The 56357-nt window shown below is 64.0% G+C and carries 47 protein-coding genes (1 of these 47 running past the window's edge); 20 read left to right on the top strand and 27 right to left on the bottom strand.

What is annotated here, in order from left to right:
• A protein-coding gene (locus GTA51_RS10865) for a catalase (RefSeq protein WP_160961023.1) crosses the window boundary here: on the bottom strand, positions 1 to 1120 show its 5' portion. The gene continues 389 nt to the left of window position 1, outside the view; 1120 of the gene's 1509 nt are visible here — the first part of the coding sequence; its start codon is at positions 1118 to 1120; its stop codon lies beyond the left edge, outside the window.
• A 163-nt stretch (positions 1121 to 1283) separates the two neighbouring features.
• On the opposite strand from GTA51_RS10865, the gene GTA51_RS10860 reads away from it, so the two are divergent.
• Positions 1284 to 3419 carry a histidine kinase dimerization/phosphoacceptor domain -containing protein gene (locus GTA51_RS10860; protein WP_160961022.1) on the top strand — a complete coding sequence of 712 codons (2136 nt, stop codon included), beginning with the start codon at positions 1284 to 1286 and terminating at the stop codon, positions 3417 to 3419.
• Between the two features lie 44 nt (positions 3420 to 3463).
• Here the strand turns inward: GTA51_RS10860 and GTA51_RS10855 are convergent, their stop codons facing one another.
• The gene (locus GTA51_RS10855; protein ID WP_160961020.1) at positions 3464 to 4141 is read right to left on the bottom strand and encodes a DUF47 domain-containing protein; all 678 of its coding nucleotides are present in this window, start codon (positions 4139 to 4141) and stop codon (positions 3464 to 3466) included.
• Between the two features lie 230 nt (positions 4142 to 4371).
• Here GTA51_RS10855 and GTA51_RS10850 point away from each other — a divergent pair, with 230 nt between their 5' ends.
• Together GTA51_RS10850 and GTA51_RS10845 are read left to right on the top strand one after the other, a co-directional pair.
• The gene (locus GTA51_RS10850) at positions 4372 to 5577 is read left to right on the top strand and encodes an efflux RND transporter periplasmic adaptor subunit (protein WP_160961019.1); all 1206 of its coding nucleotides are present in this window, start codon (positions 4372 to 4374) and stop codon (positions 5575 to 5577) included.
• 9 nt (positions 5578 to 5586) lie between these two features.
• Positions 5587 to 8709 carry an efflux RND transporter permease subunit gene (locus GTA51_RS10845; protein WP_160961017.1) on the top strand — a complete coding sequence of 1041 codons (3123 nt, stop codon included), beginning with the start codon at positions 5587 to 5589 and terminating at the stop codon, positions 8707 to 8709.
• A 476-nt stretch (positions 8710 to 9185) separates the two neighbouring features.
• On the opposite strand, the gene rbr is transcribed toward GTA51_RS10845, so the two are convergent.
• The 4 genes from rbr to GTA51_RS10825 form a co-directional block, all read right to left on the bottom strand.
• Entirely contained in the window at positions 9186 to 9761 is a 576-nt protein-coding gene (gene rbr, locus GTA51_RS10840) for a rubrerythrin (protein WP_160961015.1), read from the bottom strand.
• A 179-nt stretch (positions 9762 to 9940) separates the two neighbouring features.
• Entirely contained in the window at positions 9941 to 10687 is a 747-nt protein-coding gene (locus tag GTA51_RS10835; RefSeq protein WP_343039506.1) for a redoxin domain-containing protein, read from the bottom strand.
• Positions 10688 to 10692: 5 nt separating this feature from the next.
• On the bottom strand, positions 10693 to 11280 hold the full coding sequence (locus GTA51_RS10830) for a peroxiredoxin family protein (RefSeq protein WP_160961014.1): 588 nt from the start codon (positions 11278 to 11280) through the stop codon (positions 10693 to 10695).
• 82 nt (positions 11281 to 11362) lie between these two features.
• On the bottom strand, positions 11363 to 12529 hold the full coding sequence (locus tag GTA51_RS10825) for a trans-sulfuration enzyme family protein (RefSeq protein ID WP_160961012.1): 1167 nt from the start codon (positions 12527 to 12529) through the stop codon (positions 11363 to 11365).
• Between the two features lie 239 nt (positions 12530 to 12768).
• Here GTA51_RS10825 and GTA51_RS10820 point away from each other — a divergent pair, with 239 nt between their 5' ends.
• Together GTA51_RS10820 and GTA51_RS10815 are read left to right on the top strand one after the other, a co-directional pair.
• Positions 12769 to 14325 carry an alkaline phosphatase gene (locus GTA51_RS10820; protein ID WP_160961011.1) on the top strand — a complete coding sequence of 519 codons (1557 nt, stop codon included), beginning with the start codon at positions 12769 to 12771 and terminating at the stop codon, positions 14323 to 14325.
• A gap of 177 nt (positions 14326 to 14502) precedes the next feature.
• A complete protein-coding gene (locus GTA51_RS10815) occupies positions 14503 to 15663 on the top strand; it encodes a YibE/F family protein (RefSeq protein ID WP_160961009.1) in 1161 nt (386 codons plus the stop codon).
• A gap of 48 nt (positions 15664 to 15711) precedes the next feature.
• Here the strand turns inward: GTA51_RS10815 and GTA51_RS10810 are convergent, their stop codons facing one another.
• The 4 genes from GTA51_RS10810 to GTA51_RS10795 all read right to left on the bottom strand — a co-directional run bounded on the left by GTA51_RS10810 (position 15712) and on the right by GTA51_RS10795 (position 21043).
• Positions 15712 to 16512 carry a lytic transglycosylase domain-containing protein gene (locus GTA51_RS10810; protein ID WP_160961008.1) on the bottom strand — a complete coding sequence of 267 codons (801 nt, stop codon included), beginning with the start codon at positions 16510 to 16512 and terminating at the stop codon, positions 15712 to 15714.
• 59 nt (positions 16513 to 16571) lie between these two features.
• On the bottom strand, positions 16572 to 18215 hold the full coding sequence (locus tag GTA51_RS10805; protein WP_160961006.1) for an FmdE family protein: 1644 nt from the start codon (positions 18213 to 18215) through the stop codon (positions 16572 to 16574).
• A gap of 51 nt (positions 18216 to 18266) precedes the next feature.
• On the bottom strand, positions 18267 to 18731 hold the full coding sequence (locus tag GTA51_RS10800) for a MarR family winged helix-turn-helix transcriptional regulator (RefSeq protein ID WP_160961005.1): 465 nt from the start codon (positions 18729 to 18731) through the stop codon (positions 18267 to 18269).
• 224 nt (positions 18732 to 18955) lie between these two features.
• Complete coding sequence (locus tag GTA51_RS10795) at positions 18956 to 21043, bottom strand: molybdopterin-containing oxidoreductase family protein (protein ID WP_160961003.1); 2088 nt, start codon at positions 21041 to 21043, stop codon at positions 18956 to 18958.
• A 260-nt stretch (positions 21044 to 21303) separates the two neighbouring features.
• Between GTA51_RS10795 and GTA51_RS10790 the strand changes: the two genes are divergently transcribed.
• The gene (locus tag GTA51_RS10790; protein WP_160961002.1) at positions 21304 to 21888 is read left to right on the top strand and encodes a 4Fe-4S binding protein; all 585 of its coding nucleotides are present in this window, start codon (positions 21304 to 21306) and stop codon (positions 21886 to 21888) included.
• Complete coding sequence (locus GTA51_RS10785; protein WP_160961000.1) at positions 21885 to 22391, top strand: 4Fe-4S dicluster domain-containing protein; 507 nt, start codon at positions 21885 to 21887, stop codon at positions 22389 to 22391. Before GTA51_RS10790 ends, GTA51_RS10785 begins: the two co-directional genes overlap by 4 nt.
• Positions 22392 to 22648: 257 nt before the next feature.
• On the opposite strand, the gene GTA51_RS10780 is transcribed toward GTA51_RS10785, so the two are convergent.
• Both GTA51_RS10780 and GTA51_RS10775 read right to left on the bottom strand, forming a co-directional pair.
• Positions 22649 to 22993: a DVU0772 family protein gene (locus tag GTA51_RS10780; protein WP_160960999.1), complete on the bottom strand. Its 345-nt coding sequence runs from the start codon at positions 22991 to 22993 to the stop codon at positions 22649 to 22651.
• 361 nt (positions 22994 to 23354) lie between these two features.
• Entirely contained in the window at positions 23355 to 23819 is a 465-nt protein-coding gene (locus GTA51_RS10775; protein WP_160960997.1) for a hypothetical protein, read from the bottom strand.
• Between the two features lie 306 nt (positions 23820 to 24125).
• Here GTA51_RS10775 and GTA51_RS10770 point away from each other — a divergent pair, with 306 nt between their 5' ends.
• Positions 24126 to 25835, top strand: coding sequence for a transporter substrate-binding domain-containing protein (locus GTA51_RS10770; protein WP_160960995.1), 1710 nt, complete (start codon positions 24126 to 24128; stop codon positions 25833 to 25835).
• A 62-nt stretch (positions 25836 to 25897) separates the two neighbouring features.
• On the opposite strand, the gene GTA51_RS10765 is transcribed toward GTA51_RS10770, so the two are convergent.
• From GTA51_RS10765 to GTA51_RS10745, 5 genes are all read right to left on the bottom strand, one after another.
• Positions 25898 to 26602, bottom strand: a complete 705-nt coding sequence (locus GTA51_RS10765) for a DVU0298 family protein (RefSeq protein ID WP_160960994.1) — start codon at positions 26600 to 26602, stop codon at positions 25898 to 25900.
• A gap of 66 nt (positions 26603 to 26668) precedes the next feature.
• Positions 26669 to 27301 (bottom strand): tetratricopeptide repeat protein, encoded by a 633-nt coding sequence (locus GTA51_RS10760; RefSeq protein ID WP_160960992.1) that lies wholly within the window; start codon positions 27299 to 27301, stop codon positions 26669 to 26671.
• Between the two features lie 18 nt (positions 27302 to 27319).
• Positions 27320 to 27679, bottom strand: a complete 360-nt coding sequence (locus GTA51_RS10755; protein ID WP_160960990.1) for a 30S ribosomal protein S16 — start codon at positions 27677 to 27679, stop codon at positions 27320 to 27322.
• A complete protein-coding gene (locus GTA51_RS10750; RefSeq protein ID WP_160960989.1) occupies positions 27669 to 28553 on the bottom strand; it encodes a YkgJ family cysteine cluster protein in 885 nt (294 codons plus the stop codon). Before GTA51_RS10750 ends, GTA51_RS10755 begins: the two co-directional genes overlap by 11 nt.
• A 132-nt stretch (positions 28554 to 28685) precedes the next feature.
• Positions 28686 to 28874, bottom strand: coding sequence for a ferredoxin (locus GTA51_RS10745; protein ID WP_043637204.1), 189 nt, complete (start codon positions 28872 to 28874; stop codon positions 28686 to 28688).
• A gap of 394 nt (positions 28875 to 29268) precedes the next feature.
• Between GTA51_RS10745 and GTA51_RS10740 the strand changes: the two genes are divergently transcribed.
• The 3 genes from GTA51_RS10740 (at position 29269) to GTA51_RS10730 (ending at position 32662) form a co-directional block, all read left to right on the top strand.
• The gene (locus tag GTA51_RS10740) at positions 29269 to 30213 is read left to right on the top strand and encodes a glycosyltransferase family 2 protein (protein WP_160960987.1); all 945 of its coding nucleotides are present in this window, start codon (positions 29269 to 29271) and stop codon (positions 30211 to 30213) included.
• A gap of 269 nt (positions 30214 to 30482) precedes the next feature.
• Positions 30483 to 31130: a CatB-related O-acetyltransferase gene (locus tag GTA51_RS10735; RefSeq protein WP_160960985.1), complete on the top strand. Its 648-nt coding sequence runs from the start codon at positions 30483 to 30485 to the stop codon at positions 31128 to 31130.
• A 185-nt stretch (positions 31131 to 31315) separates the two neighbouring features.
• The gene (locus tag GTA51_RS10730; protein ID WP_160960983.1) at positions 31316 to 32662 is read left to right on the top strand and encodes a protein kinase domain-containing protein; all 1347 of its coding nucleotides are present in this window, start codon (positions 31316 to 31318) and stop codon (positions 32660 to 32662) included.
• Here the strand turns inward: GTA51_RS10730 and GTA51_RS10725 are convergent.
• Genes GTA51_RS10725 through cbiR form a run of 3 tightly spaced genes read right to left on the bottom strand, consistent with a single transcriptional unit; the run spans position 32602 to position 35002 of the window.
• The gene (locus tag GTA51_RS10725; RefSeq protein ID WP_160960982.1) at positions 32602 to 33684 is read right to left on the bottom strand and encodes a DHH family phosphoesterase; all 1083 of its coding nucleotides are present in this window, start codon (positions 33682 to 33684) and stop codon (positions 32602 to 32604) included. The two genes, GTA51_RS10730 and GTA51_RS10725, sit on opposite strands and share 61 nt — an antisense overlap.
• Positions 33681 to 34199 (bottom strand): bifunctional adenosylcobinamide kinase/adenosylcobinamide-phosphate guanylyltransferase, encoded by a 519-nt coding sequence (locus GTA51_RS10720; RefSeq protein WP_160960980.1) that lies wholly within the window; start codon positions 34197 to 34199, stop codon positions 33681 to 33683. Before GTA51_RS10720 ends, GTA51_RS10725 begins: the two co-directional genes overlap by 4 nt.
• The gene (gene cbiR / locus GTA51_RS10715) at positions 34196 to 35002 is read right to left on the bottom strand and encodes a cobamide remodeling phosphodiesterase CbiR (RefSeq protein ID WP_160960978.1); all 807 of its coding nucleotides are present in this window, start codon (positions 35000 to 35002) and stop codon (positions 34196 to 34198) included. Before cbiR ends, GTA51_RS10720 begins: the two co-directional genes overlap by 4 nt.
• A 139-nt stretch (positions 35003 to 35141) precedes the next feature.
• Between cbiR and GTA51_RS20610 the strand changes: the two genes are divergently transcribed.
• Entirely contained in the window at positions 35142 to 35285 is a 144-nt protein-coding gene (locus GTA51_RS20610; protein ID WP_170300332.1) for a hypothetical protein, read from the top strand.
• A gap of 1 nt (position 35286) precedes the next feature.
• Here GTA51_RS20610 and GTA51_RS10710 read toward each other — a convergent pair whose 3' ends face one another.
• Positions 35287 to 38532: a UvrD-helicase domain-containing protein gene (locus GTA51_RS10710; RefSeq protein ID WP_160960977.1), complete on the bottom strand. Its 3246-nt coding sequence runs from the start codon at positions 38530 to 38532 to the stop codon at positions 35287 to 35289.
• Positions 38533 to 38691: 159 nt separating this feature from the next.
• Entirely contained in the window at positions 38692 to 39984 is a 1293-nt protein-coding gene (sat, locus tag GTA51_RS10705) for a sulfate adenylyltransferase (protein ID WP_160960975.1), read from the bottom strand.
• Between the two features lie 286 nt (positions 39985 to 40270).
• Between sat and lepA the strand changes: the two genes are divergently transcribed.
• From lepA to GTA51_RS10690, 3 genes are all read left to right on the top strand, one after another.
• Entirely contained in the window at positions 40271 to 42073 is a 1803-nt protein-coding gene (gene lepA / locus GTA51_RS10700; protein ID WP_160960973.1) for a translation elongation factor 4, read from the top strand.
• 79 nt (positions 42074 to 42152) lie between these two features.
• Entirely contained in the window at positions 42153 to 42752 is a 600-nt protein-coding gene (gene lepB, locus GTA51_RS10695) for a signal peptidase I (RefSeq protein WP_160960971.1), read from the top strand.
• An 11-nt stretch (positions 42753 to 42763) separates the two neighbouring features.
• Positions 42764 to 43918, top strand: a complete 1155-nt coding sequence (locus tag GTA51_RS10690) for an AbrB family transcriptional regulator (RefSeq protein ID WP_246198094.1) — start codon at positions 42764 to 42766, stop codon at positions 43916 to 43918.
• A 111-nt stretch (positions 43919 to 44029) separates the two neighbouring features.
• Here GTA51_RS10690 and GTA51_RS10685 read toward each other — a convergent pair whose 3' ends face one another.
• The gene (locus GTA51_RS10685) at positions 44030 to 46063 is read right to left on the bottom strand and encodes a methyl-accepting chemotaxis protein (RefSeq protein ID WP_500691077.1); all 2034 of its coding nucleotides are present in this window, start codon (positions 46061 to 46063) and stop codon (positions 44030 to 44032) included.
• Positions 46064 to 46517: 454 nt separating this feature from the next.
• Complete coding sequence (locus tag GTA51_RS10680; protein WP_246198092.1) at positions 46518 to 47432, bottom strand: LysR family transcriptional regulator; 915 nt, start codon at positions 47430 to 47432, stop codon at positions 46518 to 46520.
• Positions 47433 to 47559: 127 nt separating this feature from the next.
• On the opposite strand from GTA51_RS10680, the gene GTA51_RS10675 reads away from it, so the two are divergent.
• The 3 genes from GTA51_RS10675 to GTA51_RS10665 all read left to right on the top strand — a co-directional run bounded on the left by GTA51_RS10675 (position 47560) and on the right by GTA51_RS10665 (position 50140).
• Entirely contained in the window at positions 47560 to 48306 is a 747-nt protein-coding gene (locus GTA51_RS10675; RefSeq protein WP_160960967.1) for a sulfite exporter TauE/SafE family protein, read from the top strand.
• 224 nt (positions 48307 to 48530) lie between these two features.
• The gene (locus tag GTA51_RS10670) at positions 48531 to 49898 is read left to right on the top strand and encodes an aldehyde dehydrogenase family protein (protein WP_160960965.1); all 1368 of its coding nucleotides are present in this window, start codon (positions 48531 to 48533) and stop codon (positions 49896 to 49898) included.
• Positions 49895 to 50140: a hypothetical protein gene (locus GTA51_RS10665; protein WP_160960964.1), complete on the top strand. Its 246-nt coding sequence runs from the start codon at positions 49895 to 49897 to the stop codon at positions 50138 to 50140. Before GTA51_RS10670 ends, GTA51_RS10665 begins: the two co-directional genes overlap by 4 nt.
• Here the strand turns inward: GTA51_RS10665 and GTA51_RS10660 are convergent.
• Positions 50127 to 50855, bottom strand: a complete 729-nt coding sequence (locus GTA51_RS10660; RefSeq protein ID WP_160960962.1) for a hypothetical protein — start codon at positions 50853 to 50855, stop codon at positions 50127 to 50129. The genes GTA51_RS10665 and GTA51_RS10660 overlap by 14 nt on opposite strands.
• Positions 50856 to 51927: 1072 nt before the next feature.
• Here GTA51_RS10660 and GTA51_RS10655 point away from each other — a divergent pair.
• On the top strand, positions 51928 to 52290 hold the full coding sequence (locus tag GTA51_RS10655) for an STAS domain-containing protein (RefSeq protein ID WP_160960961.1): 363 nt from the start codon (positions 51928 to 51930) through the stop codon (positions 52288 to 52290).
• A 384-nt stretch (positions 52291 to 52674) separates the two neighbouring features.
• Here GTA51_RS10655 and GTA51_RS10650 read toward each other — a convergent pair whose 3' ends face one another.
• A complete protein-coding gene (locus GTA51_RS10650) occupies positions 52675 to 53793 on the bottom strand; it encodes a flagellar assembly protein A (protein WP_160960959.1) in 1119 nt (372 codons plus the stop codon).
• A gap of 341 nt (positions 53794 to 54134) precedes the next feature.
• On the opposite strand from GTA51_RS10650, the gene GTA51_RS10645 reads away from it, so the two are divergent.
• Positions 54135 to 55421, top strand: a complete 1287-nt coding sequence (locus GTA51_RS10645; RefSeq protein WP_160960958.1) for an Nramp family divalent metal transporter — start codon at positions 54135 to 54137, stop codon at positions 55419 to 55421.
• A gap of 273 nt (positions 55422 to 55694) precedes the next feature.
• Here GTA51_RS10645 and GTA51_RS10640 read toward each other — a convergent pair whose 3' ends face one another.
• A complete protein-coding gene (locus GTA51_RS10640; protein WP_160960956.1) occupies positions 55695 to 55925 on the bottom strand; it encodes a hypothetical protein in 231 nt (76 codons plus the stop codon).
• Between the last annotated feature and the right edge of the window lie 432 nt (positions 55926 to 56357).

Below are 56357 nucleotides of genomic sequence, written 5' to 3'. Positions count from 1 at the left end.
TGCGCATGGCCCCGTCGCGCTGGTAGTTGGTTGCGACAGCACAGCGGGGGGCGTTTATGGGGATGAGCTGGTAGTTGGGGCCAAGGCGGTGCAGGTGGGTGTCGTGGTAGGAGAACAGCCGGCCTTGCAGCATCTTGTCGGGCGAGGCCGCGATGCCGGGCACGAAGTTGCTGGGGTTAAAGGCGGCCTGCTCCACCTCGGTGAAGTAGTTCACCGGGTTGCGATCCAGCGTCATCTTGCCAATCACCAGGGGCGGCACGTCGCCATGGGGCCAGACCTTGGTGACGTCGAAGATATCGTAGCGGTAGTCCTTGGCCTGCTCCGGCGTCATGATCTGCATTTCCAGCGTCCAGGAGGGCGGGTTGCCCGAGGCGATGGCGTCAAACAGGTCGCGGGTGGCGTGGTCGGGATCACTGCCGGCCAGATGGTCGGACTCCTGGCGGGTGAGGTTTTTAATCTTCTGGTCGGTCTTGAAGTGGTATTTCACCCAGAAATACTCGCCGGCGGCGTTGTACCACTTGTAGGTGTGGCTGCTAAAGCCGTTCATGGTGCGGTAGCTGGCCGGGGTTCCCCGGTCGGAGAAAAGGATGAGCACCTGATGCAGGGATTCCGGCGTAAGTGACAGAAAATCCCAGAACATATTGGGGTCTTTGAGGTTGGTCTGGGGATTGCGCTTCTGGGTGTGGATGAAATCCGGGAATTTGAGCGGATCGCGGATGAAAAACACCGGGGTGTTATTGCCGACGAGGTCGTAGTTGCCTTCCTCGGTATAAAACTTGAGAGCAAAGCCCCGGGGGTCGCGGGCCGAGTCCGCTGAACCGCGTTCCCCGCCCACTGTGGAGAAACGGGCAAAAACCTCGGTGCGTTTGCCGATTTTGGAGAGAAAGGCGGCCCGGGTGTAGCGGGTCACGTCAGCCGTCACCTCAAAAACGCCGTGGGCACCGGCACCCTTGGCGTGGACCACCCGTTCAGGGATGCGCTCGCGGTCAAAGTGGGCCATTTTTTCCAGCAAATGCACATCTTGCATGAGCGCCGGGCCGCGACCGCCAGCGGTTGCGGTGTTGAGGTCGTTGCCGATGGGTGCGCCAAAGCCGGTCGTCATTGTTTTTTTGTCAGGCATGCTACAACTCCTGGCCCGGGGCGGTGGCCCTGCGGACAGCTACAGGCTGCTATGGATTCTCATGCCTGTAGAGCACTCTGACGAGTATGGCAACGGTGTTGTGCATGAAATCTGCGCCATCTGGCGTCTGGACATTTTGAGGCAAACGCGGTGTAAAGAAACAATGGGAATTCCCACGCGCTCGCTGCGCCAATGGGTTCTGGGCCGGCCCATCTCCGTTCTCCTGACCGGGATCGTCCTCTTGGCCGCTCTGCCGGCCATGGTCGTCATTGTGCTGTCGAGCCTTGCGGCCAGACAGCAGGCCGAGGCCCAGGCCTTTGAGACGTTGCGCAATCTGACCCGAAGCCTGGTTGCCATCCAGCAGGGCGTTGATAATCAGGCCCAGGCGGTCCTGGTCACTCTGTCCCACACCAAGGTGGTCCGGGAATGGGATCTGCCGGGTATCAATCAAGTGTTTACCGAACTGCTCGGTGAACGCCCAGACTTATCAGGTGTCTTTTTAACCGATGCCACCGGTCGGGTGGTTGCTTCGGGCCTGCCCGAAATGCTGGGCGTGGATATGTCGGATCGGACGTATATCCACGAGGCCATGGCCAGACACGGTTTGGGGGTGAGCGAATTCCTTTTCGGCCGGGCCACGCGCAAACCCATCCTGGCTTTCGCCCTGGCCGACAAGCAGCACGGGGCCACCTTTCCCGGTGTCATCGGCCTGACGTATTATCTGGAGGGGTATGACCGCTTCCTGGCCGGGCTCGAACTGCCGCCCCATGCCCGCGTCACCCTGTTTGATCGCGGCGGCAGGCGTTTGGTCGCCTACCCGCCGGATGCCCGCTTTCCCCTGGGCGAGTTGGCAAAGCCCCACATCTGGGCGCAATGCGCCAATGGCGCAAGCGACGAGGGCGTTTTTATCGACGCCAGACCCAGCGGCGAGGAAGGGCTGTTCAGTTACGCCCGGCTGCGCCTGGCCCCGGACCGGCCCCCCTTTATGACCATCCTCGTCGCCAGCAACCGGGCGGACGCTTTTGCGCAGGCCGATGTTCAGTTGCGCCGGGAATTGCTGACCGCCCTGGCGGCCCTGGTCCTGGCCTTGCTGATTGCCCGGTTTGCCGGCCGCGCGGCCATCGTACACGGCATCGTCACCCTGGCCGATGCCGCCGGGCGTCTGGCCGGCGGCGACCTGTCCGCCAGGGCCGAGACCAGCCAGGACAGTCTGGAAGTGCGCCGCCTGGGCCAGAGTTTCAACGCCATGGCCGAGGCGTTGGAAACCCGGCAGAAGGAATTGACCCAGGCCCTGACCGCCCTGTCCAGTATGCGCGCCATGCTGGCCAACATCCTGGAGTCCATGCCCTCGGCCATTATCGGGCTGGACGGCGCCGGGCATGTCACCCATGTCAACGGTGCCGCCGCAACCCTTTTCGGGCTGGACAAGGCTACGCTGCTGGGGCGCTCATCCACAGAATCCCTGCCGTTTCTGGCCGAGTATGCGCCAACTGCGGCTCTGGCCCAGCGCGAGCGCCGGGCCATCACCGTGGAAAAGATCGCCCTGTCCCAGGGCGGCGGCGACCATTTCATGGATCTGCTGTTTTACCCGCTGATCGCCAACGGGGCCGAGGGCGTGGTCCTGCGCTTTGACGACGTCACGGACCGCGAAAAGGCCTTGGAGGAAAAAACCACCCTGCTCAAAGAGATCCATCACCGGGTCAAAAACAATCTCCAGATCATTTTGAGCTTTATTGGGCTGCAGGCCGAGGACGCCGTAGATGCTGCCGAACGGGATCGCCTGCGCCGTCTGGATCTGCGTATCCGCTCCATGGCCATGGTCCACCAGCAACTCTACAATTCCGGCGATTTTTCCACCATTGAAATGGCCGAATACGCAAAAACCCTGGTCCGCGGCGTCCTGGCGATTTTCCCCGACGTAACGGTCCGGGTGCGGCTTGTCCTGGCCCTTGAGGCCTTTGATTTGCCGCTGGATACGGCCGTGCCCTGCGGCCTGCTGTTGGGTGAGCTGTTGACCAACGCCTGCAAACACGCCTTTCCCGGGCCGGGCTCGGGGGTGCTGCTGGTGGGGTGCCGGCGCGAAAACGGCCTGGCCCGCTTCTGGGTGGAGGATAACGGGCGGGGATTGCCGCCGCAATTTGCCTATGACGAGACGATGAGCCTGGGGTTGACCCTTGTCCGGGAACTCACCCGCCAGCTTCAGGGCGAAATGGTGCTGTCCCGGCCGCCGGGCGGCGGCCTGCGTTTTGAGGTCGCTTTTCCCGTGACATCTGACGGCGCGGCTGGTGCTCCCGCATAAGACCGCCCCACGGCGCAGGGGGCGCAACTTACGGGGAGGGCGTCTTAATCGCGGGCCAGCATGGCCCGCAGCAGATCGGCGCAGCCTTCGGCGCTGTGGCTGGCCCGGTAGACGTACTCCACGAACCGGATGATCTGGTAGACCCGGGAGAACTCCAGGCCCGAGGCGTAGGCGGCGCTGATCAGGCCGCGCTTGGCCCGCACCACCTTGAGGTGTTGCAGCCGTATTTCGTGCATGCGCGCTTTGACTTCGCCGCGCTCGGCCTTGGCGTGCAGCATGAAATCAATGGCGTCGCCAAGGGCCGGGCGCAGCATTTCCACGGTGCGTCCGGCCAGGGCCACGCTCTCGGTCATGGCTTCGCTGAGCTGCGCCGGCAGGGCAAAGCTGCCAAGCCCGAGCCAGGTCACGGCTTCCTGCACGGCGTCGAGGATATTGTCCTGGCAACTTGTGTAGTGAAGAAACAGCGTCTTATCCACCACCATGAGAAATCCCGCCGGCAGGTGGTTGCGGATGCGCCGTTTGATCTTGTCGGCTTCGGCCTCCAAAATGTCGATCTCGCCGGCCAACACCTTAAATCCCAGATCCTGGCCGTCGGCCAGACTGCGTTTGAGGGCTTCATCCAACAGGGCCATGCCCCGGGCGATGGGCTGGTAATGGTCGAGCAGCCCCGGCAGATAGTCCTGGCGGCGGGAGTCGAGAAAGCGCAGCGCGTGGCAGAGCATGGTGCGGTCTCCTTGGCGGGGATGCGGTCCGCCGGGCGGACCGAGGCCAAGGGATGCGGCAAAGGGGGCTGACCTGTCAACTGTCGGGTGGGGGCGGGCGGTTTTTCCTGCGGGATGCCCGTAGGCAAAGGAGGACAGAATGCGACAGTGGCGGCTGCGGTTGTTGTTGCGGCAGGGGCGGTTCTGTCCTATCAATGCAGACGATGCGCATTCATTTAAGGAGATCTGCCATGCGTCCAACCACGCTGCGTCCATTCCTGTTGTATACCGTTTTGGTTTTCTGCCTTGCCGCCACGGCCCTGACTGGTTGCAGCGGACAGGACGCGGAGAAGACGCAGTCGGCCAAGCCGGCCGAGCCGGTCGCCGTCATGGTGCAGGCCAAGGCTCCTGTTGTTGCCGATGTGCCGGTGTATGCCGAATACGTCGGTCGTCTGGCGGCCAAGGAAAACGTGGAGATTCGGGCGAGGCTGGAAGGCTATCTCAAGGAGCGCAACTTCACCGAGGGGTCAATCGTTAAGAAAGGCGATCTGCTCTTCGTCATTGAACCGCGCCAGTATCAGGAGAATCTGCAAAAGGCCAAGGCCGAGTTGGAACGCCAGAACGCTCTTTTCGCCAAAGCCAAAGTCGATTTGTCCCGGTTCGAGCAGCTTTACAAGCAGCAGGCCGTGAGTCGGGACGAATACGACACGCGCCTGACCAACCAGCGCGAACTCTCGGCCAACGTCGATCATGCCAAGGCAGCCGTGGACGCGGCCGAGCGCGACCTGAGCTATACCCGCATCACCGCCCCCATCACCGGGCGCATCGGCAAGACGTACGTCAACGCCGGCAATCTGGTCGGCAAGGGCGACAATACGCTCTTGGCCGAAATCTCCACCACCGACCCCATGTACGTCGATTTTTCCATCAGCGAGCGGGACTATCTGGAATTCTCCAAGGCCCGGCACGCCAATGGCGACAAAGACCGGGAATTTCCCCTGACCCTCATTTTGGCCGACGACTCCGCCTATCCGCTCCAGGGGCAGGCCGACATGGCCGACCGGGCCTTGGACGCCAAGACCGGCACCCTGGCTGTGCGCGGCGTTTTCCCCAACCCCCAAGGGCTGCTCAAACCCGGCCAGTTCGCCAAGATCCGGGCGCTGCTGGAAAACAGGCAGGGGGCCATTCTCGTGCCCCAACGGGCCATCGTGGACGTCCAGGGCAGCAAGTCGGTCTACGTGGTCGGCAAGGACAATCGCATCGAAGCCAAGGCCGTGACCATCGGCGGGTCCAAGGACGGCTCCTTTGTCATCGACGCCGGGCTGACCCCCACAGATATGGTGGTGGTGGAAGGCGTTTCCAAGGTCCGCCCCGGGGCCACGGTCAAGGTCGTCACCGCCCCGGACGCCGCCGTTCCTGCCGCCCCTGCCGCCGCTCCGGCAGCGGCCAAACAGTAGGGTCTGGCCATGGTCAATTTTTTTATCGACCGGCCGGTTTTCGCCTCGGTCCTGTCCATCATCATCACCCTGGTCGGGGCCATCTGCATCCTGACCCTGCCCATTGCCCAGTATCCGCAGATCGTGCCGCCGACGGTCCAGGTGTCGGCCACCTACGACGGCGCTTCCGCCCAGGTGGTGGAAGAGTCCGTGGCCACGCCCATCGAGCAGGAAGTCAACGGCGCCCAGGACATGCTCTACATGAATTCCGTGAGTTCCAACGACGGACGCATGGTCTTAAACGTCACCTTCGACATCTCCCGCGACCTGGATCTAGCCACCGTGGACGTGCAAAACCGGGTGGCCCTGGCCAATTCGCGGCTGCCCTCGGAAGTCGTGCGGCGCGGCATCTCGGTTAAAAAACAGTCCCCGGACATGCTGTTGGTCATTAACTTGAACTCCCCGGATGCCAGCCGGGATACGCTGTTTCTCAACAACTACGCCAAAATAAACATCACCGACGCCCTGGCCCGCGTGCCCGGGGTCGGCAATGTGGCCGTTTTCGGCGAGCGCGACTACGGCATGCGCATCTGGCTCGACCCGGACAAGCTGGCCCGGCTGGGCCTGACCTCCTCCGACGTGGCCCAGGCCATCCGCGACCAGAACGTCCAGGCCCCGGCCGGCCAGATCGGCATGCCGCCGGCTCCGCCGGGCCAGGAGTTCCAGCTCACGGTGCAGGTCAAGGGCCGGCTGGCCGATCCCGAGGAATTCGCCGACATCATCGTGCGCACCGGCAAGGCCGCCGAGATCGTGCGCATCCGCGACGTGGGCCGGGTGGAGCTGGGCAGCCAGAGCTACAACGCTTTTACGCGGCTCAATACAAGCCCCACCTGCACCATCCAGGTCTTTCAGTTGCCCGGGGCCAACGCCCTGGACGTGGTGGCCAAGATCCGGGCGATCATGGCCGAGCAGGCCGGCTATTTCCCCTCGGGCGTGGGCTATACCATTCCGTACGACACCACCAAGTTTGTCACCGCCTCCATCCACGAGGTGCTTAAGACGTTGTTTGAGGCCGTGGCCCTGGTGCTCATCGTGGTCTATATCTTTCTGCAAAACGGCCGGGCCACCCTTATTCCCATGCTCACCGTGCCCGTGTCCCTGGTCGGAGCCTTTGCCTTCATGCAGATGTTCGGCTTTTCCATCAATACCCTGACCCTGTTCGGACTGGTGCTGGCCATCGGCATCGTGGTCGATGACGCCATCGTGGTGGTCGAGGCGGTGCAACACAAAATCGACCACGAAAAAATGAATCCGCGCGACGCCACCCGGGCGGCCATGGCCGAGGTGGCCGGGCCGGTCATCGCCATCTCCCTGGTGCTCATTTCCGTTTTCGTGCCGGTCGCCTTTATGGGCGGCGTCACCGGACGGCTGTACCAGCAGTTTGCCCTGACCCTGGCCGTATCCGTGGCCCTGTCCGCCATCTGCGCGCTCACCCTTTCCCCGGCCCTGTGCGCCCTGATCCTGCGCCCGGCCTCCATGCCGCGCGGCCCGTTGGGAGCCTTTTTCCGGGGCTTTAACTGGCTCTTTGACGTCACCACCAAGGGCTATGCCGCCGGGGTGCGGGTGGCCATCAAACGCATGCTTATCACCGTCGTGTGTCTGGCGGCGGTCGGCGGCGGGGCCTGGCATCTGCTCACCACCCTGCCCACGGGCTTTGTGCCCGACGAGGACCAGGGCTATTTTATCGTCAACCTGATGCTGCCCGAGGGCGCGTCCCTGGAACGCAACGACGCCGTGGTCAAACGCATCGAAGCGCGTATGGCCGCTGATCCGGCCGTGGCCGACGTGCTGGCCCTTGGCGGCTACAATCTGCTCACCAGCGCCTACAGTTCCTACAGCAGCGCCCTGTTCGTGATTTTAAAGCCCTGGGAGGCGCGCAAATCGCCCGAATTGTCCCTGGACGCCGTCATGGGCCGGGCCAGGGCCTCGTTTGCCGATATCCAGGAAGCCGTGGTCATGGCCTTTAACCCCTCGCCCATTCCGGGGCTGGGGACCACCGGCGGCTTCCAGTTCGAGTTGCAGGACCGCACCGGCGGGCCGGTGGATGCGCTGGCCCGCACGGCCTACGATTTTATGGACGAGGCCCGGCGTGAGCCGTCCATCACCGGGCTTTTCACCGATTTCAGCGTGGACGTGCCCCAGCTCTTTTACAACCTCGACCGCGACAAGGTGCAGACCATGGCCATCCCGCCAAGCACCGTGTTCGAGGCCTTGCAGACCTATCTTGGGGGGCTTTACGTCAACGATTTCAACAAATTCGGGCGCACCTACCGGGTCATGCTCCAGGCCGAGCCGCGTTTTCGCGGCAGCCCGGCCGATATCGAGCGTTTCTACGTGCGTTCCGGCACGGGCCAAATGGTTCCCTTAAGCACCTTGGGCCAGACCAGGGATATCCGGGGGCCGGAATACATCCGGCGCTTTAACCTGTTTAGGACCGTGGAGATCAGCGGCGGCACGCCCCCGGGCTTCTCCTCGGGCCAGTCCCTTGCCACCATGGCCCATCTGGCCAACACCAAACTGCCCCAAGGCTACGGCTACGCCTGGACCGGCATCGCCTTCCAGGAAGCCAGCTCCGGGGGCCAGTCGGTCTTTATCTTCGGGCTGGCCCTGCTCATGGTCTTTTTGGTGCTGGCCGCCCAGTACGAGTCCTGGGCCGTGCCCTTTGCCGTCATCCTGGCCGTGCCCCTGGCCGTTTTCGGGGCCATGGCCGGGCAGATGCTGCGCGGGCTGGAAAATAACGTCTACGCCCAGATCGGTCTGGTCATGCTCATCGGGCTGGCCGCCAAAAACGCCATCCTGATTGTGGAATTCGCCAAGGCCCGGCGCGAGGCCGGGGACAGTCCGGCCGAAGCAGCCGTGACCGCCTCGATCCTGCGGTTCCGCCCGATCCTTATGACTTCGTTCGCCTTTATCCTGGGCGTCGTGCCCATGCTGACCGCCACCGGAGCCGGCGCAGCCAGCCGCCATGCCCTGGGCACCGCCGTTTTTGGCGGCATGATCGCGGCCACGGTGCTCGGCGTCTACTTCGTGCCGGCCCTCTACTGCGGCATCCAACGCCTGATCGAACGCGGCGGTAAAAAAGACGCTGAGTAGAAGAGGTAAAAGAGGCAGAGGAGGCAGAGGAGGCAGAAGAGTGCCTCCGGCGGCCGGGGGGGATAATCCCCCCCGGACCCCCTTGATAGGAGAAGTTTTTTAAGGGGGCTGGGGCGTTGGTCGGCTATCGGCCCTTGTGCCATGCGGCCAGTCTTGTCCCCAAGGGCTCCTGTCGCTCTTGCTCCAAACTGATGGGCCCGGCTGTTTTGCGCAAGGCTTTGATTGCGCAAAACAGCCGGGCCGCTGGCGACTTGGCGGTGGGGATTTGGGCTGCGGGCAGCCGGGCTTTGGCGGCTGCCCGCAGCCCAAATCCCCACCGCCATTTCACGCACGCACGTACGCACGTACAACACCCATCCAACCCGCCTCCCCCCACCAAGCGAGGGGTCCGGGGGGATCATCCCCCCGGTGGGGTTCGGGGCAAAGCCCCGATTTGCCTTTCGTCTTCTCTCGTCTTCTCTCGTCTTCTCTCGTCTCTACCAATTCTCAGGCGCGATTTCGAAATAGGCCTGCGGGTGTTCGCAAGCCGGGCATTTGTCCGGGGCGTGGTCGCTGTCCATGGGGTAGCCGCAGTTGCGGCAGCGCCAGGTCACTTTGCCTTCGCGTTTAAAGACTTTGCCGGCTTCGATATTGTCGGCCAGGGTGGTGTAGCGGCGTTTGTGGAAGCCCTCGGCCTTGGCGATGTGCAGGAAGGTGGCGGCCACTTCGGGGTAGCCTTCTTCGCGGGCGACGGCAGCAAACGAGGGGTACATGTCGCCTTCTTCATAAGCTTCGCCGCCGGCCGCTTCGCGCAGATTGGCCACGGTATTGCCGATGACCCCGGCCGGGAAAGCGGCGGTGATTTCCACTTCGCCGCCTTCGAGGTATTTAAACAGCCGTTTGGCGTGTTCTTTTTCCTGGTCGGAGGTTTCGGTGAAGATGGCGGAAATCTGCTCGAAGCCTTCTTTTTTGGCCACCGAGGCAAAGTAGGTGTAGCGGTTTCTGGCCTGGGATTCGCCGGAAAAGGCGATCAGGATGTTTTTTTCGGTCTTGGAGCCTTTCAGTGATTTCATACGTTCTCCGTTTGTTTTTTACGATGGTGCGGATTGTCCCAGGAGGGGTCCACAAATGTTTCAGGCAACTTCGTATGCCATAATCGTTGTTGCGCGCAAGCCGTATCTGTCTATCTGGTCTTAAAACTGCAATACGTGGTGCGCTATGCTGCAGCTCTTGTGATGGGAGCGCGCCGATATTACTGGTCCTTATGCACATTTTTCATGGCTTCAATCAGTGGTCCGAGGTCTGGTCTGACGTTTATGTCATGGACGTCGATGAACCGGATGATGCCATGCTTGTCGACCAGGAGCAGCGCGCGTTCGGCGGTTCCGTCGCTGCGCAAAATGCCGAGCTTTTGGGCCAGCCCGCCGTGGGGCCAGAAATCCGAGGCTACGGGGAACCACAGGCCGCCCATTTCCCGGGTCCAGGCGTGCAGAGTGGGGATGTTGTCCACGGTAACGCCGAGCAGGGCGGTGTTGTAGCCCTCGAAGATGTCCTGGGCGATGTTGTAGCCCGGCCATTGCCCGGAACACACCGGGGTCCAGGCGGCGGGCACGAAGGAGATGACCAGATTTTTCTGGCCGATGAAATCGGCCAGCCGCACCCGGGAGCCGTCAATGGTCGGCAGATCGAAGTCGGGCATGGGGCTGCCGACGGCCACGGCCAGCACGCTGTCGTTGGGCGGCAGATGGGGCACGGGATAGATGTTGCCGGCCAGGGATGGCGCGGCGGCATGTGCGGCCGGGGATTGCTTGGCAGCTTCTGCGCCCGGAGTTGGAGTGCCGGCCGGAGCCGGGGCCGGGGCAGCGGTCGGGGATGGCGCGGCGTTATCTGCGCCCTGTGTTGGAGCGGCGGCCGGGGTCGCAACCGGGGCGGCCAGCAGCAGCGCCGCCAGCAACAGAGCCGTGCCGCATCGGCGCAGGGGCGTATCATGGTTTGGCATAGCGGTTACAACCCGGCCTTGGCGGTTATGGTGGCGAGAAATTCCGTTGGGGAGTGGATGACGCCAAGGTGGGTCAGGACAATTTCATAACCAGCGGGCTTTTTGCGCAGCACGTAGAAAAAGGGCGTTCCCACCTGCCCCACGCGCTGGTGCACGGCAAAGGCGGAATCCGAAAACAGGGCAAAGGGGACGTTGAATTTTTTGCGAAAGATGTCCACTTCCGTATCGGAATTGCCGGCCCCGATGCCGATCAGTTTGATGCGCCCGGACAGGCCCTGTTTTTCGATCAGGCTGTGCAGCGCATTGATATTGGGCGCTTCGCGCTGGCAAAACGGGCAGTACATGCTGAAAATTTCGACCACGAGCACGTCGGCCGCAACGGAGTTGATGGGCGTTGGGCCGGTCTGGGAGGTAATCCCCAGGGACGCGGCCAGTTGCGGGGAGACCGGCCCGAGCAGCGGCACGGCAGGAAAGACCGTTCCCACGGCCAGGGGTTTGGCCCCGGGGGCTTCGGAGGCTTCCACGGCCAGGGCCTGGGTGCTGGCGGCCAAGGCGAGGGTCAGGGCGGCAACGAAGGCGAAAAGTGTTTTCATGGCGTCTCCCGGGCGGCAGTTTGGGCGGCTGCGGGCCGCCATCTGCTTTTATAAGCATTGCGCGGCCCGGGGCAAAGGGTTGTTAAGCGATGTGGGCCGCGTCCATGGCCTGGCCCAGATCGGCGATGATGTCGTCGGCGTCTTCACAGCCAACCGACAGGCGCACCAGGGTGTCGGTGACGCCGATGGCCAAGCGGTCCTCCCGCGGCATTTTGGCGTGGGAGGTGACGGCCGGAAAACAGGCCAGCGATTCGATGCCGCCCAGGCTCACGGCTTCGAGCACCAGCCCAAGGCGGTCCATGAAGGTCCGGGCGGCTGCGGGCGGGCAGTCGAGTGCAAAGGACAGCATGCCGCCAAAGCCGTGCATCTGGCTTTTGGCCAGGGCATGGCCGGGGTGGTCGGGCAGGCCCGGGTAGTGGACGGCGGCAATGCCTTTGCGCGCGGCCAGGAACCCGGCCACGGCCATGGCGTTTTCGTTGTGGCGGGCCATGCGCAGGGCCAGGGTCTTCATGCCGCGCTCAAGGAGATAGCAGTCATAGGTATTTAGCGTCTGGCCGAAGTTGATGGCCCGTTCCCGCACGGCGGCAACAAGTGTCTTGGAGCCGGCCACGGCCCCGCAATTGAGATCGCTGTGGCCGTTTAGGTACTTGGTGCCGCTGTGGATGGACAGGTCAAAGCCAAGTTCCAGCGGGCGCTGGTTTATGGGCGAGGCAAAGGTGTTGTCCACCATGGAGACCAGTCCGCGCTTTTTGGCCAGGGCGGCGACACCGGCAAGGTCGATGATGCGCAGCAGCGGATTGCTCGGCGTCTCCACGAAGACCGCCCGGGTGTGCGCGGTCACGGCCGCTTCCAGCCGGGCCGGATCGGCCTCGGAAACCAACGTGAAGCCGATGCCCAGGCGGGCCAGTTCGGCCATGAGGAAGCGGTGGGTGCCGCCGTAGAGATCGGCCTGGAGGACGACGTGGTCGCCGCTGCCCAGGACCGAGAGGAGGCTTGAAGAAATGGCCGCCATGCCCGAAGCCAGCACCAGCCCGGCTTCGGCCCCTTCCAGGGCGGCCAGCTTTTCGGCCGGCGCGGCCTGGGTGGGAATGTTGCAATAGCGTGGATAGCGGTAGGCGCCTTCCACATCGTCGGCGGCCATGTAGGCGGCGGCGGTGTGGATGGGCGTGGTGACGCCGCCGACGGCGCGGTCAAGACGTTCTCCGGCGCGAATGCTGCGGGTGTTTTCTCCCAGGCGCGACGTATCCATCCCTATCCCCCTTGGCGATCAGTTTCCCGGATATGTACCCGGGACGCCGACGGTTGCCAAGGCAATCACTGCTGTTCGATTTCCACCGGAAAGGGTATGGCCGCAGCAGCGCGCCTGCAGTGCCCGGGGCCGGCGCGGCCAGTGGTGGGGATTACGGCAATCGAAACACTGCTGCAATCTGTCTGTCACGGACGACGGACTATCAGAGCGCCGACACCCCACAACACAGGAGTATACCCATGCGCCGACACGCTTTGCCGCCCTTTTGCGCGGCCGCCATCAATCGCGTGGCCTGGATCGTTCTGGCCATCCTCATTCTGGCCGCGTCCCAGGTCCATGCCGACGCCGGCAAAAGCCCCAAGTACGTGTTTCTGTTCATCGGCGACGGTTTGGCCATGGCCCAGCGCAGCGCCGCTGAATACTATCTGGCCGCCAAAGACGGCAAACCCGAGCCGGGCATTGTCAAATTGACCATGAACCAGATGCCGGTCCAGGGCATGACCACCACCTATTCGCTCAATTCCATCATCACCGACTCCGGCGCGGCCGGCACCGCCCTGGCCAGCGGGGTCAAGTCCTACAACGGAGCTATTGGCGTTGACGGGGCCAAACAGCCCGTGCCCACCATGGCCGAAAAGGCCCGGGACAAAGGCATGAAAGTCGGCGTCGTCTCCAGCGTCTCGCTGGATCATGCCACGCCGGCCTGCTTTTATGCCCACCAGGCCAGCCGCAACAACTACTACGAGATCGCCCTGGATGCGGCCAAGAGCGGCTTTGACTACTTCGGCGGCGGCGGCTTCAAAGACCCGGCCGGCAAGAAATCCAAAGCCGAGGGCGAAAAGCAGAACGCCATGGATGTGCTCAAAACCGCCGGCTACACGGTGGCTGACACCCGCGAAGCCATCCTGGCCGCCAAGCCCGGGGCCAAACTCGTGGCCCTGAATCCCGAACTCGACGCCGACAAGGCCCTGCCCTATGCCCTGGACGGCGACACCAAAGGCCTGACCCTGGCCGAATACACGACCAAGGGTATCGAGTTGCTGGACAATCCCAAAGGCTTCTTCTTTATGGTCGAAGGCGGCAAGATCGACTGGGCCTGCCACGCCAACGATGCCGGCGCGGCCATCAGCGACACCCTGGCCTTTGACGCCGCCGTGGCCGAGGCGGTCGCTTTTGCCCAGAAGCATCCCAAGGAAACGCTGATCGTCGTCACCGGCGACCACGAGTGCGGCGGCATGACCCTGGGCTTTGCCGGCACCCGCTACGGCAACTACTACGACTACCTCAAGGGCCAGAAAGCCTCCTTCGAGGGTTTCACCGCGGCGCTTAAGGAATACAAAAAGACCCACGACGCCGCCTCGGCCAAGTTTGAAGACGTGATCCCCATGATCAAGGAGACCTTTGGCCTCGTCGTTCCGGTCGAAGGCGATCTGGAAGCCATGAAGGCCGCGCCCAAGCCCGACGAGAACGTCACCTCCCCGGCCAACCCCTACGGCATGTATCTGCGCGATTTCGAGCTGACCGCCGTCAAGGACGCCTTTGCCCGCTCCATGCAGGGCGACACGGAAAAATCCGGCAACGAAATGGATTACCGGGCTTACGGCGGCTACGAGCCCCTGGCCGTGACGCTGACCCATATCCTGGATAACAAGGCCGGCATCGCCTGGACGAGCTACTCCCATACCGGCGTGCCTGTCGTGACCTCGGCCGTTGGCCCGGGTTCGGACGTGTTCGCCGGCTACTACGACAACACCGATCTGTCGAAAAAGCTCATGACCGCCCTGGCTGGGAAGTAGGCGGGAGAAGAGAAAAAGATAGAAGAGCCTCCGGCGGCCGGGGGGGATGATCCCCCCGGACCCCCCGACGGGAGAAGTTGTTTAGTGGGGCCGCAGTCGGCCGGAGTGCACCTCCGGCCGGCTGCGGCCCCAAATCTGTCACGGGGCGGCGGCGCTGCCGGAAGGCATAAGGATCGTATGACACGTTCGCTCTTTGGAACACGCAAGGATTTTGTCTTGCTGGCGGTGGTTGGGGCGCTGACTATCGGGCTGTGGTATTGGCCCACGGGTTTTGAGAACCGGCTGCCGGTCGATGCGGTGCAGGTCAAGGCCCGGGTGGTGGCTGTGGATAACGGCCATGTGCGCCAGTACGGTCTGGTGCGTGAGGGCGAACAGCGCGTCACGGCCCAGCCGGTGTCCGGTCCTTTTGCCGGCCAGACCATCGTTGCCGACAATCTCCTGCTCGGCAAGCTGGAGATGGACAAGGTCTTTGCCCCGGGCGACGCGGCGCTTCTCGTGTTGTCGCTGCGCGAGGGGAAGATTGTTTCGGCTGTGGCCCAGGACCATTGGCGCCTGGGGCTGCAAGGGTTGCTCCTGGGGCTTTTTGCCCTGGCTCTGGTGGCCTATGCCGGCGTCACCGGGGTCAAGGCCTTGCTGTCGTTTGTCTTTACGGCCCTGCTGCTGTGGAAAGTGCTGGTCCCGCTGACACTAAACGGCGTCGATCCCCTGCTGACGGTGCTTGGCATCACGGCGGCGCTTATGGCCTGCGTGGTTTTTCTGGTCGGCGGGGTCAACCGCCGGGCCGTGGCCGCCTATCTGGGGTCGCTTGGCGGCGTGGGCGTCACCTGTCTGCTGGCGTTGGCCACGGCTCCGGGCTTTGCTTTGCCCGGCGCGGTCAAGCCCTTTGCCGAGACGCTTCTCTATACCGGTTTTGCCCATCTTGATCTGGGGCGCATGTTTCTGGCCACCATCTGTCTGGGGGCCAGCGGGGCCATCATGGACGTGGCCATGGATGTTGCGGCCAGCCAGGCCGAGGTGGCGACGCATCACCCGGAAATCGGCCGCCTGGGGCTGTGCCTGTCGGGGTTGCGCGTGGGGCGGGTGGTGGTGGGCACCATGGCCACCACGCTGCTTTTGGCCTATTGCGGCGGCTTTCTGGCGCTGCTTATGGTGGTGATGGCCCAAGGCGTGCCGCTTATAAACGTGGCCACCATGCCGCATGTGGCGGCGGAGATCGCCAACACGCTGGTGGGCAGTTTCGGGCTGGTCACCGCCGCGCCGCTGACCGCCGTGGCCGGGGCGCTGCTCTTGGCGCGGCGGCCGGGGGAAGGCGAAGGCAAGACCACGGCGCGCGCCTGATTCCGGTCCGGCCGGGAGGACGCCCCCGGGCACGCCGCGCGTGTGGCGTCAGTTTCCTGGACGGGGTGCGGCGGCCTTGGACGTGGGCGTGTTCTTGGGAGCGGCGGGCGGCCCCAATTTTTTCGGGCTCAGCCCTGGGTGGCTGTCTTTGAGCATGGCGTAGCGGGCCATGATACGATCCACGTAATTGAGCGTTTCCGGGATGTTGGGGACGCCGCCGCAGCGGGCGACGGTCTCGGGTCCGGCGTTGTAGGCGGCCAGGGCCAAACGCACATCGCCGAAACGCACGATAAGCTGCTGGAGAAATTTCGCCCCGGTGGCCACGTTGCGCTCGGGATCAAACGGATCGGCCACGCCGAAATGGGCCTGGGTGTCGGGCATAAGCTGCATGAGCCCGGCCGCGCCCTGGGGCGAGACGGCGCAGGACGAAAAACGCGATTCCTGTTCGATAACGGCATAGAGCAGCTCCGGGGCCAGCCCCGAGGCCGCGCTCTTGGTGCGCACAAGGTCCAGCAGCGGCCCGGAAACGATGACCGCCGGATAGCCCGACCGGCCAAGGGGAGCCGTGCCCATGCGGTGATAGGCCCGGATGGCCTCGGTAATCCAGCCGTCCTTGCGGTCCTTGGAGACAGCGCCCTTGTCGTGGATGATTTTTTTGATGGCCTCAAAACCGAGCTTGGGATCAGCCGGGCCTTCGTAGAGCAGGACGTACTGCTCGGTGCGGGGTTCTTCGCTTAAGTGCAGGAGGCCGTAATCATCCTCGTAGCCGTAGAGGGTGAAGGCGTTGGCCGCGAGGGGGGCAAAGAACAGAAAAATTCCCAGCGCAAGCGGGATACGGGCATAGGGCATGGATTCTCCGGGTTCGCCAGTATTCCATAGGACGGCGAACCCGGTCGGTCAAGGGGCGGTTATTTGCCAAACGGGCATTTGGGATAGGTGCACGAGCGGCACGACAGGCACATGGCACCTTCGGCCAGCTCGGCCAGATCGCGCCGGGTCGGGGTCAGGCCGGCCAGCACCCGGGGCAGCAGCAGATCAAAGCTGGTGGTGCGGTGAAAAAGGGCACAGGCCGGCACGCCGATGACGTCGGCTCCGCCAATGTGCCCGATGATGGCCATGGCCCCGGGCAGCACCGGGATGCCGTGGACGGCGTCGGTCAACCCGGCGTCGTCAAGGCCCAGGCGGGTGACGTCGTCGGGATCAACCGACAGCCCGGCCGTGGTGACGATCAGATCGGCTCCGGCGGCCAAGAGTTCGGCCACGGCCGCAGCCACGGCGGCCCGGTCGTCGGGCACCTTGCGCACGGCCACGACTTCGCCGCCCAGCGCCTCGACCTTGGAGCGTACCACCGGCTCGAACTTGTCCTCGATGATGCCGGAATAGATTTCCGTGCCCGTCACCAGCACCCCGGCCTTGGCCTTGCGGATGGGCAGGATGTTGAAAAGCGGCCCGTCGGCCAGGACATGCTTGGCAACGTCAAAGACGCGGCGCGGCAGATAGAGCGGAATGGCCCGGCAGCCAGCCACAGCCTTGCCCGCCTCCACCACCAGATGGGACTGGCGCGAGGCGCACATGACCCCTTCGATGCAGTTAAAGGCAATCAAGCGGTCCCGGGCCACGGTGAGCAGGCCGCCGACCTCGGCGATCAGTTCGATCTTGCCTTCGCGCGGCGGCCCGGACAGGACAAGCCCCACCCCGGCCATGGCCGTGGCAAAGGCCAGGGCGGCCTCGTTTTCGTGGACGAAATCCCCCAGCGGCTCGGATACGTCTTCCACATAGAGGCTGTTTTTGCCCATGGTCTGGAGCCGGCAGACGTCGCCGGCGTGGATGTCGGCTCCGGCGGCGAATTCCACGCCCTTGGACTGGCCCGGCACGATGCGGGTCATGTCGTGGAGCACCCGACGCCCGGCCGCCTCGCCTACCGGCACGGCCCGCAGGCGCGGGGCGTCGGAGGGGATGACGTAGGGCGCTTCCCCGGCGCAGCCCCGGCAGATGGCCCCGTCGGCCTTGGGATAGCCTTCGCCGCAGGCCGGGCACACGGCAATGGCCCCCATATTGGGCTTGATCAGAAACGAGGGGCGGATCGTGACCGGCGCGACCAGACAGATGTCCCGGGCGGCGGCCTTTATTTCGGCGAATAACAGCGCGCGATCCTGCTCTTTTTTCGGCTTGGTCTTTAAAAACCAGGCCTGGATTTCCGGCCAGTTCCCCAGATGTTTGGGATCAAGCCAGGCCCGGTAGCCCTGGCCGGTAAATTTGTCGTACAGGCTTAGGGCATAGCGGCCGAGGTTTAAAACCCGCATCCAGCCGTTGCCGTAGCTTGGGGGCGTCAGTATCTGCACGGCGTCGGGCAGGCATTTTTTCGTTTCAACGACAGCGTCAAAGAGCGTGTCCTGGGGCAGCAGCGCCCGGGCCGCGTCCACCATGAAACCGCCGATGATAAGCCCCGGGGCCGGGTTGCCGTGGAAGGCGGCGGCCACGTTTAAAAACTCTTCAAAGGTATGGGGGCCAATGGAACTGTCCTGGGCCTTAAGCTCGGTCATATTTGACATAATCAATCTCGCACCGGCACGCCCGGGAAACCAGGGCGGCAGCGGGCAGGGTTAGGATACGTTGGCGTAGACGCGGTTGAGCAGGGACTTAAGCGTGGCCACTTCCTGGCTGGAAAGGCCGAGGCAGGCCTGTTCCAGGCACAGGATGCCAAGGTCAAGGAGCTTGTCCTTGAGGGCGTTGCCGGCCTCGGTCAGGTGAATGCGATGGCTGCGCCGGTCCTTGGGATCAGGCTTTCGCACCACAAGCGCTTTGTCTTCAAGAATTTTGAGCAGGCGGGTGACGTTGGGCTTGTCCTTGTCGGCGCGCCGGGCCAGTTCCACCGGGGTCTGGCCGTCGGCTTCCCACAGCAGATTGAGGATGCCCCATTGGTCCACGGTGATGTCTTCACCGGCTTCCTGGAGAATGGTGTTGCCGAGCAGACGCAGCTTGAGCGCCGTGCGCACCAGCAGAAAACCCAGGGATTGGCGCAAGGGAAAGGGACGGACGTCCTCAGGAGTCAGCAGTGATCCTTCCATAGTAGTTCCTAGCATAACGGTCGGTTGCAACCCAGTCAACGGCTTTTTAAAAAATTCGTGACGCTGCCGGGGGCCACGCGGTGGGTCAAAAAATAGCGAAGCGGCTCTGTGCCAGAGCAGTCCTGACACAGTGCGACAGCCCCGGCGGTGATGCTTTTGGGGTGCAGGAAACGGCTCTGTGCCAGTATCGGACCTGACACAGAGCCACCGTTTGCAGCGAAGGCTCAGGCCGGGGCTACTGTGACAAAGTGCTCCTGCATGCACACGCCGCCGCCGCCCTTGTCCCAGTTGTCGATGCCCTGGGGCATCAGTTCGTTGTCGGCCACGCCGCGGCCCCTGGCCCGGCTCTCGACCGGCAGGGTGTGGCCGAAGCCGTGCACCATAAAGACCGTTTCGGGGTGGATGCCTTCGGTGACCTTGGCCCGCAGCTTGCCGGCGTGGGAACCGTTGCGCACTTCCACCATGGCCCCGTCGGCGATGCCGAGCTTGGCTGCTTCCCCGGCGTTGAGCCACAGTTCGTTTTCCGGCATCTGGGCAAAAAGCAGGGGATTATTCACGGTGTGCCCCTGGGTGTGCGTCCCGACGCGGCCAAAGCTCACGCGGTAGCGTCCCGGCGGCGGCGAGGCCGGCGAGACATAGGGGGCCAGCGAGGACAGGCCGTCAGCTTCCAGTTTGGCCGAGACGATCTCGATCTTGCCCGAGGGGGTTTTAAAGGTCTTGTCGTCCACCGGGCGGTTGAGAGGTCCGCCGAGTTTGACCATGCCGGTGGCCTCGAAATCGGGAATGGTCACGCCGGTGCCTTCCAACTGGAAGTCCCACAGGGCCTCGATGGAGTCGAAATCAAGCTCTTTGACACCCATGTGCCGGGCCAGATCGCGGTAGATCTCCCAGTCGGCCCGGGTGTCGAAGCGAGGGGCAAGGGCGCGTTTTCGCACGAAAAACTGCGGCGCGGCCCCGGCCTTGGAGGCGATCATGGATTCGCGCTCCAGATACGGCGACATGGGCAGCACCACGTCGGCGTACCAAGCCGTATCGGACCAGGAAAAGGTCACGGCCACCAGCAGATCGAGGTTATCCAGCTTCTTTTTAACATCAGCCGTGTCCGGAAACGACATCAGTGGATCGTGGCGGTGGGCGATATAGGCTTTGATCGGATACGGCTCGCCCGTGACCATGGCCTCAAAGGCCAGATTGACCAGACCCGGACCGGCTTCAAAGTGGCTGCGTCCTTCCATCCAGCCGACCCCGTCCACGCGCTTGTCGGCGGGCTTGGGGAACAGGTCCACGAGCTGTTTGAGGCCCTTTTTCCCGACATGGGCCGGCTTGTTGACCAGGGGCAGGCCGCCCTTGGCTCCGATGGAGCCGAGCAGGGCGTTTATGATATAGGCGCTGCGGCAGACCTGGAAGGAATCGCCGTAGCGGGCGGTCATCCAGCCGGGATGCCAGATAACGGCCGGGGCGGCGGCGGCGAGCTGGGTGGCCAGATCGCGGATGCGCCGGGCCGGCACGCCGGTTTCGGCTGCGGCAAACTCCGGATCATAGGGCGCGACAAAGGCCCGCAAGGCATCGAGGTCATTGATCCAGGCCGCAGCGAAATCCTTGTCGTAGAGGTCACGGGTGAGCAGTTCGTGGATCACGGACAGGTTGAAGGCATAGTCCGTGCCCGGGCGCACCATGAGAAATGTGTCGGCCTTGGCGGCGGTGACCGTGGAGCGCACGTCGATGCAGGTGATTTTGCAGCCGGCATCCTTGGCGTCGAGGAGATCGTTGACCTCTTTGACGTTTATGGCCTCAAAGATGTTGCGGGTCTGGAGCACCACATGCTTGCTGTTTTTATAGTCGTAGGCCACATCCTTGCGGCCAAAGCCGAACAGCGACAGGGCGGCATGCTGGACGTTTCGGGCGCAGGCCGAGTCGTGGTTGCAGTAGTTGGGGCTGCCCAGTGCTTTTAAAAAGGCCCGGTGCATGTCACGAAACGGGCCGCCCCGGTCGGAGAGCAGGATGGAGCGCGCGCCGTGGGTCTCGCGGATGCGGGACAGCTCGCCGGCCACATAGTCCAGGGCCTCTTTCCAGGAGACCTTGCGCCATTTGCCTTCACCCCGGGCCCCGGCCCGGATCATGGGGAACTGGGGCCGTTCGTCGTCGGCGATGAGTGCTCCGCCAGCGGCACCCCGGGCGCACAGCGCCCCCTTGATGCCGGCGGCATGGGGGTTGCCTTGCAGATACACAACCTTGTTACCCTCGACAGTGGCCATCATAGGACAGCGTACCGTGCACATGCCGCAGACGCTGTAGACGTTTTCTCGTTTCATGACGTGCTCCGATTGAGACGGCGTTGCGTTTGCAGGAGAGGTTTAATTCTCTCACGCACTAGCAGGCATTCGTGATCCGTGGCAAGGGAAAAGTGTTGTGAAATGAGGAACGTGCATTATAGAGAATCACGGGTTGAAACCAAGACGCTTGTGAAGCCGGGAACTTGTGCCCCACGCGTTGACAAGGCCGGGAAAAACCCGTTTAGACTGATGGAAACCATGGTTCGGGCGCAGGGATTCACCGCCCGGGGAGGTCTGGCGTGTCTGTATCCGATCTGTTTCGCGAAGCGGCGACCGGGCTAAAAAGCCTGTTCGTCGGGCTTGGCATCACGGGCAAGGCCTTTACCCGGCCGGCCGTGACGGTGATCTATCCCCGCCAGGAGGTGGGCAACCTCGACACCTACCGGGGGCATGTGGAACTGATCGGCCGCGAGGACAAGCCGGGCGTGCCGCGCTGCATCGCCTGCGGGGCCTGCACCCGGGCCTGTCCGTCCCAATGCCTGTCCGTGGCCTGTCCCATTGGCGGCGGCAGCGGCAGCGGCCATGAAAACATGGAAGGCGTGGAGATGGCCGGGGAGCTTATCGCCCGGGCTGCCACCATGGCCCCGGCCCCGCAAAAGGGCTGCAAGCTGCCCGGGGCCTTTATCTACGACTATTCCCTGTGCAGTCTGTGCGGCCAGTGTGTGCGGGCCTGTCCTGTGGACTCCCTGCGCTTTTCCCAGCATGTCTATTTCGTCGGTGCCTCGCGCGCCGATTTCCGTCTTGATCTGCTCGCCCGCCTGACCCGGCAGGCGGTCAACGCCCCGGCCCCGACGCCGGCTGTCCCCTTGGAGGAACACGCATGAGCAAGTACATGATCCAACTGGATAAGAAGCGCTGTATCAGCTGCCACGCCTGCGAGGTGCATTGCCAGGTGAAAAATGCCGTGCCTCCCTCGGCCAAGCCCGGCAAGCTGGTCACCATCGGCCCGGACATGGTCAAGGGCAAGCCGCGCCTTTTAAACCTCTATATGTCCTGCTTTCATTGTGAGCGGCCCTGGTGCGTGCCGGCCTGCCCCACGGGTGCCATGACCCGGCGCGAGGAAGACGGCATTGTCTATGTCAAGGAAGAGCTGTGCGTGGGCTGCAAGGCCTGCATCCAGGCCTGCCCCTGGCGTATTCCCCAGTGGAACGAAGTCACGGGCAAGGTGGTCAAGTGCGACTATTGCCGCGAGCGCCTCGACGAGGGGCTTGATCCGTCCTGCGTCACCGGCTGCACGGCCCATGCCCTGCGCTTTGTGCGGCCTGGAAAAAAAAACGAGGATGAGCGCGACGTCTACGGCAAGCGGCTGCTTTTAAGACAGATGTAAGGCGGGCGTCGGCTTGCGTATGGTTCGGGCCGGTGTCCGGGAGCGTCTCCCGGGCACCGGCCCTGTGCGTTGTGCGCAGCGAGCATGCGGGCACACTGGGCTCTCTCCTGACTGTTCTTGCCGCACCCCCGCGCCGGGCCTGCCCCGGCCAGCCAAAAGACAGACGCGTCCCCAGGGCCTATCCGCCCGGGGACGCGTCATGAGGTGGAGGGATGCGCGGGGGTTATGAGGAAGAAGCGTTTATGGCCTGATGGTCCCTAGTTGAAATACTTGTTTTGCAGCCACTGCTTGATGGCACCGCTGGGGGCGTACACACCCTTGTTGAAACCTTGGTCCTCCATGAACTCCCGGGCCAGATCCTCGGGGATTTCAAAAGAGGCCAGTTCCACGCAGTCCTCGGAGTTGCGGCGCACCAGCGACATCTGCGGCGTGCCGGTCCAGGTGTTGATTACGAAATACGTGGAAAAATCGTTCTTCGAGGTCACCGGCTTATGCTGGGCATGCCAGGAATTATTGCCCCATTCGAGGTACAGCGTCACGGCGTCTTCAGGGGTCATGTCCCAGTCGATGACGAGTCCGGACAGATCGGTTTGGGTCTGCATGGGTATCCTCCGTGCGGTTGTGTGCACCCGAAAATTGCTGCAAGTGATATGAGACAAATCTAATCCCTTTTATCTTCTGGTCAAGCACAATTTGCACGAAAGTCGGAAAGTATTTTTTGTCGGCAGCGATCCCATTGCGCCGGGCCGCCCAAACAATCCGGCCCCGGCCCAGGTAGCCATGCCTGGACCGGGGCCGGACCTCGGGAGGGATTGTCCGATTTTGGGGAAGGGAACCGCTTGTCCACGTATTGCCAGGGTGCTCTGCCGCGCCGCCGACCTCGCCCATCGAGGGGCCGGGGGAGCCTCCCCCGGCCGGGCGCAGGGCACAGCTCCGAATTGTTCGCAGTCGCTTGTCCGGGCCTCAGCCGCCGGCGAAGCGACGGGCTTTGGCATTGGCTTTGGCCTCGGCGCGGCGCTCGGTGCGAAAGGCTTCGATGGCGGCCAGTTTGTCCGGGGGCAGCACGGCCGCCAGTCGTTGGTCGGTTTCCCGGGCGATGTGGCGCATGTCGTCGCGAAGGGCCATCATGCCGGCTAGACCGGGGGTGACGGCCAGCCGGGCGCGGGCCGTTTCCTGGCGCTTGCGCGTCTGCTCGATGAGAATGGGGCGCACGGCGGTCAGTTCCTGGGGTGTGAGAGACACCCGGGCGGTGAGGCCTTTGAGAAAGCCGTCCACCAGGGTTTCCGGCGCAATATCCAGGGCGGCCGGTATATCGGCGGCCCGGGCGGGCAGGGCGGTTAAAAGTACAAAGGCGGAGAGGACCCAGGCAGCGGCCAGAGCCAGGGCGGCAGCCACATGCAGGGGCGATGTGCGGTATTGGCGTATCAATGGAAACCTCCTCGCAAAAGACGTGGGCGTCTTATTTGCCGGGGAGGTCGGGCGGCGGCGGCTCGCGGTTACAGGCCGCATCGAAATGGCGTCTGGCTCAATTCCTGCTACCAATTCCCACTTGATTTGTGAACCAATGTCATCAATTATAAAAATAGCTTGCTATCACTGCCTCCGATTGGACAGGGCTGGTACCCGTTTCGCGCTTCCGTGCCCGCCGCCATCAGGTGAGGCAGCGCTTCCCTGCGGCGTACCGCTGGCGGTTTGATTCTGGAGACTGTTCACAACATTTCGGGGGAGTCTGTCGTGGTGCGTTTTCACCTTGGGAGATTGGCCGCAAGCCCATCTCGCCCCTGTCTGGAGGCGGCGCGGCCGCAGCAGCGCGGGGCCTGCGCCAGCCGGCTGTTTGGCCTTGTCTGGCTCGTTGTCGTGGCGCTGGTCCCGACAGCGGGCTTGGCCGTGGACTTATCCCCCCCGGAAGCGCGCTACGTCGCGCAGCACGGCGAGGTCAGCCTGTGCGTGGACCCGAATTGGGCACCCTTTGAAACGATCAACGCCCAGGGCGAGCACGAGGGCATCGCCGCCGATCTGCTGCGGCTGGTGGCCGAGCGGACCGGGCTGCGTTTTAAACTGACGCCCACCGCCACCTGGGACGAGAGTCTGGCCGCCTCCCGGGACGGGCGATGCAAGGTGTTAAGCTTTCTCAATAAAACGCCACAGCGCGAGAAATGGCTTCTTTTCTCGCGGCCGCTTTTCAGCGACGTCAACGTCTTTATCACCCGCGAGGAACACCCCTTTATCTCCGATCCGGCCAAACTGACGGGCGAAAGCATTGCCTTTCCTTCCGGCACCGCCATGGAAGAACTGATCCGGCGCGACTATCCCAACCTGACGGTGCATACCACGGCCACCGAAGACGAGGCCATCAGCATGGTTTCGGCCAAAAAAGCGGACATGACCATGCGTTCGCTTATTGTCGCCGCCTACACCATCAAAAAACAGGGCCTTTTCAATGTAAAGATCGCCGGACAACTGCCCTATTATTCAAACAACCTGTGCATCGGCATCGCGCAGGGCGACGAGACGCTGCAAGGCATTCTCAACAAGGGCATCGCCGCCATCACCACGGCTGAGCGGGCTGCCATCGAGAACCGGCACGTGTCCATCAATGTCCAGACGGTTACGGACTACGGCCAACTGGCCAAGGTGCTGGGCGTGGTTTGTGTTTTGGCTGGGCTGGGCGGGCTGTGGGCCGTAAAGGTCAAGCGGCTCAATGCGGCCCTGCGCAAAGAGATCGAACACCGGGAGGAACTGGAGCGGATGCGCGACGATGTGGAGCAGATCATCCGCCACGACCTGGTTTCGCCGCTGTCCGGCATCATCAGTATCCCGGAATTGCTGGAAGGGCAGGGGAACCTGACCTCGTACCAGCAGGAGTTGTTGCAGCACGTGGCCGCCTCGGGCCGGCGCATGCTGGCCACCATTCGCTTAAGCGGCGATCTGACCCGGATGGAGAAGGGCACGTACAGGCCCGCCGCGACCGAATGCGATGTCCTGGGGCTTTTCCGGGGCATCCGGGCCAATCTGGCGGATCTTTTCGAGCCTAAGGAGCTTGGCTTTACGGTGTGCGTGGATGGGCGCGCGGTTGTCCCCGGGGAGTGGCTGACGGTGCGCGGCGACGCCAATTTGCTGGGCAACCTGTTCGAGAATCTGATCAAAAACGCCGCCGAAGCCTCGCCCCCGGGCGGCGAGGTGCGTCTTGCCATCGACACCGCCGCCGGGACGTTTTCCCTGTGGAACCCGGGCGAAGTGCCGGCAGCCATTGCGGCGACGGTTTTCGAGAAATACGTCACCAGCGGCAAGACCTTCGGCACCGGGCTTGGTGCCTATTCGGCCCGGCTCATTGCCCGGGCCCACGGCGGCGACGTGACCCTTGACACCTCGGAGCCGGGCGCGACCACGGTGCGGGTGCATCTGCCCATAAGCGGGGCCGCCCCTGGAAAAGCAGGATCGTGAATAGAATACTAAATGCGGCGCGGTAATGCTGGACGCCAGAGCGTCAAGAGCCGAACGCGACGTCAGCCGCAGCGGCGGCAGGCGGTCAGGGCGGCCGTGGCGGCCTGGCCGACGGTTGTGGGGACAAGCTGCCAGCCGTCGTAGAAAGCAAAAGGGTAGGGGTCGGTGGCGGCAGCAGCCAGGGCGGCGAGCAGGCTGCGCGAGGGATCGGGCTTGATCCGGGCCAGGGCCAGACAGGCCAGTCCCCGGGCTTCGCCGTCGCAGTCGGCCACCGCAGCGCTCAGTTCGGCCAAGGCGTGGGCGGCCAGCAGCGGTGCTGCCTGGGCCAGCCGGCAGATGGCCCACCAGGAACCCCGGCGCAGGGGCGCGTGGTCGATGTAGGTGCAGTCGCCATCCATATCCTGGACATAGGAAATGAGGATGCGGTGGTAGTCGCTGGCCAGGGCAGGAACCCGGGCGAGTGTTTCGCCCATGCACTGGGGGATGCCCCAGGCGATGTTGCCGGACTCCTCATTGACCCGCCACATGAGGTTGCGCCAGACTTCCCGGGTGTCTTCCAGGCGCGCGGCGGCCAGTTCGGCCATGGCCGCACCAAAGGCGGTGACGGCGCGCCAGCCGGTCAACGGATCGCGGTCAAGGAGCAGGGAAAAAAGCGGCCCCAGGCGTACGGCCGGGGCGATAGCGGCCAGGGCGGCCAGGGCCGGGTCGGCCTCGGGACCGGCCAGGGCTTGGCGGATGACGGGGAGCAGTTGTCGCCGTGACGGCATGGGGTGGTCCTTGGGGAGCGTCCCGGCCGGGACGAAGCGGCCGGCCGGGACGCTGGCAGGTCGGTGCTAGGCCTTGGCCAGGCCGTCCTCGATTTCGCGCACCATGCCCGGATGGGGCTCGAAGCCGGTCTCCCGGGCGCGGTCCATGAATTCCTTGGCCTTGACGAAATCATTTTGTTCCATGGCCACCAGGGCCAGGTTGTTCAGTGCCGGGCCGAACATGGGTTCGATCTCCAGGGCCTTGACGCTGAAGTGCTCGGCGGCAGCGACATCGCCCTTCATGAACATGGCGCTGGCCAGGGTGCCCAGGGCCTGCACGTATTTGGGGTCGATCTTGACGGCCCGGCGCAGGGATTTTTCCGCCTTGGCCACATCGCCGCGCTGGAGATGGACAAAGCCGATGTTGCCAAACGGCACGGCAAAAAGGGGCCGCGCCCGGCAGGCCTTTTCGTTCCATTCCAGGCAGCCGTCGAGATCGCCCTTGTTCAGAGCCAGACCGCCGAGTTGGACATAGCCTTCGGCCAGATTCGGCGAGCATTCGACGGCCTGGAGAAATTCCGCCTCGGCTTCAATCAGCCGGCCCTTGGCCACGTAGGCGGAGCCCAGGTTGTAATGGGACACGCCGCAACCGGGGTTGGCGGACAGGCGCTTTTTCAGCTCGTCGATAAATTCGTCAGGGGTGTTGGCGGTATAATCCATGGAATATCCTTCTCGAAGTTATTTCACCGGCCCCAGGTCGGCTTCGATGCCTTCCCGAGCCAGCAGTTCCTTGTGCCATTTGCTAAACGCGTACATGCCCCGGTGGCGTTCCGAACCGGTCATGACGCCCAGGCACAGTTCCCAGGCTCCCTTGGCGAACTCGTCGGAAGCGCCGGGCGTGGCAGCCAGAAATTCGGCGATGAGCTGCTGGCTGGTGCGCCGGGAGGCGTCCTCGCGCAGATCCAGCGGGTCCATGGGCTCCTGGAAGGGGTCCCAGGTATCGTAGCCCACCTTGTCAATAAACTTGCGCCGCCGGGGCTTGACCTTGTCGTAGATGGCGCGCTTGAGCGCGGCCAGTTCTTCGGGGCTATGCGCCATGCCCGTCATCCTTGTCCGTGGGCGCGCCGTCCGGGCCGGGAAGCACCCAGGACGTGGAGCCGCCGCAGGAGGAGCAGGCCGACGAGCCGGCCGTTTCCCCGCAGGAGCCGCAGTTTGCGGCCGGCGCGGCTGCGCCAAGGGTTGCCTGCAGGGGCTGCATTTGCGGGGTTGGGGCCGCCGGGGCCGGGGCTGCCGCTTCGGGCGACTTGACCAGATCGTCCTCGGTCAGGATGCCGAGGTAGTCGTCGTCGAATTCGGTCACCAGGGCAAAGGACACGGGCACGAGCATTTCGCCCAAAAGCGGCAGCCGGGTGGGCAGGGCGGCCACGACTTCCTGCGACAGGGCCACCAGCTTGTCTTGGAGCTTCTCGATTTTCACCGTGGGATAGCGTCCGCCCGGGGTGAACCCGGTATTGCCGCAGGTGCGCGCCTCGCCGGAAATTTCCAGGGGCACGCCGTAGAGCCGGCAGGTGATGGGGCGGAAGGGATAGAGCACGCAGTGGTCGTCGTCGCCCAAAAGCGGGCAGCGGATGCGCTCGCGGGACATGCTTTCCAGGATGTCCCGGGTGGACACGCCCTGTTCGCCGGCCCGAAAGGCCTTGCGTTTGAGCTTGGCGGCGTCGCGGTCGGCGCTGTTGGCCCGCTCCAGCACGGCGTCGCGGGCCGGACCGGAGGGGAAGGCGGCCTGGAATTTGTGATTGAGGTACAGGGCCTCGATAAAGGTCAGGTCGAACAGGGCATGGCAGCAGTCGCTGCAACCCGCGCCGCAACTGACAAAATCCGGGCACATTTCCGACACCTTGGCAAAGGCGGCGTCGGCCTCGGCGGCAAGTGCTTCGTAACGGGCAAAGGCGGGAGAAAAATCCAACTGCATCGGTGGACTCCGGCGGCCCGGGACCGGTCCCCGCCGAAAGCCCGGCAAAGGGTCAGGCGGCCCGGGCCGGAGACGGCAACGGGAGCGGACGAAAACCGCCCACTCCCATTTGCCGGTTAACTATTTAAAGGGCTATTCTTCTTCGACAATAAGGGCATTCTGGTCGCAGACCTCGACGCAGGATTCGCAGCCCAGGCATTCTTCCATGTTAACGGCCACGGCCTTGCCGTCCTGCATCTCATAGACTTCCACCGGGCACACGTCCACGCATTCGCCGTCGCCAATGCACTTTTGGGTGTCGACAATGACGCGATATCCCATGACAAACCTCCGAAACCTTGGCCACTTTGCATAATTATGGTTTTATACCGAGGAGTTAGCGGGGCTGTCCACGCACGAGCCATAAAGATCAGGCAGGCTTAGCGCCGGGTCGGTTTCGTGTCAAGGGAATGGGTGGCGCCAGGGTGACGTCTCTGGCCGCTGCTGGCGGATGGGGCGGGTGTTTTGGGGCTGGCGACGATTTTTTTTTCAAAGATCGCGTGTTTCGCTTGGGCCGTGTAACCGGGGCTATGGCTGGGTCGTCTTCCTATGTTTATGAAAATGAAAGACTTTTTTTTCTGAAAAGAGGCTAAAGTTCCTGATGCATACTGCCGAAAAGCGAGATGTAGGAGCATTTTAACCTTTACGCAGGGACGCCTGAAAGCCAAGGACGGCCATGGGCAAGCTTACCTATTTACACCCGCGACGCGGCGACGTTCAACCAGTTCTTGTGCTGCTCACTTCGCACCGGCTGGATTGCTTTCTCGTTTGCATCCGATGCCTGGAGCGCTACACCACCCTGGAGCGTTTTAAGCACATTTACGTGGTGGCCAACGCCCTGGCCCCGGACCATCTGGCTATGGCCCGGGGTTTTGTAGGGAGGCACAGCAACGCCACCCTGGTCGAACGCGGGCCGCGCGGCCTGGTTCCGGCCGTGCTGGCTGCCCAAAACGAGATACTCGCCGCCCACTATGACGACGTGATCATCAAGATCGACGAAGACCTCTTCGTAACCCCGCACTGGTTGGAACACCTCGTGGACGGGTATCTCGACCATGCCGAACGGCCCGATGTGCCGCTGGTCATGCCGTTGGTGCCGGTCAGCCCGAGCGGCCGCCATGTCTTGAACCGCTTTTTGCGCCTGTCCTATCCCTCCGAGCGCTCCATGTTCACCGGCCCGCCCATTGAGGAAAACTGGGTCTACCATCGTTGGATGTGGGAAAAGCTCATCCACGAGAACTTGGCCGACGTCTATTTGCACGACGCGCCGCCCAAGTATTCCTACGTCGGCTACCTGACGATCAATTGCGTGATTTTCGATCACCGCATGATGCAGCTTGTGTTGCCCTTCCCGACCCACCGCGTCGCTGGTCAGGCCACCTCTGACGAGAAGGTGATCAATCTGGCCTTGCACGCCGGCAAGATGAAGGTGGCGGTGCTGGGCCGCAGTCTGGCCCACCACTACAGTTTCTCCAAGTGTGAGGACTATCTGCGCTCCCACATGCCTCTGGAGCGGGTCTGGCGTTTCATGCAGGGCCTGCCCGACGCCCTGCCCCTGGTCAGCCGTCGTCGCAGCGCGGCCATCCCCGGCGATCTGCGCCTGCTGCGGGTTGGCAGTTGATCGTTTCCCCTTTCCGTCCGTAGCCTCCCCTTTGCAACTCCCTCTGGCCGGCCCGGCCTGCCGACTCCTCCCCAGATAGTCGGCAGGCCGGGCGACGGGGCAGCAGAAGCCTGGCTGCCGGCTCTGGTCTGTTCCGGTCGGTTGCCGGCACGGGGCAGGCAGCGTACAGCAAATCCTCGCGAGGCGGCCTGGACGGTGCCCGCCTCGACTTTCGTCCCCGCGCGCCGCCGCAGCATGTGCAAGGCGGCGCGACGACCCAGGAGGCGCGTATGGCCCCACCCAACGCCCCGGATCAGACCTGCCGGTATCCGCTGGCCGGCTATGACAAGCTGGTCTTTCTGGAAAACGTGGTCACCAACCCCAATATCCGCGTCGGGCGCTATACCTATTTCGACGCCAGTGGCACACCAGGGGAGCGGGCTGCGGATTTTGAGCGCCAAAACGTTCTGTATCATTTTGATTTTATTGGCGACAAACTCATCATCGGCGCGTTTTGCGCCCTTGGCAGCGGCGTGCGTTTTATGATGCACGGGGCCAACCATTCCCTGGGCGGCGTTTCGACCTATCCGTTCGCCATTTTTGGGCATGGCTGGGAAAAGGCCGGTCTGCCGTCCGGCCCGTACAGCGATACCGTGGTCGGCAGCGACGTCTGGATCGGCTACGGGGCACTCATTTTGCCCGGGCGGCGCATCGGCCACGGGGCCGTGGTCGGGGCCGGGAGCGTGGTGACCGGGGACGTGCCGCCTTACGCCGTGGTGGGCGGCAATCCGGCCCGCGTCATCCGGGAGCGCTATTCTGCGACGGACGTGGCGCGGTTGCTGGCCCTGTCCTGGTGGGACTGGCCCATCGAAAAGATCAGCCGCAACGTGGCCGGGCTCGCAGCCGGGGATATCGACGCCCTGGAACGGGCCGAATAGCCAACGAGCCAGTGCGGCCCGGCAGCCAGCGCCCGAGGGGCAATCGACGCTCTGGAGTAGGCCGCAAAGCCAATTGTCCAGTGTGGCCCGACGGCCAGCGGCCGGGAGGCTATGAACGCCCTGGAGCGGGCCGAAGATCCAGCGACCAGCAAGCCGGGGAGCACCCGGAAACAGACGGAGGACGGATGCGGGCTATTGGCAGATACGAAATTCACGGGGTGCTTGGTCGCGGCGGCATGGGGGCGGTGTTTAAGGCCCGCTCGCCGGTTCTCGGCCGGGTGGTGGCCTTAAAACTGCTGCGCCCCAACGAACTGACCCTGGCCATGTGGGGCCGGGAGCGGGTTGCCCGGCTGTTTCGCGACGAGGCGGCGCTCCTTGGGTCGCTGCGCCACCCCAATCTCGTCGATGTCTTTGACTACGACGACACCGGGCCATGGCCGTATTTCGTCATGGAATTGTACGGCGAATCCCTGGGGTCGGTCATCGGCGAGACCTATCGGGTGGAAGCGGAGAGCCGCCGGCTGCCCGTGCCCCGGGCCGCCGGGTACGCCGCCCAGCTCCTGGCCGGTCTGGCCCGGCTCCACTACGCCGGCATCATCCACCGCGACGTCAAGCCCTTTAATCTGCTCGTCTCGGACGACGATGTCATTAAAATCACCGATCTGGGCCTGTCCAAGGTGCGTGGTGAGTCCTTTGGCGGCCCGTCCAACGTCAAGGTCGGTTCGCCCTATTACGCCGCCCCCGAGCAGGAGGACGACCCGGACAGCGCCGATGCCCGGTCTGATCTGTATGCGGTGGGGGTGACACTCTTTCGGATGCTGACCGGGCGGCTCCCGGAGTGGGGCGAGTGGTCGGTTGCGGCCCGCGCGCCGGAGCTGGGTGACGAATTTGATCCGGTGCTGGAGCGCTCGCTGTGCGTGACGCCTGGCGGCCGCTATGCCGACGCCCGGATGATGGCCGAGGCCCTGGACGGGGCCTTGGCGGCCTGGCGGCGGCGCATGGACGGGGTGTGCGCCACCTCGCCGGCCTTGCTGTGCCCCCGGTGCGTGCCCGAGGGAGCCGAGCTGCCGCGTCGCCGGCCGGCCATGGTGGGCGTCCATCAGGCCCGGGAGGCGTTTGGCCTGGATGCACTGTGGCGGCCCACGGCCTACTGGCCGGGCAGGCTGACCGAGGTCGATGCCGATCTGGTCCGGGACAAGGCGGCCGGCCTGACCTGGGTGCGCCGGGCCGCGCCCTATGCGGCCACCTGGGAGGAGGCTGGTGCCTATGTGGCGGCGCTCAATGCCGGGCGGCTTGGCGGCCACGACGACTGGCGGCTGCCGACCGTGCCGGAACTCGTAACACTTTTAACCCCCGAACCCGTGGGCGAGGGCTATTGCCAGCCGGCCACGCTGACCCAGCCCGTGCGCCGGGTCTGGAGCGCGGATCGGGCCAACTACGCTTCGGCCTATGCCGCCGATGTGGAACTGGGCTATGTGACCAGGGCGGATTTTTCCTGCCCGGCAGCGGCCCGGGCCGTGCGTTCGCTCTGAGGCGCGGCCGGAAATTCCACCGGGCACTGTTCCTTGCTCGGCAGCTTATGGCCGGTGAGGCGCTTGTAGAGCCACTCCTCCACCGGCTTGCCGCCGAGTTTGGCCAGCTCGATCTCGGCCCGGGCCGCGCCCCGATGGCCGCCGGCCGAGCCGATGTCGCCAAAGAGTTTGGCCGCCATGTGCCCCATGTTGCGCCCGATGCCGTCGCCGCGAAAAACCACCACCACCGTGCCCTTGACCACCGCCGCCAGCATGTTCCAGGACAGGCCGTGGACCCGGGTGAAAAAATCCGCCAGCATGACCAAAAGGTCCGGGCTTTCCAGGGTGTCCATATACACGAACAGCCCGCGCGCGCCAACGAAGCGCATCTTGCGAAACGCCTTGGAGAAAAATTTGAGCCAGCGGCGGTGGTACTCGCTGGAGATGATTTTGCGCACCAGCGTCATATCGGCGTGCTTGGTCAGGGCGCTAAAGGCCCGCACGTCGGCTTCCAGGAAATGGCGCTCGAAGCTCTGGGTATCGGCCTTGATGCCGTAGACCAGGGCGGTGGCCAGCAGCTTGCCCGGCCGGATATGCAGGCCGCGCAGATATTCGGCCATCATCGTGCTCGTCGCGCCGTAGTCCGGGCGGATGTCGGCGTATTCGGCCTGACAGGGGTGGGCGGGCAGGACAGGGTGATGGTCGATGACAATGGAATAATGCCGCCCGGTAAAGTCCGGGTGGTGGTGGGGCTGGGAGTCCACCATGGCGAAATGGTCGTAGGCCTCGCACAGTTTGGGGCTAAACGGCACGGCCGGGATACGCAGAAAACGCATCATGGCCAGATTGTCCGGCCGTTTGACCTCGTTGACGTGGGCAATGCCCACTTCGGCCGCCCGGTGGGCCATGATGCGGCGCAGGGCCATGGCCGCAGCCAAGGCGTCGGGATCGGCGTTGATGACGATGAGCCAGCGGCCGCCGCGCCCGATGACCTGGGTCAGGCCGGCCGCGATTTGGGACATTTTGCGAAAAACGGGGCTCATGGGGCGTTTCCCTTCAGTTGCACACAGAGTCCGGCGACAACCAGCCGCACATCGTCGGCCAGGGCGGCGGCCGCCTGGTTGAGCCCGCCCAGGGCGTCGATAAAGTGCCGTGTGGCCGCATCGGCTGCAACCGGCCCCAGGCCGGTTTCGGCGCTAACCACAATCAGTTCCGGCCCATCCGGCCCGGCATAGGGCGAAAGCCCCCGGGCCAGGGCGGCAGAATGCTCCACCCCTTGGTGGTGACAGGCAAAAAGCCAAAAGTCCAGGCTGTCCAGCAGCACTGTGCCACCGTTCCCCGCTTCCCGGGCCAGCACGTCCATAGCCTGGGCCCCCACCTCAATAACGGCCACCCCGGGACGGCGGGCGCGCTTGTGGGCGCTAATGCGCTCGCGCATGGCGAAATCAAGCCCCTGGCCCGTGGCCACCACCCGGTGGGGCACCGGCCCGGCAGCCAGCAGCGTTTCGCCCAGGGCCGATTTGCCCGAGCGCGTGCCGCCAAGGAGCAGCCGGATCACGCCGCGTCCCCTGGCGCAACCGGGGTCGGGGCCAGGGCTGGCGGCGGGACCACGCCGTCGGCAATGGCCTCGATGCAGGCCAGGCTTTCCACCAGATGGATGGGGGCAAAGATTTCCAGCACCAGGGTCTTGGGCCGCAAATGCCCCAGCATCCAGGTCAGCGTGTCGCCACCTTCGGGGGAGAGGCAGGTGAGCGTGCGGTGCAGATGGCTGCGGCCCTGTGGCGGGCCTTCACAGCCAAAGGGCGAATAGACGTGGAGCATGGCTGTACGCGCCACCAGTTCCGGGTCATCGGTTGGCAGGGCGTGGTTCATGGCCAAGAGGTGCCCCAGGTCCAGGCACAGCCCGCAGCCCAACTCCCGGGCCAGGGCCAGGGTGTCGGCCGGGGAGGCTGTGTCGGTATTTTCCAGCAGCAAGGTGGCCGGATCGCGCCCGGAGGCCGCAAAGGCCCGGACGAAATCGGCCAGGGCACCGGCGTCGGCGGGCGGATGGAGCACGAAAGCCCAGGGGGAGAGATGGGCGGTCATTTCCAAGAGCCGCTCCATCACGGCGAAAGCCGTCGCGCCACCAAGCATCCAGGGAAGATCCAGGGGCAGATGGAGGTGGTAGGCCAGGCCGTAGGTCTTTTGGGGCAGATCCTCGGGCCCGTAGGCCAGGCAGGCATGCAGCTCCAGCAGGTAGAGGCCGACTTCGGGCACGTTGCGGGCCAGACGACGGCAATTAATGAGAGCGGTTTCCGGCCACACGCAGCTCGGCGCGGCCAGACGCCAGGAAAAATTGGGGTTGCAAAATTGTAACTGCATGGAATCCGGGGAAATGAAAGTTGCAGGTTAGGGCTTGAGGGTTTCCTGGCCCGGGAGTATGGATATCCGGTCGCCGGGGGTTCCCGGCGGCCAGTGGCGGTTTTCTTGTTTGCCGTCCGGTTTTCGGAGTAGTACCGCTATGCGACAAATTCGTGATTTCATGCAGCATCTTTTTAATCCGCTGCACGTGTACTGCCGGCTTAAGGACATGGGTGTCAAAGCGCCCACGGCCCACCGGATGACGCGTGCCTACGAGCGCCTCCTGTGGCGTCGTATCTGGTAGCTCAGTTTTCTCCAAAAAATCCAAGTTGTTTTGCCTGGGTGACGGTGCGGGCCGTAAGCGCCAGTCGCCGTACCCCGCCAAGGGGCAACGTGTCCAGAAAGCGCGAGCGTTTGAGCATGAGCTTTCGCCCGTAGAGTTCGCGCCGGACGGCATGGGACAGGTACAACCGGCTTTTGGCCCGGGTCAGCCCCACATAAAAAAGCCGCCGCTCCTCGGCCTCGTCCATCTGCCCGGCCAGATGCCCGGGTTTGCCACTTAAAAAATCCGACCCGGCAAAGGGCAGCAGGCCATCTTCCAGGGCCGGCAGGAACACAGCCGCAAATTCCAGCCCCTTGGCCGCGTGCACGGACATGATCCGCACCTTTTCCGAGCGCGCCCCGGCCATTTCCAATTCGTTTTGCCCGGCCACAAAGCCCAGCAGTCCGGCCCAGCCGCCGTGGGCGTCGTAGGCCCGCACCAGCTCGCGAAAGGCCGTCCCCTGCCAGAACAGCCGGTCAAAGGGCGGGATGTCGGCCAAAAAGGCGGCCAGCCCCAGCGGTCCCTTGGCAAGGATGCGCTCCGGGATGTCTGGCGGTATCTCCTGCCCGTCAGGGGTCGGGATGCCCAGGGAGACGGCGGCCGCCCCCAGCAGCAGGCGCACGCGCAGTTCGTTCCAAAAGGCCTCGGCCTCGGGCACGGCCACGGGCAGACCGGCCCGGTCCAGGGCGGCCCGCAGGCCCGGGATCAGGCCGGAAAAACGCACCAGCACGGCGATGTCGCCCGGGGCCAGGGTGTTCACGGAAAAATCGCGGGTCAGCGTCAGGGAGGAGCCGCCCAATAAGGCCGCGACGCGCTCGGCCACCCAGGCGGCCTCGCCGGCCGCAGTGGGGGCCTCGTAGAGCTGGATTTCGCAAGCCGCCTGGATTTCGGTCCCGGCCCGGGAGCTAAGCGCCGCGCGGCCCGGGAACACCCCGGCCGAAAATTCAAGAAGCGGTGCTGCCGAGCGGAAATTTTCCGTGAGGGTAATGGTGGCCAGATCGGGCCAAAACCCGCGCAAGGCCTCGGCCACCCGGCCCGACGCGCCCCGAAAGCCGTAGATGGACTGGTCCGGGTCGCCGATGGCGAAAAGGGTCGTTCCCTCGCGGGCGGCCAGGGCGGCGATGACCGCCAGTTGCAGCGGGGTCAGATCCTGGACCTCGTCCACCAGCACGTGCGTCCAGGGCGGCCGGCAGCGGCCGGCCCGCAAGGCGTCCAGCCACGTTTCCAGCAGATCGGTAAAATCCATCAAATTCCACTCGCGCTTCCCCTCGGCGTAGCGGTCGGCATACTGCTGCGGGCCGGGGAGGCCCTCGGGGCGGATTTCAGGCGGGGTCAGGCGCTCGCGCGAAAGGCACAGCTCCTTCCAGGCCGTTCGCCGCCGCGCCCCGGACAGTTCGGGATTGGCCAGGGCAAAGAGGCGCTCGCAGGCTTTTTCGGCCAGCAGCACGGGTTCGGGCAGGCCGGCCTCGGTAAGCGCTGCCAGGGCCAGGGCGTGCAGGGTGTCGGCGCGGGGGATGTCGCTGCCGCCGTCCTCCCGGGCCAGGCGCTCACGCAGTTGCGCGGCGGCCCGGCGGGTGAAGGTCACGGCCAAAATTTTGTCAGCGGCCACGCCCAGGTCCAGCAGTGAGCGGATGCGGGCGAGAAGCGTATGGGTCTTGCCCGTGCCCGGACCGGCCAGGACCAGCACATGGCGCGCGCCGGTGTGGGCGGCCTGGGCTTGATCGGCGGTGAGGCCGGCGGGCGGGGCGGGAGTCGGCGTCGCGGGCATAATCCGGCGTTTGGCCGGCGCGTCCGGGATGGGAAGAAGCTGGCCGCCGCGATCTTTGCCTTTTCTTTTGGCCCGCAGCGGACGCCCTGTCGCGGCAGGGGGAGGTTCGGCCGGGGTGTCGTCATCGGCCTTGGGTTCGCGCGGGGCGGTGCGGGCCATGGGGGCAGCGGCCAGGAACCGTCCGGCTTTGAGGTCGCGCCGTTCCTCGTCGGAAAAGACGGTGATGCGGCCGAACTGGCCGTCAAATCCGGCTTGGCGGGCGACCTTGCCCTGGCGCATGCGGGTCACAGCCTCGGCCAGCCCGGGGCTGACCCGGCGCAGCTCCTCGGCCGGCACGTCGCGCAGGATGGCCAGTTCCGAGCCGAAGCGGGCCAGGAGCACGGCCAAAAGCGTGCGCACCTTGCCGGTCTTGGGGCCGACGCCGCAGACCTCGCCGGCCAGTTCGTCGAGCGGAACGAGCGAGGTAAAGCCTGGCGCACCGTCCGGGCGCAGCGGCGTGTCCCGGTCGGCCAGATCGAGCACCCGGTGCAGCACCCCGAGGGTGAGCGGCTTGCCGCACTTGGGGCACAGGCCGCCCAGGGCCTTGGCCGCTGCCGGCTCCAGGACCACGCCGCAGTCGCGATGGCCGTCGAGGTGGTATTTCCCTTCCTCGGGAAAAAATTCCACGGTGCCGCCAAACTGCGTTTCCCCGGGCCGGCCGCGCAGGGCGTTTAAGATGCCGGTGTAGGAGGCCGGGCCGGTAAAGAGGTTGCATTCCCGGCCGAGCTTTTCCCCGGAATGGGCGTCGGAATTGGAGAGGAGGCGAAAGCGGTCCAGGGCGGAGAGCGTCCAGTTCATCTCCGGGTCAGACGACAGCCCGGTCTCCAGGGCGAAAATTTCTCGTGAGAGCGAGCCGAAACATTCCTCCACCGAATCAAAGCCGGATTTGGAGCCGAAAAGGGAAAACCACGGCGTCCAGATATGGGCCGGCACGAGAAAACACAGGGGGTCGGTTTCCAGCGTCAGTTCGAGCAGATGGCGGCTGTCCAGGCCAAGGATCGGCCGGCCGTCGGCGGTCAGGTTGCCGATCTTGGCCAGCTTGGCGTTTACGCGCTCGGCCGCCTCAAAGGAGGGGGCGTAGAGCAGATTGTGGACTTTGCGGACCTTGCCGCCGCGCTTGTAAATGGAGCTGATTTCGGCCGAGAGCATAAAGCGCACCCGGCCGGTGGGCCGGGCCTCGGGCAGCCAGGGGATTTCCGTGGCCAGTCCGGCCGGATCGGCCAGTTGCAAAAGACCCGCGTCGTCGGGGACGAGCGCCTCTTTGAGTTCGGCCAGCCAGCCGGGATGGGTGAAATCGCCGGTGGCGACGACGGAAATGCCTTTGATTTCGCCCCAGGCGGCCAGATGGCGCGGGGTGAGGCCCTTGCTGGTGGCCCGGGAGTGGCGGGAATGGATGTGCAGGTCGGCGAGGAAGGGCTGCATGGCCTTGGGATACAGGGATCAGCGGTCTGCGGCAAGAGGCGGCGGCGGCGATAGGGTCACATTGCGGCGGCAGGGCGGAGTCGGTGGGTCGGTGGCCCCAAGAAAAAGGGGGACGCTTGCGCGTCCCCCTTTCGGCAATCAGATCGATTGCGCGGGCAACTATTTGGCGGAGTCGCCGGAAGCAGCGCCGTGCATCTTGATCTCGACCTTCTCGGTCAGGCCTTCGTAGTAGGCGCGCAGGATGACCAGGACTTCTTCGCGGCCGAAGTGATCCGGGATCTCGCCGCCCTCGGACAGCATCTTGCGCAGCTTGGTGCCGGACAGGATGACGCGGTCTTCCTTGGTGTGCGGGCAGGTGCGCAGCGAAGCCATGCCGTCGCACTTGTAGCAGTAGAAGGTCCAGTCAATCTTGAGCGGCTCGCACAGCAGCGCCTGGCCGGCCTTGGGGGCCTTGGTGGTGGCGTAGGGGATGCGATCAAAGATTTCCTGAGCTTCGAACATGCCGTAGAAGTCGCCGACGCCGGCATGGTCACGGCCGATGATCATCTTGTTGACGCCGTAGTTCTGGCGGAAGGTGGCGTGGAGCAGGCCTTCGCGGGGACCGGCGTAACGCATATCCAGGGGGTAGCCGCCCTGAACGACGTTTTTCTCCACGAAGTAGTACTTGCACAGGGTGTCAATGCACTTCACGCGGACTTCGGCCGGGATGTCGCCGGGCTTCAGGTTGCCGATCAGCGAGTGGATGATGACGCCGTCGCACACTTCGATGGCGATCTTGCACAGGTACTCGTGCGAACGGTGCATGGGGTTGCGCAGCTGCAGAGCGGCAACGGTGGCCCAGCCGCGCTCGTCGAACATGGCGCGGGTTTCAGCCGGACGCAGGTAGACGCCCTTGTACTTGGTCGGGTACTCGCCCTCGGACAGGACGTTGACCGGACCGGCCAGGCAGGCTTCCTTGCGTTCCATGACCATCTTGACGCCCGGATGGTCGTCAAGAGCGATCTTCCAGAACTTGTCGTCAGCAGAGTCGTCGCCGGCTCCCTTGTAGACCAGTTCGGATTCCCACTTCTTGTCGGCTTCGGTCAGCTCGAACTTTTCGGTGACCTTCATGGTGGCGTAGATTTCGCCGTTGCGCTCGAGGGTGATTTCTTCGCCCACTTTGATGCCGGCGGCTTCGTCCTTGGTGACCGCCAGGACGACGGGAACCGGCCAGAAGGTGCCGTCGGACAGGGTCATCTTCTCAACGGAGCTCTTCCAGTCGGCCTTGGTCATGAAACCGTCCAGGGGCGAGAAACCGCCGATGCCGATCATGATAAGGTCGCCCTTTTCCTGAGCGGTGATCTGCACTTTCTTGAGGCCAGCGGCCTTCTTCAGCTCGGCTTCTTTAGCAGCGCCTTCGAGCAGACGGATGACCAGGCCTTTGCCTCCATGCGGCGGAACCAATTTGGACATGTAAGCCTCCTAGCGGTGATTTTGTTAAAGTTTCCGCGTATCTTCCGGGGGCCGGCAAGTTTCCGGAACCGGTTGTCCCCATGAGTGGATAACTTCATACACCAGGGTCAGGGGAATACCAAGTGAAAAATGTGTCAAAGCCCACGAAAATGTCTCCACCCGGTCCCGCCGGGGGCGGATTTCGTGTCCTTGCCGCCACCACCGCCGCACCGCATTGACCTCGGACACGCCTTCTATTAAGAGGCATTTCGATTCAACGCGCGCTTCGCCAAAGGCACCCCCACACATGGATACGTCCCGCATCAGAAATTTCAGTATCATTGCCCACATCGACCATGGCAAATCGACCCTGGCCGACCGCATCCTCGAAATCACCGGGCTCATAAACCCCCGGGATATGCGCGAGCAATACCTCGACCGCATGGACCTCGAACGCGAGCGCGGCATCACCATCAAAGCCCAGACCGTGCGGATTCCCTACAAGGCCGCCGATGGGAAAGACTACATTTTAAATCTTATCGACACCCCCGGGCACGTCGATTTCTCCTACGAGGTCTCCCGCAGTCTGGCCGCCTGCGAAGGGGCGCTGCTGGTGGTCGATGCCACCCAGGGCGTCGAGGCCCAGACCCTGGCCAACGTCTTTTTGGCCCTGGACAACGACCTGGAGATCATCCCGGTCCTCAACAAGATCGATCTGCCCAGCGCCGATCCCGAGGCCGTTAAAAAGGAAATCGAGGAGGCCATCGGCCTGCCCTGCGGCGACGCCGTGTCCGTGTCGGCCAAGACCGGCATCAACGTCGCGGCCGTGCTCGAACAGATCATCGTCAAGATTCCACCCCCGGCCGGCAAGGCCGAGGCCCCGTTGCGGGCGCTCATCGTCGATTCCTGGTACGACTCGTACCAGGGCGTGGTGGTGCTGTTTCGGGTCATGGAAGGCACGATCACCCATGGCCAGCGTATCCGCATGATGTATAACAATGCGGAATTCGAAGTGATCCGCCTGGGTGCCTTTTCGCCGGGACCGAAAGATTTCCCGTCATTCGGACCGGGCGAGGCCGGGTTTTTTTGCGCCAACATAAAGACCCTGACCGAAGCCCGGGTGGGCGACACCGTGACCAACGCCGTCAATCCGGCCACCGAGCCGCTGCCGGGGTTTAAGGAAGTCAAACCCATGGTCTTTTGCGGGCTCTATCCGGTGGACGCCGCCGAATACGAGATCCTCAAATCCGCCCTGGAAAAATTGCGCCTAAACGACGCGGCCTTCACCTACGAGCCGGAAACCTCCCAGGCGCTGGGTTTCGGCTTTCGCTGCGGTTTTCTCGGCCTGCTCCATATGGAAATCATCCAGGAGCGCCTGGAACGCGAATTCGGGGCCAACCTCATCGCCACCGCCCCCTCGGTCATCTATAAGGTGGAGACGCTTTCCGGCGCGATCATCCCCGTGGACAACCCGAGCAAGCTGCCCAAAACCCAGGAAATCGCCGCCCTCTACGAGCCCTTTGCCCGCCTCGAGATCCACACCCCCAACGAATACGTGGGTGGGGTGTTCAAACTGTGCGAGGAAAAACGCGGCATCCAAAAGGACGTGCGCTACCTGACCGCCACCCGCGTGGTCATCACCTACGAACTGCCCTTTGCCGAGATCGTCTACGACTTTTTTGACCGCCTCAAATCCTCGACCCGGGGCTACGCCTCCCTGGATTATGAGATCATGGACTATCGGGCCTCGGATCTGGTCAAGCTCGATATCCTTATTAACGGCGATCCCGTGGACGCCCTGGCCGTCATCGTCCACCGGGAGAACTCGTATAAGTTCGGCCGCGCCCTGGCGCTCAAGCTCAAGCGCGTCATCCCGCGCCAACTCTTTGAGGTCATCATCCAGGCCGCCATCGGCACCAAGGTCATCGCCCGGGAGCGCAACTCCCCCATCGGTAAAAACGTCATCGCCAAATGCTACGGCGGCGACATCACCCGCAAACGCAAACTTCTGGAAAAACAGAAGGAAGGCAAAAAGCGGATGAAGCGTATGGGCAACGTCGAACTGCCCCAGGAAGCCTTCCTGGCGGCGCTCAAGGCCACGGAAGATTAGCCGCACGGCGGCACATGCCCCATAAGCGGCCCGGCCATGCCCGGCCGCTTTTTCCCAAACACAAACAAGGAATCAGACGATGAATCCGAGATGGCAAAAACTGCTCTTGGAATATCTGGAAGCCCTGGCCGTCGCCCTGGTGCTGGCCTTTGTCATCCGCACCTTCGTGGTCCAGGCCTTTAAGATCCCCTCCGGGTCCATGCTCGACACCCTGCTTATCGGCGACCATCTGCTCGTCAACAAGTTCCTCTACGGCACCCACATCCCGTTTACCGACAAGGTGGTGCTGCCACTGGAAGAACCCCAGCGCAGTGATGTCATCGTCTTTGAATTCCCCGAGGATACCACCAAGGACTTCATCAAACGCATCATCGGCGTGCCCGGCGATGTGGTGGAGATGAAGGACAAGGTCTTAACCCGCAACGGCGAAACCCTGGTCGAGCCGTATATCAAACACACTGATTCCGGCCTGCAGCAGCGCCGTGACAACTTCGGCCCCATCACCGTGCCGGCCGGCAAATACTTCGTCATGGGCGATAACCGCGACGAGTCCTACGATTCGCGCTTCTGGGGTTTTGTCGATAAAGACAAAATCCGGGGCAAAGCCTGGATGATCTACTGGTCCTGGGACGGGCCGTCCGACATCCGCCTCGGCCGCATCGGCCGCATGGTGCGCTAACCGGCGATGCGTTGAGCGGGAAAGCGGAAGATGCCTCCGGCGGCCGGGGGGATGATCCCCCCGGACCCCCCGCCCGGTCTTTGCGACCGGGCTATAAAGGCCAGTGGCTTGCGCTGCTGGCCTTAACCGTTGCCGTCACCGCCGGGCTTATGGCCCTAGCCCTGCCGGCTGCGCTGCTGCTTGGCCCCATGCTGGCCGGCATTGCCCTGGCCCTGGGCGGCGGCACCATCCGGCTCGGCCGCGTCCCCTACATCCTGGCCCAGGCCGTTGTCGGCTGCCTCATCGCCAGGGCCGCCACCCCGGACGTCCTGCCCGCCCTGGCCCGGCACTGGCATCTTTTTTCCGCCGTCATCCTGGCCGGCATCGCGGCCAGCGCCGCCATCGGCTGGCAGCTCAGCCGCCTGGGCATCATGCCCGGGACCACCGGCATCTGGGGCACATCCCCGGGCGGGGCTGCGGCCATGGTGGTCATGGCCGATGCCTGGGGGGCCGACGCCCGGCTGGTCGCCTTCATGCAGTATCTGCGCGTGTTGTGCGTGGCCCTGGCCGCCACCCTGGTGGCCCGTTTCGCCGCCCCGGCTGCGGCCGTCGCCCAGGTCCAGGCCGCAGTTGTGTGGTTTCCCGGGCCAACCGCCGGCTGGGCCGCCGCTGCCGGGCTGATCCTTTTGGGCGCGGTGGTGGGCCTGGGCACGCGCCTGTCGGCCGGGGCCATGCTGGCCCCGATGCTGGCGGGCGCTTTTTTGCGCCTGTCCGGCACGGTGGAGATCGATCTGCCGCCCTGGCTGCTGGCTGTTTCCTACGCCGGCATCGGCTGGCGCGTGGGCCTGGGATTTACCCGCTCGGTTGCGGCCTACGCCGCCCGGACCCTGCCGGCCATCCTGGCCGCCATCGGGGCGCTGATTGCTTTTTGCGGCGGCCTGTCCTGGCTGTTGGCCCGGGCGACCGGCATGGACGCGCTCACCGCCTATCTGGCGGCCAGCCCGGGGGGCATGGATTCGGTGGCGGTCATTGCCGCTGCTTCGCCGGGCGTGGACTTTGCCTTCGTTATGACCATGCAGACCCTGCGTTTTTTTCTGGTGGTGCTGCTGGCCCCGCCCATGGCCCGCTTCCTGGCCGGGCGAGCCGCCAAACACAGTGGCCCCGGCCGCGACAGCGGGACGCCCTAGCCCGCTTCGCTGGGCCGTAAAAACGCACGCGCCCGGACACCGCGTGTGCGGCGTCCGGGCGCGTGCAGGAGAAGAGGCAGGGCCGCTGGTGCGGCGGGCCGCCCGGCCGCCTTACCGCAGCGCCAGCGGCTCTCCGCCGTCCTTCATTTGATCGATCAATCCTTTGAGCACCTGGGCCTGCTGGGCCATTTCCCCCACAGCCCGGGCCGACTGCTGCATGGCGTCGGAGGTCTCGGCAGAGATGCGGCTGACATCATCGATGCTGCGGTTGATCTCCTCGCTGGCCGACGATTGCTGCTCGGAGGCCGTGGCGATGGAGCGGACCTGATCCGTGGTCAGATCGACCAGGGCCACGATTTCATTGAGGGCTTCCCCGGATTTTCCGGCGAGTTGCGTTGCCGCGTCGATTTTTTGGACGGCGTTTTCGACGTTGCCGATGTTTTTGCGCGCCCCAGCCTGAATGCCCCGGATGGCGTCGCCGACTTCCTTGGTGGCGGTCATGGTCTTTTCCGCCAGTTTGCGGACCTCGTCGGCGACCACGGCGAATCCACGTCCGGCGTCACCGGCCCGGGCGGCTTCAATGGCGGCATTGAGCGCCAGCAGGTTGGTCTGGTCGGCGATGTCGGAGATGACGTTTAAGATCTGGCCGATGCCTTCGGCCTGTTTGCCCAGGGTGGTCATATCCGTTTTGAGTTCAAGGGCCGTGGTCTGGACCTCGCCGATGCTGACGACCACCTGGGTGACGACCTTCGCTCCGTCCTCGGCTTTGTGTTTGGCTGTATCGGCCGTGGCAGCGGCTTGGGAGGCGTTTTTGGCGACCTCAAGGACGGTGGCGTTCATTTCTTCCATGGCCGTGGCGGTTTCGCTGACCCGGTGCGCTTGCGCTTCGGAGCCGCGACTGGACTGCTCGATTTGGGCCGAAAGTTCTTCTGAGGCGGTGGTGACCACTTCAACGACGCCTTCAAGCTCGCCTGCGGCCTGGAACATGCCTTCGGTGCGGGCCTTTTCGGCTTCTTTGCGGGCTTCCTCGGCTTCCTGGACGGCTTGGGCCGCCCGAGTCGAGGCTTCTTCGGCCAACCGGGTTTTGGCGTCCGCTTCAGCGATCTTGCCCTTAAGGCTTGTGACCATGCTGCGCAGGCAGTCCGCCAGTTTGCCGATCTCATTGCGCAGGTGCAGGGTCAACGGTTTGTCCAGATTGCCGCCCGCCACGTCCGAGGCGAATTCCTGAAGCCGTTTCAGCGGCGCGACCACAATCTTGTCCAGGGCCACAAGACACACGCCAATAAGGGCCAGGACGGCAAAGGAGCCAAGCAGGATCATGAAATTGCGTTCTGTTTTGGCCAGCGTTTCGATCTCGTCCGTGTCCATGGCAAAAGCCATAATCCAGTTCCAGCCAGGGACGTGCGTCCAGGTGACCCGCTCCTCGATGCCGCCGCGCGTCTGGAAACCTTCCCCTTTGGGCGTGTTGCGCATCGCCGCAATGCCTGGTTCCCCGGAGAGGTCTTTGAGCAAAAGCTCCCGGTCGGGATGGCCCACCACCACGCCTTTGGGCGAAAGAATGAAGGGATGGCCTGTTTTGTCCAGATGAATCGTCTCAATGTAATCGGCGAGCAGTCGATCCAGGGCGTAGGACATGCCGACGCCGCCCAACACTTTGCCGGACGCGTCAAAGATCGGGGCACAGACGCTGACGATCAACTTGCCTGTGGCGATACTTTTCGTGGGGACGGAACTGTAACCTTCTTTCCCGGCGAGAGCGTCCTGTATATATTCACGGTTGGAGATGTCATTGGGTTTTGCCGGTTTGCCCTGGACCATCAGAAGGATTTGTTTCCCCTGGGCATCGAAAACATAAAACGAATTCACATCGGCTGCAGCCAGCGACATCGCCTGGATGATCTCGGTGGTGGCGGCTTCCTGTTCGCCAGAGAGCAGATACGCTCGCAGAAGCGGAATTTTGGAAATGCCACGCATCCGTTCCATTTGCTGGTTGCCGAAATCGGCCGCCGTCTTGGCGATGGTGCTGGTCATCAGCTCCATCTCGTGGCTTTTTGAGGCTATACTCGAACTGTATATGGAGGTGGCCACGAAATAGACCAATACAGATTGAACCAACAGTACGACTACGCCGATAATACACGCCATTGCCAACCGTATGCTTTTCATCGCAGTGCTCCTTTTATGGTGTTCGTTTCGGCCAGCCCCGCGACTGCAAGCCAAAAAAATCAAGTTATTGTAGATAGGCAAATACAATTGAGCCGCAATTTTCCTACGCTTTATACGGCTTTAAGGCGAACCGGTCCATGCAAACCTCTCGGCTGCCTGAACACGGGCCGGAGCCGCAGCCGCATTTTCAAGACACCCGCCCATGGAATATCGTGTCAAAGCCACCCGTTGCAGCCAAATTCAGGGGAGGGCAAGTCTCTCAGGCTTGCAGCACGCCCGGAAAATCCATTCCTTGATATGCCAGAATACACCAGTCTCGCAAAGGGCGCAAAATGATTTGTTCCAGGAAAAAAGGAACCGGCGCAATTCTTTTGGACGTAAACAGGCGCTGGCGAATGCATCCACTAAAGAGTTGTCATCTTGGAAATTTCATTCAAGGGAGCGACAAGCCGCTGGCGTCGTTCGCAAGTTGTTGCCGCACAAGGTCGAGAAACGCACACTGGGCCGCGCCCGACACCCGCCCGGCCAGCTCCATGACGGTCACGGCGGCGAAAAGGGGCGCGTCGTCCCAGGCCAGGAGTGCCAGGCGGCCGGCGCGGGCCTCCTCGGCCACGGCCAGCCGCGGGGCCAGGGCCACGCCCTGTCCGGCGGCAGCGCAGCGCAGCAGGATTTCCAGGCTGCTCGATTCCGTCACCGCCGCCGGGGCAACGCCGGCCCGGTCCAGGGCGCGCGTGATGCGGTCCCGGTTGCTCCAGACGTGGCGGGTGAGCAACACTTCCCGCCCGGCCAGATCAGCCGGTCCGATCCGGCCGCGCCCGGCCAGCCCGTCGCCTGGGGCCACCACGGCCACGAGGGGTTCCCGGTGGATGACCGTCATGGCCACACCTTGGGCCACATACGGTTCGCCAAGGACTATGCCGCAGTCCACCCCCCCCTGGCGCAGGTCGCGCACGAGTCCCTGGCGGGAGTGGGTGGTGAGCGTCAGGGGCAACCCCGGAAAGCGGCGTCGAAAGGCCGGCAGGATGGCCGGAACCAGGACGCGCCCCAGGCTTTCGGACAGACGCACGGTCAACGTCGCCGGCTCGTCGCAGTCGGCGGCCAGGCGCTGGCGCGTCTCGGCTTCCAGATCGAGCAGCCGCCGGGCGTAACCGGCCAGCCGCCGGCCGTGTTCGGTGACGGTCACCCGATTGCCGGTGCGGGCAAAGAGCTGTGCCCCCACGGTCTGCTCCAGGGCTTTTATTTGCGCCGTCACCGTGGACGGCGACAGGGCCAGTTCCTGGGCGGCCCGGCGAAAGGAGGCTGCGGCCACGGCCGCCAGAAACGTGCGCAATTGCCAGGGATCGAGCATGTGCATGTTTTCCAAACCTCAGATGCAGATCAATTCGTTTGCCGCGGCAACGTCTCGCTATTACGGTCTGTCACAACGTTTTACAAATCAAAACGGGTTGCGAATCGCAGCGGTGTCGGGAGTGTGTATGGACTTTGCCACCATCGGGCTGTTGTGCCTGGCCGGGTTTTGCGGCGGCTTCACCCAGGGGCTGGCCGGTTTTGGCTCGACGCTGATTGCCTTGCCGCTGCTGGCCCTCGTCTTTGATCTCAAGCTGGCCGTACCGGTATGCACCACCCTGGCCGTCGTTTTAAATGCCGTCATGATCGCGCGTCTGGGCCGCCATGTCCGTTTCGGGCCGTTATTGCTGCTCATTGCCGCCTCCCTGCCGGGCATCCCCCTGGGTGCCTATGCGCTGCGCGCCTTGCCGGGCCATTGGCTCAAGACCATCCTCGCCCTGGCCATTATCGCCTTTGTCGGCAACCAGTGGCGCAGCCCCGGCCGTCTTGCCCCGGCCGGACCGGGCTGGGGCGTGGCGGCCGGATTTGCGGCCGGCTGCCTGGGCGGGGCCATCGGCATCAACGGGCCGCCCATCGTGGCCTGGGTGAGTCGGCTGGGCCTTGACCGCAACGCCATGCGGGCAACGCTGGTGGCCTATTTCCTGCTGGCCGGTTGCGCCGTGGTTGGCTCCCAGACCCTGGCCGGGCTGGTGACCGGGGCGGTGGTGGCGCGCACGGCCGTGGCCCTGCCGGCGCTGCTCCTTGGCATCGCGGCCGGGGTGGGGCTGTGCGGCTGCATCAGCGAGGCCTCCTTTCGCCGGGTGGTGCTGTTTGTCCTGGCCGCCACGGCCGGCAGCCTGCTCCTCCAGGGCCTCAGCGGCCTGCTGGCCGGGTAGGGGGCTTCCACAAAAAACAGTTTTGTTTGTTGTAAAAAATATACCTGCATCATGTTGGTGCGTTGCAGGCCAGCGCGCACATTTTGAAACAGAATGCCCGGGAGCAACCGGGCCTTGGCTTGGCCGGGTAAAACGGGTATGGACGCAAGTCCGGGCAGACGGCCCAGGTTGCCACTCCCGGAGAACCCACGTCCCGCGCCGCCGCCGGCCACCCCACCACACCCATGTTCGTCAGCACCAACCCGGCCACCGGCCAGCCCATTGCCACCTACCCGGCCCATGACGCCGCCGAAATGGCCCGCATCCTCGACGCCGGGGCTGCGGCCAAGGCCGTTTGGCGCGATACGCCGCTTCCCGACCGTTGCCAGGCGCTGTTCCGGCTGGCCGACCTGTTCGAGGCGAGGCTGCGCCCCCTGGCCGAACTGGCCGCCACGGAAATGGGCAAGCTGCTGCCCGAAGCCGAGGCCGAGGTGGGACGTTGCGCCCGGGCCTGCCGCTTTTACGCCAAAATGGCTCCCAAATGGCTGGCTGACGAGCCGTGTCCCGGCGAAGCCGGCCGGCGCATGGTGGTCTATGAGCCGCTCGGCGTCATTTTGGCCGTCATGCCCTGGAATTTTCCCTACTGGCAGATCATGCGCGGGGCTGTGCCGCAACTTGCCGTGGGCAACGCCGTGGCCGTCAAGCCCGCCCCCAACGTCATGGGTGCGGCCATGGCCCTGGAAGGCCTTTTTGCCGCTGCCGGCTTCCCGGCGGATCTGGTGCGGGTGCTGCGGATTCCCGAGACCCTTGTGCCCCAGGCCGTGGCCCATGGGGCCGTGGCCGGGGTGACGCTGACCGGTTCGGCCCGGGCCGGAGCGGCCGTTGGTGCGCTGGCCGGGGCCAATATCAAAAAAGCCGTGATGGAACTGGGCGGAGCCGACCCGTTTATCGTCCTGGCCGACGCCGCCCTGGACGCCTGCTGCCTGGCTGCGGAAACCGCCCGCATGCGGGTGTGCGGCCAGGCCTGCATCGCAGCCAAGCGCTTTATCGTGGCCCGCCCGCTCTACGCCGCCTTCGGTCGGCGGTTAACGGACATGCTCGCCGCCCATCAGCCGGGCGATCCCTTTGATCCGGGGGCCACCCTGGGGCCGTTGGCCCGGCTCGATCTGCTGGAGAATCTGGACCGGCAGGTGCGCGAATCCGTGGCCGCCGGGGCGCGGCTCCTTCTTGGCGGCCATCGCCTGCCCCGGCCTGGATTTTTCTACGCCCCGACCCTTTTGGCCGATGTGCGGCCGGGCATGCCGGCCTTTGACGAGGAATTGTTCGGACCGGTTGCAGCCCTCACTGAAGCGGCCGACGCCGAAGACGCCCTGGCCCTGGCCAATGCTTCGCCCTATGGCCTGGGCGGCAGCATCTGGACCGCCGACGCGGCCAAGGGGCTGGCCCTGGCCCGGCGGCTGGAAGCCGGCATGGTCACGGTCAACGCCGTGCCGCGCTCGGATTTCCGGCTGCCCTTTGGCGGCGTCAAGCGTTCGGGCTATGGCCGGGAACTGGCCCGGCACGGGCTGCTGGAATTTGCCAATATAAAGACCATTGTTGTGGAGGAATCATGACCGAAGAAGCACCCCTCGACATCGAAGCGCAGGCCGCCGCCCTTGCCGCCGAGCTGGCGGCCCTGACCGAGCGCAAAAACGCTGCCGAGGCCCGGGCCAGGGAACTGCTCGCCGCCGAGGACCACAAGGCCGGGGTGACCTATGCCCAGGAGATTTTTGCGGCCAAGCAGGAAAAGCTCATGCTGGAAACCGAAATGGAAATCACCCGCCGCCGCCGCGTCCGGCTGCTCATGCCGCGCTAGTGTCGCGTTCGGCTCTTGATGCGAGGGCTTTCCTGGCATCAGCATAAGAATTGCGTGTTTTTGTTTGCAAAAAACAGAGCTGTTTTTTGGGAAACGCCGCGCTCGCCCGGAGCGCCAGCCTTTCCCGCGTTTCTTCCACGGCCAGACGGGTGCAACTGTACATGAGGATGACGGCGTTTAAGGCCGCATCCTGTCGGCAGCGCCGTCTGGCCATGTCCAGAATAGGGTCCAGATGGGCCTCGATGTCATGCCCGCTCCGGGCCAGGGATACCGCAGACAGCCGCTTGCCCGCCCCGTCAGCACGTTGGGCAAAGGTCAGTCGCCGCACCATGCGCTGAAACGTCGCGTAGCTGTCTGTATCCAAGCCAAGCCCGTTCCAGGCCGCCAGGGTCTGCTCGAAAAACGGGCAGCCCGATCCGCGCATGGCCAGCAGCAGCAGCCGGAAGGCCGCCCGTTGCCCGGTTTCCTCCAGCACTGCCTTGTCCCTGCCTTCCCGCAGCACCAGCAAGACCTGTTCGTACGAAACCACCAGGGAAAACGCCTCGATCACCGGTCCGACCGCCGCCAGCAGCAGACAGCCATCACCCTGGCTGGCCAGACGGCAGGGAATGCTCGACCGGCAGGGCGGGCCGCAGGCGCATGCGTCGTCTGGGTGCGGCGCGGGCGAGACATAGTTAAAGTGGGGCAGACCCTGAATCGTTACGCTGCATTCCATGACGACCTCGTGTGCTGGCAGGCGACCATTCGCCTCTGCCGGGCTGGTCGCGCGGCCAGGGCCAATGGTTTCATCCGCAATGAATGGAACGAAGAAAAGGCAGAAGAGGCGTCAGAGGCCTCCGGCGGCCAAAGGGCTGAGCCCTTTGGAATCCCACATGGAGGCAAGGGGTTTAGGGGGAACGCGTTGCCCCGACGGTGGAAGGGGGGAAGACTCTCGTCGATCGGGCAAGGGCACAGTGCCTGTTTGACGGGAACCTCCGTTGCTCCGGCGGCCGGGGGATCATCCCCGGCCCCCCCGGCGGGAGAAGTTTCTTATGGGGTTTGGGGTGGGGGGTAGCTGGCTGGCAGGGGAACGGGACAGCCGGTGCCGGCGCAGGCGCTTAACGGGAACCACCGTGGCTGCGGCGGACGAAGGGGACAAGGAATTGTACCGGGCTTTTTTGCCCCGGGTCGATCTGCTGGGTTTGTCCCGGACTGCCGGTTGGGGCCACACCAGGGGCAGCTGGTGCAATGCTTTGCAATAAAACGCTATTTGGGGAGAAGAAAACACACTGTACAAAAACTTGCACCCTGTTGGCCGGGTTTGCCGGGAAGGGTAAAAGCTTTTGTACCGATTTGCGGCCCCAAACCGCCTCTCCACGGTCCTGGCAGGGAGCACTGTTTTACAATACGCTGTAATAACGCTTTATTTTGTAGTTCTGGGGGTGTTGGCACGGCTGTTGCTAAGAAGACAATATCCTTCCTCCGAAAAGGACATTTCGAAAGCGGCCTTGGGATGGCGACCTGAGGCCGCTTTCATATTTCCCCAACCCCGTTTCCCCGCGTAGCGAAGAAATGCAACCGCTGTCCCAGGCCGGGGCGGCGGTTTTTTACTGGCGCGCAGCCTCTCAGGCGGACAAGTGCCGCCGCAGGCCTGCTCCCCGGGTGAACGCTCTGTCATCTTCGGGGAATTGGGGGGCCTTGGGGTTTTTTGGCCTTGCCTGTATCGCCGCCTTGCGGCTATCCTTCCCAATCAACACAACCGAAACGGCCTTTTTGACAGAGGCCGTCCGCAGGGATTACATCCAGACATGAGCCGTATAGCCATCATTGATCGTCAAGGCGTCCTGTGGGCACGCGCCGACGGCCCCTTCGGCGGTCCCGTCTGCCTCGAACTGGAAGTCGCCGTGCTCGAAGCCGCCACTGTCGGCCGTTTCCCTGTCACCGTCCTCGACCTCAGCCAAACGCCCACCGTGGACAGTTGCGGCGTCGGTGCCCTCGTGCGCCTGCAAACCGCCCTGGCCACCAAAGGACGCCGGCTCATCCTGGCCAACCCCACCGCTGCCGTGGCCGACGAACTGCGGCTGCGCGACCTCTACGCCTTCTTTCAAATCTCCTACGAATTGACCCCCGATATGGATCAGGAAGAACTGCTCCTGGCCAGCGACCTGTAGCGCCCCTGGCGCAGGCCATGGCGCAGGGAAGGCAGAAGATGCCTCCGGCGGCCGGGGGGGATAATCCCCCCCGGACCCCCTTGATAGGAGAGGTTTATGAAGGGGGTATGGGCGTTGACGGGTAGGCTGGTCTGGTCTGGGCCGGGTCAGTCGAAGCGGACGCTTGACGGAAACCACCGTTGCTGCGGCGGCCAAAGGGGTGACCCCTTTGGAATCCCACCGGGAAGGCAAAGGGCGTTGGGGGGGCACATCTCCCGCATAATGGCCCTCCCTTATTGAACTTCTCCCCTATTAAACTTCTCCCCCTTGAGGGGTCCGGGGGGATCATCCCCCCGGCGGGGTTCGGGGCAGCGCCCCGATTCTCTTATCCTCTCTTATCCTCTTTTATTTGCGCAGCGCCGGGTGCTCGATGACGATTTCGCCGTCCTGGTAGCGCAGCACGGCGTCGCGGGTGTCTTCGGGCACGCTGAGCGCTGCCTCGCCGATGGAAACTTCGACGTTGGCCCCGATGCGGCCGGGCACGATGACGCGGCAGGTGGAGAACCGGCGCATGGCGGCGGGGTTGTCCCAGAGCTTTTTGAGCTGTCTTTTGAATGTTTCGAAACGTTGCAGACTTTGTTCAAGGGCGGCTGCGTGTTGTGCGGCCGAGGCTTCGCCGCGTCCCATGTCGAGCCGCAAGGTTTCGATGTCGAGCAGCGTCTGGCGCATGCTGGCTTTGATGTGCTGGTCCTTGTGGATGCGTTCGGGGTCGTAGCCCAACAGCAGGCGGGTCTGGCTTTGGCCGCCGCCGCCGAGCTGTTCGCCGACGTACACGGCTTCGCCGCAGTAGACCTCGCCGCCGGCCAGGCGGCCTTTGACGGCCAGTTTCTGGCCGGCAAACAGGCGGCAGTGCATGCACGAGCCGTCGATAAGAATATTTTGGCCGGCGTGCAGCACGGCGTTTTCGCAGAATTTGGCGCGCAGGCTTTTGCCGGCGCGAATCGTGGCCTTGGCCCCGCCCTGGATGCCGCCGTGGCAGGTGACGTTGCCCATGGCCCGGATGCGGGCGGCCACCACCGAACCGGTGATCGTGACGTTGCGGCCCATGACGGCAAAGCCGGCCCGCACGTCGCCGCCAATCAGCACATCGCCCACGGCCACAATGTTGCCGGTGTGGAAATCAATGTCACAGCCAATGGCCAGGGTTTCGCGCACGGTGATGCGGCCGTCGAGAAAGGCGACGTGGCCGTTGACGCTGGCCAGCAAGCGCAGGGGATTGTCGGGATCGACGCTGCAGCCTTCGCCGCAAGGAAAGGCGGTGCTCTCGGAGACTATGCGGTCGGGGTCGAGGTCGGCGGCCGCGTCCAGGGGCAGCGTCTCCCATTCGGCCAGGGTCTGGCCCAGCGCAACATTTTGCGCGTAGCCCAGGTCAAATTGGTCAACGGTTCCGTCGTCGCGATTTTTCGGGCGCAGCCGGCGCTTTTCAAAATCGGGATCGAAGTGGAACGTGAGGACATACGGCATGAATGCCCGCCGGTTGTCGAGTGTTTCGGAGCGTGCGCCCCCTCATTGGATTGGTAACGAACTGTTTCTTTTTGCACAACCCCGGCCGTAGCGAAAGTCGGCGGGTGGGCGGCCGGAAAGGCAGCGCCGGCGGGCCGTCGAAGCGGCTTCGTTGGATGACTGGGCTTCGGATGTCGGCCTGGCGCATAAACGAACTGAGGCCCGCTGTTGTGCCAACAGGGCCGTTGCCCGGTCCCTGGACCAGGGACCGGGCAACGGCAACGCGTGATCACTCCGGGCGGCTTCGCACTTGCCTGGGCCGGGCTGCTCTGTCAGGTTGCAATGCGGCCAAGGAGGCAGGCATGGACGTTTTCTCGCGCTTGACAGGGGCAGTCTGGGATATGCTCCGGTTCCGGGACCGGCATCGTCCCCGGCTGGGAGCACTGGAGATATTTAAATACATCGGCCCTGGCCTACTCGTGACGGTGGGCTTTATCGACCCGGGCAACTGGGCCTCCAATGTGGCGGCCGGGGCTGAGTACGGCTACACCTTGCTGTGGATGGTGACGCTGTCCACGCTCATGCTCATTGTCCTGCAGCACAACGCGGCCCATCTGGGCATTGCCACCGGGCTGTGCCTGTCCGAGGCGGCCATGGCCCATCTGCCCCGGGGGGTGGCCACCACGGCCCTGGTCACGGCGGTTGGGGCCTCGGTGTCCACAGCCCTGGCCGAACTGCTGGGCGGGGCCATTGCGCTTAAAATGCTGTTCGGCCTGCCCCTGGCCGTGGGGACGTTATTGACGCTGGTCGTGGTCTTGTGGATGCTTTTTTCCAAATCCTACCGCCGGCTGGAACGCTACATCATCGGTTTCGTGTCGCTTATCGGCCTGTCGTTTGTTTTCGAGCTGTCCCTGGTCCACATCGACTGGGCCGCGGCGGCGGTGGGCTGGGTGCGGCCGAGCCTGCCCGAGGGCTCGCTGCCGGTGGTCATGAGCGTCCTCGGGGCGGTGGTCATGCCGCACAACCTGTTCCTGCATTCCGAGGTCATCCAGAGCCGGCAGTGGAATCTGGATGAGCCGGAGATGATCCGCCGCCAGCTCAAATACGAGTATCTGGACACGCTTTTTTCCATGCTGGTGGGCTTTTGCATCAATAGCTCCATGATTTTGCTGGCAGCAGCGGCCTTTTTCAGCCACGGCCTGCCGGTGACGGAACTGGAGCAGGCCCGTTCCCTGCTCGATCCGTTGCTGGGGCCGGCAGCCGGGGTGGTTTTCGCCGTCAGCCTGCTGCTGGCCGGGCTGGCCTCGAGCGTGACGGCGGGCATGGCCGGGGGCAGCATCTTTGCAGGCATCTTCAGCGAACCCTATGACATCAGCGACAGCCATTCCCGCATGGGCGTGGTCATTACGCTGGTCGGCGGGGCGGCGGCCGTGCTGTTTGTGGGCGATCCCTTGAAGGGGTTGATCTGGTCCCAGATTTTTCTGTCCATGCAACTGCCCATAACGATCATCCTGCAACTCAGCCTGACCTCGCGCCGCTCGGTCATGGGGCCGTATGCCAACAAGCCGTTTACCACGGCGGTGCTGGCGGCAGTGGCCCTGGTGGTCATAACCCTCAATATTATGCTGCTGGTCCAGACCTTGTTCTGATGCCTCCCCGGGCGGTCCGGCGCACGGGGCTAAACCGGCTGCCAGTCCGGGTCAGGCCGTCCCCTTTGCCCTGACGCCCGCCTGGGCGGTGGCCGTTGTCTGCGCCAGACTGCACCCCTCTCTCTTGACGTCTGCCCAGGCGGTCCGACGGGGCGCTCCCCCCCAGCGGGGCTCGAACCGGGGCCGGGCGTTGGGCCGTCCGGCCGACCCAGGACGCAAAAACGCCGCCGTCCGGCAGACCGGGCGGCGGCGTTCTCCCCTCGAAAACGGAAACTACTTCTTGCCTTTTTTGGCCTTGGGGGCAGCGGCCTTGTCCGGGCCGGGGTAGTTGCTGACCATGCCGCCCAGCTTCATGCACTGCTCGACAGTGGCGGTCATGACGGAGGTGTCTCCGGTCTTGCACTCCCAGGTCTTTTTGGGAGCGGCTTTTTTGCCTTTGGCGAAAGCCGGGACAGCGGTCAGGGCCAGGGACAGGGCGGCGGCGAAAACGATAAACTTTTTCATGGAATCCCTCCTCGAACAAAACATTTTCTCCTGGAATATAACGGCACGGGGGGGAGTGCAAGAGCAGGGTTGGCCCAAAATCCATCCCGGCCCGGTTTGGCGGCGTGTGAAACGCACCGCAAACGGTTTGGTGTCACAGTCTGGTGGCTGCCCAACACGCCGCGAACGGTTTGCACCCGTGGCGTCGCCAGTGCGTCTGGCCGGCTTATGCCGCCGCCTGCGTCTGGCCGGCGGATGCTGCCGGCTGTGTTTGGCTTTGGCGCATGGCGGCCAGTGTTCCTCAAATGTTTCAAAAATGAAATGGAATCATTACTGTCCGGCTAAGAAAAGGCTTGACGCCTGAAAGCGACAACTGGTGCAAGCTCATGATGCCTTTCCACTTAGGCGATCAATTTTGAAAAAATGGCATAAATTGCCATGACATCAAGTTCA

It is taken from the genome of Solidesulfovibrio aerotolerans, from assembly GCF_009856865.1.
Lineage (GTDB): Bacteria > Desulfobacterota > Desulfovibrionia > Desulfovibrionales > Desulfovibrionaceae > Solidesulfovibrio > Solidesulfovibrio aerotolerans.
Note: the sequence above shows the minus strand (reverse complement) of the source record. Positions and strands in the feature narration are given on the sequence as shown.

What these genes read in the sequence shown, in the direction of transcription:
- GTA51_RS10650 (WP_160960959.1), bottom strand. Translation starts at nt 53,793, where the DNA reads ATGCCGTATGTCCTCACGTTCCACTTCGATCCCGATTTTGAAAAGCGC.
- GTA51_RS10710 (WP_160960977.1), bottom strand. Translation starts at nt 38,532, where the DNA reads ATGCAGCCCTTCCTCGCCGACCTGCACATCCATTCCCGCCACTCCCGG.
- GTA51_RS10835 (WP_343039506.1), bottom strand. Translation starts at nt 10,687, where the DNA reads ATGCCAAACCATGATACGCCCCTGCGCCGATGCGGCACGGCTCTGTTG.
- GTA51_RS10670 (WP_160960965.1), top strand. Translation starts at nt 48,531, where the DNA reads ATGTTCGTCAGCACCAACCCGGCCACCGGCCAGCCCATTGCCACCTAC.
- GTA51_RS10825 (WP_160961012.1), bottom strand. Translation starts at nt 12,529, where the DNA reads ATGGATACGTCGCGCCTGGGAGAAAACACCCGCAGCATTCGCGCCGGA.
- GTA51_RS10760 (WP_160960992.1), bottom strand. Translation starts at nt 27,301, where the DNA reads ATGGATTATACCGCCAACACCCCTGACGAATTTATCGACGAGCTGAAA.
- GTA51_RS10730 (WP_160960983.1), top strand. Translation starts at nt 31,316, where the DNA reads ATGCGGGCTATTGGCAGATACGAAATTCACGGGGTGCTTGGTCGCGGC.
- GTA51_RS10810 (WP_160961008.1), bottom strand. Translation starts at nt 16,512, where the DNA reads ATGCCCTATGCCCGTATCCCGCTTGCGCTGGGAATTTTTCTGTTCTTT.
- lepA (WP_160960973.1), top strand. Translation starts at nt 40,271, where the DNA reads ATGGATACGTCCCGCATCAGAAATTTCAGTATCATTGCCCACATCGAC.
- GTA51_RS10830 (WP_160961014.1), bottom strand. Translation starts at nt 11,280, where the DNA reads ATGAAAACACTTTTCGCCTTCGTTGCCGCCCTGACCCTCGCCTTGGCC.
- GTA51_RS10845 (WP_160961017.1), top strand. Translation starts at nt 5,587, where the DNA reads ATGGTCAATTTTTTTATCGACCGGCCGGTTTTCGCCTCGGTCCTGTCC.
- lepB (WP_160960971.1), top strand. Translation starts at nt 42,153, where the DNA reads ATGAATCCGAGATGGCAAAAACTGCTCTTGGAATATCTGGAAGCCCTG.
- GTA51_RS10850 (WP_160961019.1), top strand. Translation starts at nt 4,372, where the DNA reads ATGCGTCCAACCACGCTGCGTCCATTCCTGTTGTATACCGTTTTGGTT.
- GTA51_RS10800 (WP_160961005.1), bottom strand. Translation starts at nt 18,731, where the DNA reads ATGGAAGGATCACTGCTGACTCCTGAGGACGTCCGTCCCTTTCCCTTG.
- GTA51_RS20610 (WP_170300332.1), top strand. Translation starts at nt 35,142, where the DNA reads ATGCGACAAATTCGTGATTTCATGCAGCATCTTTTTAATCCGCTGCAC.
- GTA51_RS10735 (WP_160960985.1), top strand. Translation starts at nt 30,483, where the DNA reads ATGGCCCCACCCAACGCCCCGGATCAGACCTGCCGGTATCCGCTGGCC.
- GTA51_RS10745 (WP_043637204.1), bottom strand. Translation starts at nt 28,874, where the DNA reads ATGGGATATCGCGTCATTGTCGACACCCAAAAGTGCATTGGCGACGGC.
- GTA51_RS10665 (WP_160960964.1), top strand. Translation starts at nt 49,895, where the DNA reads ATGACCGAAGAAGCACCCCTCGACATCGAAGCGCAGGCCGCCGCCCTT.
- GTA51_RS10820 (WP_160961011.1), top strand. Translation starts at nt 12,769, where the DNA reads ATGCGCCGACACGCTTTGCCGCCCTTTTGCGCGGCCGCCATCAATCGC.
- GTA51_RS10785 (WP_160961000.1), top strand. Translation starts at nt 21,885, where the DNA reads ATGAGCAAGTACATGATCCAACTGGATAAGAAGCGCTGTATCAGCTGC.
- rbr (WP_160961015.1), bottom strand. Translation starts at nt 9,761, where the DNA reads ATGAAATCACTGAAAGGCTCCAAGACCGAAAAAAACATCCTGATCGCC.
- GTA51_RS10805 (WP_160961006.1), bottom strand. Translation starts at nt 18,215, where the DNA reads ATGTCAAATATGACCGAGCTTAAGGCCCAGGACAGTTCCATTGGCCCC.
- GTA51_RS10755 (WP_160960990.1), bottom strand. Translation starts at nt 27,679, where the DNA reads ATGGCGCATAGCCCCGAAGAACTGGCCGCGCTCAAGCGCGCCATCTAC.
- GTA51_RS10795 (WP_160961003.1), bottom strand. Translation starts at nt 21,043, where the DNA reads ATGAAACGAGAAAACGTCTACAGCGTCTGCGGCATGTGCACGGTACGC.
- GTA51_RS10740 (WP_160960987.1), top strand. Translation starts at nt 29,269, where the DNA reads ATGGGCAAGCTTACCTATTTACACCCGCGACGCGGCGACGTTCAACCA.
- GTA51_RS10765 (WP_160960994.1), bottom strand. Translation starts at nt 26,602, where the DNA reads ATGCCGTCACGGCGACAACTGCTCCCCGTCATCCGCCAAGCCCTGGCC.
- GTA51_RS10655 (WP_160960961.1), top strand. Translation starts at nt 51,928, where the DNA reads ATGAGCCGTATAGCCATCATTGATCGTCAAGGCGTCCTGTGGGCACGC.
- GTA51_RS10685 (WP_500691077.1), bottom strand. Translation starts at nt 46,063, where the DNA reads ATGGCGTGTATTATCGGCGTAGTCGTACTGTTGGTTCAATCTGTATTG.
- GTA51_RS10815 (WP_160961009.1), top strand. Translation starts at nt 14,503, where the DNA reads ATGACACGTTCGCTCTTTGGAACACGCAAGGATTTTGTCTTGCTGGCG.
- GTA51_RS10680 (WP_246198092.1), bottom strand. Translation starts at nt 47,432, where the DNA reads ATGCTCGATCCCTGGCAATTGCGCACGTTTCTGGCGGCCGTGGCCGCA.
- GTA51_RS10855 (WP_160961020.1), bottom strand. Translation starts at nt 4,141, where the DNA reads ATGCTCTGCCACGCGCTGCGCTTTCTCGACTCCCGCCGCCAGGACTAT.
- GTA51_RS10660 (WP_160960962.1), bottom strand. Translation starts at nt 50,855, where the DNA reads ATGGAATGCAGCGTAACGATTCAGGGTCTGCCCCACTTTAACTATGTC.
- GTA51_RS10640 (WP_160960956.1), bottom strand. Translation starts at nt 55,925, where the DNA reads ATGAAAAAGTTTATCGTTTTCGCCGCCGCCCTGTCCCTGGCCCTGACC.
- cbiR (WP_160960978.1), bottom strand. Translation starts at nt 35,002, where the DNA reads ATGCAGTTACAATTTTGCAACCCCAATTTTTCCTGGCGTCTGGCCGCG.
- GTA51_RS10725 (WP_160960982.1), bottom strand. Translation starts at nt 33,684, where the DNA reads ATGAGCCCCGTTTTTCGCAAAATGTCCCAAATCGCGGCCGGCCTGACC.
- GTA51_RS10645 (WP_160960958.1), top strand. Translation starts at nt 54,135, where the DNA reads ATGGACGTTTTCTCGCGCTTGACAGGGGCAGTCTGGGATATGCTCCGG.
- GTA51_RS10750 (WP_160960989.1), bottom strand. Translation starts at nt 28,553, where the DNA reads ATGCAGTTGGATTTTTCTCCCGCCTTTGCCCGTTACGAAGCACTTGCC.
- sat (WP_160960975.1), bottom strand. Translation starts at nt 39,984, where the DNA reads ATGTCCAAATTGGTTCCGCCGCATGGAGGCAAAGGCCTGGTCATCCGT.
- GTA51_RS10860 (WP_160961022.1), top strand. Translation starts at nt 1,284, where the DNA reads ATGGGAATTCCCACGCGCTCGCTGCGCCAATGGGTTCTGGGCCGGCCC.
- GTA51_RS10675 (WP_160960967.1), top strand. Translation starts at nt 47,560, where the DNA reads ATGGACTTTGCCACCATCGGGCTGTTGTGCCTGGCCGGGTTTTGCGGC.
- GTA51_RS10780 (WP_160960999.1), bottom strand. Translation starts at nt 22,993, where the DNA reads ATGCAGACCCAAACCGATCTGTCCGGACTCGTCATCGACTGGGACATG.